The sequence below is a fragment of the Pauljensenia sp. 20925_1_27 genome, from assembly GCF_041432835.1.
Taxonomy (GTDB): Bacteria; Actinomycetota; Actinomycetes; order Actinomycetales; family Actinomycetaceae; genus Pauljensenia.
On the sequence record NZ_JAPWAH010000001.1, the window covers coordinates 114,368 to 171,829 of the forward strand.

Sequence of the window (57,462 nt, forward strand, 5' to 3'; positions counted from 1 at the left end):
CATCGGCGAGGTAGCAGGTCGCCGGTCCCGCGACGTCCGCAGCATAGGTGGGCGAAGGCAGAAGGGCGGGAAGAGCGGCGGCACTCAGGGCGGCTGCTACGACCAGAGAACGCGACATTGATGGGAGACGCATGGAATATTCCTTTCTATCGATGGTCAGGTTATGAGCATCACATTACCGAGTATCTGCATTCTTGTCTACACGCTATGCCCAGTTTTTCATCAATCCAGCGCACCGCGATGTAACAAACGCCTGGTCAGGGTCGCATGGCACCGCTCATCAACAGATGCGTTTACACCGGGACCGAGCAGCAACATTCTCGGGAAAAAAGGGACGAGGCCGGGGCACCCCCGTGGGCAACCCCGGCCTCGTGCATCCGATTCACATGCGATCAGTGTCCCGGCCAGCTGCGGATCGACGTCAGAGCGGCGACCGCGTACCGGTCCCACACGCGCCCACCAATCCGCACGGCAGCCTCAAGGACGAGGATCGACCAGGCGATGCCAACGACGTAGGCGACCCAGTCGGGAACCACGCCAAAGGATGCCAGCACGAGCAGCACGTAGGAGGGAATCTGGAGGACCGCGGTACCCGCGAAGCCTACGAGCTGCAGCAGCATCGTCATCAGGAACGACCCGGTACCCTTCGTCGCCAGCGGCGACGTACCCGGAGGCTGCACCGGGTAGACCCATCGCGCATTCACGACGAGGGTCGTGGCGGCCGCCCCCGCGAAGAGGACGACGCCCATCACCTGGTGGAACATGAAATCGGAGGCGCTCGCACCTGCCACAGCATCATGAATGAGATAGCCGATGACCTGGGGCACGAACACGATGAGCGACCCCACGAGGCGCCCACGACGTTCCTCACGACCGCTCATCCCCGAGGACACCACGATCCAGGCACCCGTCGAATCATATTGCATGAGCGCGCCGGTCGTCAGGCCCGTCGTGATGGGCACCAGGTAGAGGAAGATGCCCGACGTGAACTCGAATGACTGCCCCTCGGCCGCCAGCCGCCCCATAAAGATCGCAACAACCGGGAACAGCAGCGCAAGCACCATGTTCATGTTCAGGCGCGTATCGACGATCCAGTAGCGCAGCGTACGCGCGGCCAGGGAGGCGCTGCGCACCCCGAGGCCCAGCCGCGTGAACAGGTCGACGCTGCGCAGGCCGGCGGCTCGCGACTGGGCGGAACGACGACCGCGCTCTTCCTCTTCGAGGGACTCGTCGATGAGGTGGCGCCCCTCGTCGATGGCGCGCTGAGCGTCAGCACTAATCTCACCGGCGTATCCACTCATGACGGGGCGCAGGACCGCCAGCCAGGCACGCCAGCCGACGATCGCGGTCGCAACCACGATGAGCACGCGGAGAGCCGCCGCCACCCATGCACCCTCAAGCAACGAGGCAACAACCCCGAAGGGAGCGCCGAAGGGTGTCCAGAGCGCGACGTTCAATCCCGCCTGGAAGACCTCGACGGAGAAGTTCTGACTTAACACAGACATCCAGTAGCCCATGGGGGTCAGCACCATCATGAAGACGACGGCACCCAGGACGGTCACAGCGTCTTTCTTTCCCGAGGTGTCGAGGCGCACCGCGAACCAGGTTCCGACCGCACGCGCCCACAAAACCGCGAGAGGGAGCGTCACGAGACCAGCGATGAACCAGCCGAGCGCCTCAATCCACTGGGCGCGCCACAGGGCGAACCAGACGGGCAGGAAGAGCACCATGGCGGACAGGAGACCGCCGGGGCCCACTGCCGTCGCCGCGGCCAGGCCCGCGCCCAGGCACCCACTCGGTCCCACGTAGGGCGACAGGCGCACAGGATCCACCGAGTTATCCATCGACGCGAAGATGATCGGGAGGACCAGCCACAGCAGGAAGACAAAGGGGCCAACGATCGGCATCACCGACGAGGCCTGGGGCGCTTCATCGGACTGCGCGAGGAATGCGGTGCCCACGAGCGCAGAAGTATAGATTGCGCCGAAGTAGAGGACACCGAGGATCGCAAGAACCAGCACAACCGTCTGCTTGCGGACGGTGTTCCAGATGATCCGGAGCTTGAGGCGAATCAGTTGCCCAACCACGACAGGCCTTCCTCCGAGTGGACGCCGCCGACCAGAGCGGTGAAGCGCTCCCCCAGGTCTCCACCCTGGGCGACCTCGTCGGTGGTTCCCGCGACGAGCACACGCCCCTTGTCGATGATCGCAACGTGGGTGCACAGCTGCTGGACGGTCGCCATCACGTGCGATGACAAGATGACCGTGCCCCCACGCTTGGTGTAGTCGGTGAGAATCTGGCGGATGTTGGCCGCAGAGACGGGGTCCACGGCCTCGAAAGGCTCATCGAGGACGAGGACTCGCGGGGAGTGAATGAGGGCGGCGGCCAGGGCGATCTTCTTCGTCATGCCCGCCGAGTAGTCGCTGATCAGCTTCTTCCCGGCCTCGGCCAGGTCGAGGGCGGCCAGGAGCTCGTGAGCGCGCTCGCGGGCGACGGATGCGTCCAGGCCGTGAAGCATGCCCACGTGGACGAGGAAGTCGGGTCCGGAGAGGCGGTCGAGGAGGCGCATCCCGTCGGGCATGACGCCGAGGAGGCCGCGTGCCTCCTGGGTTCGTGCCCACACGTCGACGCCGTGCACAAAGGCGGTGCCACGATCGGGGGTGAGCAGGCCCGTGGCCATGGTCAGCGTCGTGGTCTTTCCGGCGCCGTTAGGCCCGACGATCCCGTAGAAGGATCCGGTGGGAATGTCGAGGGACAGGTCCGCGACGGCGATAAGGTTGCCATAAATCTTGACGAGGCCTCGGATCGCCAGTGCGATATCGTCCCCAACGGGGGCGGCGGGTGCCGCAGGTGCGGCGGGCTGCGTTTCGGACACGAGATTCTCCTTCAGGCATTGAAATACCTCCCCATTTTACGAGAGATACAAGCCAACGCTCAGGAGCACATCCCGAGAGGCAGACGTCGCGACCGGCAGGAAAAGTCAGCGAGCACTGATGATGACGGTCAGTCCCTGCTCCGGTTCGTACGTCCAGGTCGCCTTGTAGGATCCCCACTCCTCCGACTGGGTGCCATCAATTGCGCGGGTCGCATACATGCGTTCTCGCACCGACGAAGGGGTATCAAGCTTGCGCAGAACGCACTGGAAAATCGGCGTCGTCAAACCGTTACCGCTGTCATTGAAGCCTTCAAGGGTGAGCGACGTCTGATCGCTGGCGAGCCGGGCATAGATGCCTCCCGCATGACACGAATCGACAGCATCCGACAGGCTTGTGGAAACGGACGGGCGCGTCATGTAGAGGCCTGCGACAACAGCGGCGACGAGCACGAGAGCCGAGAAGAAACCAAGGAGGAACATGACCAGGCCATGGTGTCGACCGCTACGACGCGCTGGGCGTTCGCGACGATCCAGCCGCGATTCGATATGACCGGAGCGGCGAGCTTCAGCCTCGCGCCGCGACGCACCTCCAACGTGAGAAGATCGCACGATTTCCTGCTCCGACGACGACGCCTCAACAATCGCACTGTGCTGCCCACCATTTCGCTGCGCGGGCGCACCCACAACGCGCATGGTGGTTCGACGCCAGTCACTATAGACAGGAACGCCGGGGCGCTGATCACCCTCGAAGGCCACCACAGCCTCGTCTCGATCCGCATACTCGCGGGCAGGAGTAGGAGGCGCCGCGATGTCCCCAGCCTGCGAGGGAGCGCCGTCACGCACCACCGCCTTCTGCTGCGCCACCGTGACAGCATCCTTCGAGGGACGGGAGGCATTCGACGAGCGAGGCGTAGCGGTCGCCTGTCGCCGAACCACCGCAACCTCGGCGGTGATGACCTGCTCATCAGAGGAGACAGACTCGGGCACGCGGGCCATCGTCGGCAGGCTCGGCTGCTTGCGCGCACGCACAGGCGCAGCGTCGGCCGGATAGTCCTGCGCCACCTGTCCCGCACCGATTCGATACGCGTCAGGCGTCGTAGCCGCCATAAGTCCTCCACGAGTAACTAGCTGTCAGTTTCTTGACAATCATATGCACTAGTTACTGCGAAAGCAACCGATCAGTCGATACCGAGAGCCTTACGCAGGCGGGCCACGTGGCCGGTCGCCTTCACGTTGTACTGGGCCAGGGCGACCGTACCGTCGGGGTTGACAACCACGGTCGAACGGATAATGCCCACGTAGGTGCGGCCGTAGTTCTTCTTCTCACCCCAGGCACCCCAGGCCTCGAGAATCTTGTGGTCGGGGTCCGAGGCCAGCGGGAAGGTGAGGGCCTGCTTCTCCGTGAAACGTTCGAGCGCGGCCATCGAGTCGGCGGACACGCCGATCACCGAGTAACCGGCTCCCTGCAGGGACACAAGGGAATCGCGAAAGTCACAGGCTTCCTTCGTGCATCCGGGCGTGGATGCCTTCGGGTAGAAGTAGACGACGACGCCTCGCGAGGAGGCTGCAAGGAGATCGGAGAGGGACACGGTTCCCTGGGTGGTCTCAGCAGTAAAGTCCGGGGCCTGCTGGCCAATGTCCAAAGCGCTCATGACCTCAGTCTATCGAGGGCTACTCCCCCGGTGCGACCGGGCACGAGCTTTTGTGCGCGAGATGGGACTCGAACCCACACGTCAAAGACACTGGAACCTAAATCCAGCGCGTCTGCCAATTCCGCCACTCGCGCGCGCACCCCAGTGTAACGGATGCGGGCGAGGCCGTCCGCATGCCTTCGCCCACGTCCGCGCCGACGTGGTGCGGGGCCTTAGCGCCCAGTTGCGTCAATGGTTCCTTCGCCCAGGACTCGACTGCCCCGATAGACAACCATCGACTGGCCGCGGGCGACGCCGCGCGCGCTGCTTGCGAGGACGACACTGATGGTTCCAGCGTCACCGTCGCGAGTGAGCGACGCGACAGGAATGGGCGTTCCGTGCGCGCGCAGCTGCACGAAAAGGTCGGTCGCATCGGAGCCGTCGTCATCCGACGCGAGCCAGACGGCATCCGTGGCCGTAAGCCGCGAGATGGACAGGAGCTCGGAGGCACCCACGACGACCTGGTTGCTCTCCGGCCTGGTCTCGAGGACGTAGCGCGGGCGGCCGTCGGGCGCGGGCGCGCCGATGCCGAGGCCCTTGCGCTGGCCGACGGTGTAGTTCCAATAGCCTTCATGGTGGCCGAGCACCTCACCGTCGGGGGTGACGATCTCCCCCTCAGCACTGCCCAAATGTGAGCGCAGAAAACCCTGCGTGTCGCCGTCGGGAATGAAGCAGATGTCGTAGGAGTCCGGCTTGTTGGACACGCCCAGGCCCAGGCGTTCGGCCTGGGAGCGCACCCATGCCTTGTTGGGAGCATCACCCAGCGGGAGGACCACCCGGGTCAGTTCCTCGGGACCCATGACGGCCAGGACGTAGGACTGGTCTTTGAGGCCGTCAGCTCCGCGGTGCAGCTCGGGTCCAGCGACGCCGTCCCTGATGGCGGCGTAGTGGCCGGTGCACACCGCGTCGAAGCCGAGTGCGCGGGCGCGGTTGGCCAGCTCTCGAAACTTCACGAACTCGTTGCAGCGCACGCAGGGGTTCGGGGTACGCCCTGCCTTGTATTGAGCGACGAAGTCGGTGATGACGGTCTGCTCGAATTCGCTCGCGAGATCCCACACGTAGAACGGAATGCCGATGATCTCCGCAGCGCGCGCAGCGTCCCCCGCGTCCTCGATCGAGCAGCATCCACGCGAGCCGATGCGGCACTCCTGGGGCTGTGAGGACAGCGCCATGTGGACGCCGACGACGTCATGCCCAGCCTCGACGGCCTTCGCGGCGGCGACGGCGGAGTCCACTCCACCGGACAGTGCTGCCAGAACTCGCATCTAGCGTTCCTCGTTTCGTTCATTGCGCACGTGGGTGATGCCGTCCAGGGCGGCACCCGCGCGGATCGCCATCGGCAGGGCGGCCAGGAGGGAGTCGATGTCGTCGCGCGTCGTCTCATGGCCGAGAGAGACGCGCAGGACGCCGAGCGCCTGCTCTTCGCTGCGCCCCATCGCCATGACGATGTCGGAGGGACGCGTCACCCCCGCGTGGCAGGCGGACCCGGCAGACACGGCGATGCCGGCCATGTCGAAGGCCATGAGGACGGCCTCGGGTCGGGCGGTGGGCAGGGAGAGGTGGATGATCGCACTCGACGAGGCCGACTCCCCCACCGTCGCGCTCACGCCGTCGGGCAGACGGGACAGCAGGTAGGCGCGCAGGTCCGCCGCGCGGGTCGCGAAAGCGGCGCGCTCGCAGGCGACCTCGGTGAGGGCGGCGGCGAGCGCGCACGCACCCGCGACGTCTGGCGTGCCTGATCGGATCGAGCGCTCGTGGCCGCCACCGGGGCGGTCGGTCACCATGGGAATGCCGCGTCGTGCGACAAGCACGCCGGTGCCGGCGGGTGCGCCGATCTTATGCCCCCCAACGCTCATGAGGTCCAGGCCGAGGCCGGTGAAGGACACGTCCAGCGTCGGAATGGCTTGGGCTGCGTCGGAATGTGCGAGGCCACCGCTGGCATGAACGAGCTCAGCGAAGTGCGCAACCGGCTGGATCGTACCGATTTCGGAGGACACGAGGGTCATGGATCCGAGCGCGAGGCGGCCGTCCCACGAGGCGGGAACCTCGTCACCGGAGACAGTGGGCAGCACTGAGAGGCCGCCCGCATCCACGGGCAGGACCTCCCAGTCGAACCCCTCTCGTGACGCGACCTCGCGCTGGTGGGCGACAGCGTCATGCTCGAGGCCCGAGACGACGATGAGGTTACGACCGGGTTCGCGCCCACGCATGCCGCGGGCCGCAGCCATCACGCCGAGAGCGTCGGACTCTGTGGCACCCGACGTGAAGATCACCTCGTGGATATCGGCCCCGAGAGCGCACGCAACCTGTTCGCGCGCGTCGTCGAGCATGCGACGGGCCCGCCGCCCTCCGAAGTGGAGGGCGGCGGGATTGCCAGGGGTTGCAGCCAGGTCACGCTGGGCGCGCGTCCACGCCTCGAGGGCGCACTCGCGCAGCGGCGTCGTGGCCGCGTGGTCGAGATAGACGCTCACGCCTGGGAGCGCGCCTCCTCAATGGCGGCCAGGGCCGCGGGCACGACCTCGGTGACGTCACCGACGACGCCGAAGTCCGCGATCTCGAAGATCGGGGCATCCGGATCGTCGCACACGGCGACGATGTGGGCGGACGACTGCATCCCCACCGTGTGGTGAATAGCGCCGGAGACGCCCAGGCCGATGTACAGGTTCGGGGTGACCGTCAGGCCCGTCTGGCCGATCTGCTCGGCTCGCGGGGCCCAGCCCTCGTCGCAGGCGACGCGGGTCGCCCCCACGGCACCGCCGAGCGCGTCGGCGAGCGAGCGAACCAACTCGAAGTCACCGTCAACGCCGCGCCCACCGCACACCACGGTGGAGGCGTCGGTCAGGGACACGCCTTCCTCCTCGTCGGGCACGCTGGAAACAACCTGGATCGAGGAAGCCTCGGGGCTCAGCTCGACGGACAGGGCCTGCCCGGTCAGGGCGACGGGAGAGGCCACCGGGGCCTCGTCGATGACGCCGGAGGCGATGCCGACGATCGGAGTCTGTCCCTCGAGGACGATGCGCATCGACCAAGAGCCGCCCAGGGCGGTCTTGCCGATCTGGAGGACGCCGCCGTCGAAGCCAACGGACGATGCACCGGAGACCACGCCTGCCTCGGTGAGCGCGCCGACGCGACCCGCGATCTCACGGCCGCGGTAGTCCGAGCACAGGAGCACCAGGCCGAAGCTGGCGGTGGCCAGCGCGGAAACAAGCGCGTCGGAGGCCACGACCGAGGAACGCGCCGAGTCACCCAGGTCGGCGTGCAGCAGCTGGGTCGCGCCCAGCTCCGACAGGGCTGCCACGTCGGGCGTGGCGGCCAGGGACAGGGCAACGACGTCAGCGCTGGTCAGGGACGCAGCCAGCGTCACGGCCTGGCGGGCCAGGGGTGTCAGGTGATCGCCCGCCTGATCGGCCAGAACGAGGATCGGGGAACTCATCTGCTGCGTCATGTCACTTCACCACCGAAAGGATGTAGTCGGCCAGAGCGCGCCCGCCCTCGCCGGCGTCCTGAATGATCGTGCCCGAACCGTCGCGGGTGTTCTCCTCGCCGTGGGTCACGGCGGTCAGCGCGCGGCGCATGACGAGGCCCTCCCCGCCGGGAACCTCGACGAGGTCGTCGATGCCCCACTGGTCCAAGGGCTTCTTGCGGGCGGCCTTCATGGCGGCAAAGGCCGGGTAGCGCGGCTCGTTGATCTGGTCGGTCACGGAGACGACCGCGGGCAGCGCGGCGCGCACGGTCTCGGTGTAGCCGTCGACGGCGCGTTCGATCGTCACGGCGCCATCCTCGACGCTCAGGGAGCGGGCGAGGCCCAGCAGCGGCATGTGCGCCTTGGCGGCCAGTGCGCCGGGCAGCATGGAGGTCATCGCATCCAGCGACGCCATGCCGGTGATCACCAGGTCGACCGGGCCGCACTCTTCGCTGATCTTCGCAATCGCGACGGCCAGCACGGAGGCGGTCGTAATGACGTCGGACCCCTCCAGGAACTCGTCGGAAACGATGTAGGCGCGGTCGGCACCCATCTGCAGGGCGCGCATCAGGGAGTCCTCGGCATCCTCAGGGCCCATCGTCAGCGCGACGACCTCAGCCTCGCGGCCCGCATCCTCTTCGGATTCCTTGAGCTGAACGGCAGCCTCGATAGCGTTCTCGTCCAGTTCGTTGAGCACATCGTCCTCACCGCGCACCAGGCGGCCGCCCTCAAAACGGCGTTCGGACTGCATGTCGGGGACATGCTTCACACACACGACAATTCTCATGCCTTCTAGCGTGCCACATTCCGCGCCTCACGCCCATATATATGAGGGTTGCCTCACCAGCGCGTGCCGCTGTTCATAGCCCCTACCAGTTCCTAATCCGACCGCTTAATTAATGGTCACGTATGATAGATAGTGGCTGCATCTATCAGGCTTGGGTGCTGTCAATAATTCATCAGAAAGAGGCACTCTTTTATGTCCGAGCGCTCCGGCTCGCCTTGCGTCCCCACCGTGCGCGTCACCGAACCGAACCCCGTCCCATCCCGCCTGGGAGTTTTCCGTTCGGGTGACGGGCTCGATGTGTCCGTGGTCGCGCGGGGCGCGTCCGGCGTGGATATGTGCATTTTCGACGAGGCCGGGGCTGAGACACGCTTTGCCCTGATCGGCCCCCATACCGGCATCTGGCACGGCCACATCCCGGGCTTTGGCGCGGGGACCCGCTACGGCTTCCGCGTTCACGGTCCATGGGATCCGGACGGTGGCAAGTTCTACAACTCGCACAAGCTCCTTCTCGACCCCTACGGCCGGGGTGTCGACGGCGTCGTCGATATGAAGCCTGGCGTCTACGCGCACTGCGTCGACGAGGATCTTTACCCCTCCGAGTACCCGCTGCGCCGCTCCCCCATTGACTCCGCTGCCTACATGCCGCGTTCGGTCGTCGTGGAGCCCTCCTTCCCGATCGAACCCCAGCCGCATACGCCGTGGGAGACGACGGTCATCTACGAGATGCACGTCAAGGGCTTCACGAAGAACATGCCCGGCGTACCCCCGCAGTTGCGTGGCACCTACGCGGGACTGGCTCACCCGGCCTCGGTGTCGTACCTGAAGGACCTGGGCGTCACCGCGGTCGAGCTGCTCCCCGTGCACGCCAAGTGCGACGAGCCTTTCCTCACGGAACGCGGCCTGACGAACTACTGGGGTTACTCGACCCTCTCCTTCTTCGCTCCCGAACCCTCCTACGCGACCGAGGCCTCGCGTGAGCGCGGCGCCCAGGCGGTCGTCGATGAGTTCCGCGGCATGGTCTCCCTGCTGCATCAGGCTGGCATCGAGGTCATCCTCGACGTTGTCTACAACCACACGTGTGAGGGTGGTGACGCGGGCCCCTCCCTGTCGTGGCGTGGCCTCGATTCCGACCTGTACTACCGCCACACGACCTCTCGCCCCGTCCAGGCAATCGACGTGACGGGCACCGGCAACACCGTGAACATGGATCACCCGAAGACCATTCAGATGGTGCTGGATTCGCTGCGCTACTGGGTCCGCGAGATGGGCGTGGACGGCTTCCGCTTCGACCTGGCGGCCACGCTGGGCCGTTTCGCGACCGGTTTCAGCCCGATGCACCCGCTCCTCATCGCGATGGCCACGGACGATCTGCTCGCGCACGTCAAGCTCATCGCCGAGCCCTGGGACGTGGGCCCCGGCGGCTGGCAGACGGGCAACTTCCCGGTCCCCTTCTCCGAGTGGAACGACCACTACCGCGGCGCTCTGCGTAACTTCTGGCTGGCGGACGTGCGCGCCCAGGCCTCGGGCCATGTCGTCACGGGTCCCAACGACCTCGCGACTCGCCTGTCCGGCTCCCAGGACGTGTTCGAGCATGGGCTAGGTCGCCTGCGCGGCCCACGCGCCTCGATCAACTTCGTGACTGCCCACGATGGCTTCACGCTGGCGGACCTGACGGCTTACGACCGCAAGCACAACACTGCGAACCTGGAGAACAACCGCGACGGTTCGGACGATAACCGCTCGTGGAACCACAGCGTCGAGGGCACACTGGCCGTCAACGCCACCCACCCCAACGCGACGACGCCCTACGCGATCCTGTCCGACATGACGATCGCGGACCTGCGTGCGCGCTCTCAGCGCAACATCCTCACGACGATGTTCGTCTCCTCGGGCACGCCGATGCTCACGGGGGGCGACGAATTTGGTCGTACCCAGTACGGCAATAACAACGCCTACTGCCAGGATGATCCGATCTCGTGGGTCGACTGGGACCTGGCTGAGGGACAGCTCGAGCAGATCGACACGGTGTCCTGGCTCATCGCTCTCCGTCAGGCCCATCCGGTTTTGCGCCCCGACCGCTTCGCGACCGGCACGCCGCACGGCGGCGACACGATCCCTGACCTGTCGTGGTACACGGCGCAGGGCACGCCGATGCCCGACTACGGCTGGACGGACGCCCGCCACCGCACGTTCCAGATGCTGCGTTCCGGCGTCACGTGGGGCGATCGCGACGCCCTCATCATCATCAACGCGAACCTGGACGGCGCCGAGGTCACGCTGCCCGAGGGCCACGACCTGGACTGGCTGGTCGCCTACTCGACCGTGTGGGCGACGCCCTCCGAGGGAGGCGTCAACGAGACGCGTAACCCGGGCGAGCTCTCCCTTGACGCTGAGCACGTCGCTCCGCGCTCCACGCTGTCGATTGAACCGCTGTCCGTGACCATCCTGCTGTCCGACGTCGCGTTCCGCCCCGAACACTGAGCGCCCTCAAGTTTCATTTACTCCCACCCACTCGTTAGGATTGACGCATGACTCGCAGTGAAGATGCCCTGGAAACCGCAACCTCCGATGCCTCGCTGGCCCGCTCCAAGGCCCGCAGCGCCGAGATTGACTTGGCGATCGACCAGGACCCCTCGCGTTTCCGCATCCTCACGGGTGACCGCCCGACCGGCCACCTGCACCTGGGCCACTACTTCGGCACGTTGCGTAACCGCGTGCTCCTGCAGAACCGCGGGGTGGAGACCTGGGTCCTGGTCGCCGACTACCAGGTGATCACCGACCGCGATGGCGTGGGTCCGATCCGTGAGCGCGTCCTCGGCCTCGTCGCCGACTACCTGGCCGCGGGCATCGACCCCGAGCGCTCCACAATCTTCAACCACTCGGCGGTTCCGGCCCTCAACCAGCTGATGCTGCCCTTCCTCTCCCTGGTCACCGAGTCGGAGTTGCACCGCAACCCGACCGTGAAGGCCGAGCTGGAGGCGACCGAGGGCCGCGCGATGACGGGCCTCATGCTGACCTACCCCGTCCACCAGGCCGCCGACATCCTCTTCTGCAAGGCCAACATCGTGCCCGTGGGCCAGGATCAGCTCCCCCACCTGGAGCAGGCGCGTCTGATCGCCCAGCGCTTCGACAAGCGCTACGGTCGCGCGACGCCCGAACGTCCCGTGTTCCCCCGCCCCGAGGCCCTCCTGTCCGAGGTTCCGCTGTTGCTGGGCACGGACGGTCAGAAGATGTCGAAGTCGCGCGGCAACACGATCGAGCTGCGCATGAGCGCCGACGAGACCGCAAAGATCCTCAAGAAGGCGAAGACCGATGCCGAGCGCCGCATCACCTTCGACCCGGAGGGCCGTCCCGAGGTCTCCAACCTCCTGATGCTGGCCTCCCTGGCCACGGGCGAGGCGCCCGAGGCAATCGCGGATCGCATCGGCGACGGCGGTGCGGGCACCCTGAAGGCCCTCGTCACCGAATCCCTCAACGAGATGCTCGCTCCCCTGCGGTCTCGCCGCGGCGAGCTCATCGCGAACGAGGACTACCTGCTGTCCATCCTGCACGCCGGTAACGAGCGCGCCAACGAACAGGCCGATCAGACCCTGTCCGAGGTGCGCACCGCCATGCAGATGAACTACTGATTCCACACATTCTCCCCTTGGAGGCCACCATGGCATACAACCAGTTCCCCGAGCATCCCGATGACTCCGTCGGCTCGTGGATGATCACTCTTCTTCTCGTCGGCATCCCGGTGGTCGGCTTCATCTACCTGCTGGTGCTCGCCCTGGGTTCCGGCGGATCGCCTGCGAAGCGTAACTACGCGCGCGCCATGTTTATCTGGCAGATCATCGGCATCGTCGCGGCGATCCTGATGTTCGTCCTCTTTGGTAGCGCGATCATGGCAGGGCTGCAGAACAGCGGCTACTGAGTCAGCAGATCCTCACACGGAGGGTAGTTCCTGGACATCTGGGGGCTACCCTCCGTCTTTTCCGCTGGAATACCAGCATTTTGGGCGACAGTTAAAATCTTGACAGACCATGAGAGCGCCCTCCCTATCACCGAGGTATGGGCCTCACTTTCTCCCAGCCCCTTCCATAGGCTAGTGTGGGTCTCGTGAGCGAGAAACTGTTGCCCCGTATCCCGATCATCGAAGTGTTCCCCGTCATTGAGGACGGCACACTTCCCGCTAAGGCGACCGAAGGCGAGCCTTTCCCCATTCGTGCGACCGTGTTCCGCGAAGGGCACGACGCATTCGCCGCCGAGGCCGTCCTGCTGCGCCCGGACGGGGGTGAATACTCCCGCACGCGCATGGTGGACATCGCCCCCGGCCTCGACCGGTACGAGGCTTGGGTGGCCGCGAACACGCCCGGCGCGTGGTCCTTCCGCGTGGACTCCTGGTCGGACCCCTACGCGACGTGGCGCCACGACGCGACCGTGAAGGTCGGCGCCGGCGTCGACGTCGAGCTCATGCTTGAGGAGGGCGCCCGCCTCATGGAGCGCGCGGCCGAAGGCACCGCTTACGGCAATCCCTCCCAGCAGCGTCCCCCGGCCTCGGACATTGACGTCCTGACTGACGCGGCGCGCCGCCTGCGCGACACCAGTCATTCCGCCCAGCAGCGCCTCTCCGCGGGCATCTCCTCGCGCGTGCGTCTCATCTTCCGCGACCATCCGCTGCGCGACCTGATCGGTTCATCGCGCGTCTACCCGCTCGACATGGCCCGCACGAAGGCCCTGGCGGGCGCGTGGTACGAAATCTTCCCGCGCTCTGCGGGGGCCTTCCAGCACCCCGACGGCACGTGGGTCTCCGGCACGCTCGCGGGGGCGGCGGAGGACCTGCCACGCATCGCAGGCATGGGCTTTGACGTCGTCTACCTGACCCCGGTCCACCCGATCGGCACGACGCACCGAAAGGGCAAGAACAACGCCCTGGAAGCCGCTCCCGGCGACCCTGGTTCCCCCTACGGCATCGGCTCCCCAGAGGGTGGTCATGACGCCATCCACCCCGAGCTCGGCGATTTCGCTGACTTCGACCGCTTCGTCGAGCGCGCCCGAGGCCTCGGCCTGGAGGTCGCCCTCGACCTGGCCCTCCAGTGCTCCCCCGACCACCCGTGGGTCAAGGAGCACCCCGAGTGGTTCACGACGCGCGCCGACGGCACCATCGCATACGCGGAGAACCCACCCAAGAAGTACCAGGACATCTACCCCCTGAACTTCGACAACGACCCCGAGGGCATCTACCGGGCCGTGCGCGACGTCATCGAGCTATGGATCAACCACGGCGTGACGATCTTCCGCGTCGACAACCCGCACACGAAGCCCATCCCCTTCTGGGAGCGCCTCCTCGCCGACGTCAAGGCGCAGTACCCGGGCGCACTCTTCCTGGCCGAGGCCTTCACGCGCCCCGCCATGATGCGCACGCTCGGCGCGATCGGCTTCGACCAGTCCTACACGTACTTCGCGTGGAGGACCGCCAAGCAGGAGATTGAAGAGTACCTGCGCGAGGTCTCCGAAGAAACCGCGCACCTCATGCGACCGGCCTTCTGGCCCACGACGCACGACATCCTCACTCCGCAGATGTGGGACGGCGGCACCGCGATCTTCGCGATCCGCGCGATGCTCGCCGCTCTGGGCGCACCCACGTGGGGCATCTACTCCGGATACGAGTTCGTGGAGAACGAGCCGCGCGGCACCTACCAGGAGCCCAACAACAACGAGAAGTACGAGTTCCGCCCGCGCCGCTGGGAGGACGCCGAGCCGATCGGCATCTCGCGCCTCTTCACGCTACTCAACGCCGCGCGCACCAAGCACCCCGCGCTGCGCCAGCTCCACCAGATCCGCATCCACCCGACCTCCTCGGATCGCCTCATCGCGTTCTCACGGCACATTCCCGGCAAGTTCACCTCCGACGGCAAGCCCGACACCGTCATCTGCGTGATCTCCCTGGATCCGCACGAGGGCGTGGATGCCGCCGTTGAACTCGATCTCGAGGCCATGGGCCTGGCCACCCCCGGTGGTCACATTACGGTCGTCGACGAACTGGACGGACGTTCCTACGTGTGGGGATCCTCCAACTGGGTATCCCTGTCCCCCGTGACGCGCCTCGGCCACGTCTTCAAGGTCGAACCCGCCCACACATCCCCCTGGGCGCAAGCCTAACGAGGCTCGTGCGCCCGCACGCTACCATCTCGGTGTGCCGGGCGCACGACGCCCCTCCATAACCCCGCCAATATGAGACCCGGCTCCCTTTTTTGCCGGTCAGACGCTAGACTTATCAACACCAGTGAACTGAGCGGTTCACCCATCTGGAGTAAGGAAAATCCATGAGCTGCGAACTTACGCCGATCCCGGTCAATGACGACATCCTCGACGCCGTTGCCTCAGGCTCCTACTACTCGCCCCACTCCGTGCTGGGCGCCCACCTCGGCGACGACGGCGTCACCATCCGCGTCGTCGCGCACCTGGCCGACGCGGTCGACATCATCACGCCGACGGGCGCCTACGCTGCATCCCACGAGCGCGGCGGCATCTGGGTCGCGGCCCTGCCCGACAAGGAGATTCCCGCCTACCGCATGTCCGTCACCTACGGCGATGAGACCATCGTGCGCGACGACCCCTACCGTTACCTGCCCACGCTGGGCGAGATGGACACCTACCTGATCTCCGAGGGCCGTCACGAGAACCTCTGGAACGTCCTGGGTGCGCACGTGAAGACCTACACCGACGAGCTCGGTGAGACAACCGGCACTGCCTTCGCGGTGTGGGCCCCCAACGCACGCGCCGTGCGCGTCGTCGGCGAATTCAACTACTGGGACGGCACGCAGACCTCCATGCGTTCGCTGGGTTCTTCCGGCGTGTGGGAGCTCTTCATTCCCGAGGTCGGCGTGGGTGCGCGCTACAAGTTCGAGATCCAGGGCCCCGGCGGCAACTGGTTCCAGAAGGCCGACCCGCTGGCCCGCGCCACCGAGATTCCACCGGCCACCGCCTCGGTCGTCACCGACTACTTCCACGAGTGGACCGACCAGGAGTGGATGTCCACCCGTAAGGACCGCAACGTCCACACCGGCCCGATGTCCATCTACGAGGTCCATGCTGGCTCGTGGCGCCAGGGCCTGGGCTACCGCGAACTGGCCGACGAACTAGTCCCCTACGTCAAGCAGATGGGCTTCACGCACGTGGAGTTCATGCCCCTGGCTGAGCACCCCTTCGGCGGCTCGTGGGGCTACCAGGTGACCTCCTACTACGCCCCCACCTCGCGCTACGGCACACCGGATGACTTCCGCTACCTCGTGGATGCCTTCCACCGCGCGGGCATCGGCGTCATCCTCGACTGGGTTCCCGCCCACTTCCCGAAGGACGACTTCGCGCTGGCCCGCTTCGACGGCACCCCGCTGTACGAGGATCCGGACCCGCTGCGCGGCGAGCACCCCGACTGGGGCACCTACGTCTTCAACTTCGGTCGCCGCGAGGTGCGTAACTTCCTGGTCGCCAACGCCCTGTACTGGCTCGAGGACTTCCACATTGACGGCCTGCGCGTCGATGCGGTGGCCTCGATGCTGTACCTGGACTACTCGCGCAAGGACGGCCAGTGGCGTCCCAACCAGTACGGTGGCCGCGAGAACCTGGAGGCTATCGAGTTCATCCAGGAAGCAAACGCGACAGCGTACCGTCGTCACCCCGGCATCGTCATGATCGCCGAGGAGTCCACGGCGTGGCCTGGCGTGACCGCCCCAACGTCCGGCGGTGGCCTCGGCTACGGCATGAAGTGGAACATGGGCTGGATGAACGACACGCTGCGCTACCTCAGCGAGGATCCGGTCAACCGCCGCTGGCACCACGGCGAGCTCACGTTCTCCCTGGTCTACGCCTTCTCCGAGAACTACGTGCTCCCGCTCTCGCACGACGAGGTCGTGCACGGCAAGGGCTCACTGATCTCGAAGATGCCCGGCGACAAGTGGCAGCGCCTGGCTGGCCTGCGTTCCCTGTACGCCTACCAGTGGAGCCACCCGGGCAAGCAGCTCCTCTTCATGGGTCAGGAGATCGGCCAGGAGCAGGAGTGGAACGAGTCCTACTCCCTCGACTGGTGGCTGCTGGATCAGGAGGGCCACGCCGGCGTCGCAGCTCTCGTGGAGCGCCTCAACGCGATCTACGCCTCCTCCCCCGCCATGTGGGACGACGACTACACGGGCTTCGAGTGGATCGACGCCTCGGACGGCGACCACAACCTGATCTCCTACCTGCGTAAGGGCTCGGACGAGGCGGGCAACCGTGAGGTCGTCGTGTGCATCTCGAACTTCGCTGGAAACCCGCACGAGGGCTACCGCGTGGGTCTGCCGTTCGGCGGCGAGTGGGTCGAAATCCTCAACACGGACGCCGAGGAGTTCGGTGGCTCTGGCGTCGTCAATGTCGGCACCATCATCGCCGAGGACACCCCGTGGAACGGCCGCCCGGTCTCCGCGTCTCTGCGCGTACCGCCGCTGGGCGCCGTCTGGCTGGTGCCCGCCTCGCAGGTGCGCTGACGCCGTAGGCTGATACGAGAAGGCCGGAGCAGGAATTCCTGCTCCGGCCTTCTCGCTGCCTAGCCGTTGCCGCTGCGGCGCGCGACGGTGTACGCGGGCGATCCTTAGAAGCCCGCCCTGCCCCGGTCTATCTGTCCCTGCAGCTTGATCAGTTCGCGCCTAGCCTCCGGGTCGGGCTCCCGGTCAATCTTCTTCGTCAGTTCGTTGTGCGTGGAATGCCATCCGTACCACACGACGACGCAGACGAACACGAGAGCGACGATGATCCATGCAGCCATGATGACGGCCCCTTTCCGCAACTGTGCGTTGGCACGACGGTATCACATGAGGAGCATCGCCAGGCGCGTACGCGCCTTGGAGACCTCCGGGGTTGAACCCGCAACACGGAAAAGGTCCAAGAGACGAAGGCGCAGCGCGTCGCGCTCCTCTGCGTCCGTGGAGGCGGCAAGCAGGTCGAGCAGCACGTCGAAAGCTCCAGCCGCATCACCCGCGGCGAACAGCGCGTCGGCGCGGGCTGCGGGGTCGGTCGCGTCAGCCTGGGCATTGCGAGCCGCCAGGCGCACGCGGGACAGGTGAGACTTCGCTTCCTCGTCACGGGGATTCAGCTCGATGACTTTCTCCCAACCGGCAATGGCCTCGTCGAGGTTGCCGGCGGCCTCGGCGGCCAGAGGGGCCTCGTGCTCGGGCGGGGTCGGGGCAACCCTGTCCTCGGCAGCCACGGCTATGCGCGCCGTGACGCCCATCTGCGCGGCGGCCTCCAGGACCTGCGAAATGACGGGGAGCACCTGCTCCTTCGCTGCGCCGCCCTGGAACAGCGGAACGGGACGCCCACCCACGAGAGCGACCACAGTGGGCACGCCCTGGATCTGGAAGGCCTGAGCAATCGCGGGGGCCTTGTCGATATCGACCTCGACCAGCTGGAACTTCCCCGCGTTCTCACGCGCAATCTCTTCGAGCATGGCCAGGGTGGGCTTGGATTCGAGCGAACGCGGCGACCACATGACCATGATGACCGGCACGGCCTGCGAGGTGGACATGACGTCCTGGAAGTGCTCCTCGTCCGTGGTCGTAATGAGGGGAATGTGGAGCCCCTCCCCCGCTGCGGGGGAGGCGTCCTGCGCGGCGCCGGGAGCGCTCTGACGGGCCGAGAGGTCGACGGCTCCGTGCGAGTCTGCGGGCATGGGCGTCGCCTCGGATGCGGGACGGGGGTCAGGCGTGGTCATGATGGTCCTCTTCGTGGCTGAAGTATTTCTATCAACGATGATATGCGTCGTCCCCACGACTCAAAGACGTGGGGACGACATGTGCGCTGTGGGTGAAAATCAGCCCGGGCTGGAGGAAGGATCCAGCGCCACGGACACGATCGTGTACTCGCCGCCGACGACCTGAGGGGTTCCACCGGCAGTCTTCGAAGGGATGCGCATGAGGACGGTCGCCAGGTAATCTGCGGTCGCCGTGCCCTCCACCGTCGTGCCGCCAGAGCTCATGGTCGCGGTCTTTCCGCCCAGGTTCATCGTCGCGCCCGCGACGGTACGCTGGTAGGTCAGCGTGTACTTAAAGTTAGCGGCGACGAGAGCCGAACCATCCTGAAGCACCAGTCCCGAGATCGGGTAATCCGTCGCGGTCGCCGCGGCAGTCACGGAGCCTGCGGCACTCACCGACGAGTTCAGGTCACTGATGCCCGTCAGGTACGTCTTCGTGAAGTCGTCTGCAGGGAACTGCGACGTATCCTGGCTGCCCGAGTTCAGCATCGTAATGTACTGCGACAGAGCGGCCTGCGGACTCACGACGAATCCCTCAGAGTCACCAGTGACGTAGGCCGAGCCCGTGCCCACGGGGGGCAGCGTCAGCTGCGTGCCGCCCAGCAGTCGCGCGTAGTTCGTCAGCTGGTAGTCCGACCGCGCCGAGTCCTGCACGAACACCTGCAGGACGGGCAGCGCCGTCGTGGAGGACGCAGAGATGTTGAAGATCGCGCGCGGCCACGAATCAGAATTCGTGATCGCCAGGGATGCCGGGGTAAAGTCCAGGGCCTGCGGGGCCTGGCCCGAGGCCGTGGCCAGCGCGTACTGAGCGGTGCGGTAGGCCAGCGCCCCCTGGGAAACGCGGCCCGACAGATCCTGTGCGTTCAGCGACGCGTCTGCGGTCGTCATGGCACTGCCCGTCGCGTCGAGGACGGAGGAGATGCGCTCGAGGTCCAGGTTCGCGGCGCTCTGCGTCTCCTCGCCCGACTGGGCGACGATCTCGTTGGAGCATGCGCTCAGTCCGAGCGTCGATGCCATCAGGAGGGCGGCGGTCGCTACCGCTGCGGTCCGTCTCTTCATCACTTGCCCTCCTCGCGGTCTTTGAGCCAACCGGACATGATCGAGGTCCAGCCGCCGGTCTTCGACGCATCGTCATCGGGCGCCGAGGTCGGAGCGGCAGGTTCGGCCGCGCGAGGACGCGTGACCGGGATCAGGCCGGTGTTGAATTCCTGGCCGTCAACGACGACCGTCTGCTCACCGTTGTTGCGGGCCTCGCGCAGCGCGCGACGCGAGGGAAGCGTGCGACCGCCACGAATGCCGGACAGGTCGATGACACCGGTATCGGTCGTGGCGCGCTCGGGCGGATCCTGATCGATCGGTCCATTGTCGAGGCCGTGGCGTCCGCGACGCTCAAACGTATCCGTGAGCGGATCGGGAACGTACTCGTCCTGAGGTGCCGACTCGGCTGCGGGCTTGCCGGCGTCTTCTTCGACGGCAGGCTCCTCCTGCGAGGGCTGCTCTTCCACGGGGGCATCAACTGCGGGTTCGGCCACAGTCGGCGTGTACGCGGCCGCACCCCACTGCGCCTTCTCCTCGGTTTGCTTCTCATCGGGAGCGGAGGCAGCAGAATCCTTCGAGGAATCGGCCTCATCGACGGCCTCAGTGTCCTTGACGGGAGCCGGAACGGGAGCCGAGTCACGGGCGGCAGCGATACGCTCCGCGACAGCCGCGGAGTTAATCGAAGAAGTCTCCAGGGAATCCGCCTTACGGCGCTCTTCGATACGGGCCTCGCGGATCTTACGCAGGCGCAGGAGCTGCCAGCGCGTGAGGAACAGCGCGAGGGCAATCAGCGCGAAGACGCAGGCAGCCAGGAACGCGATAATCGCCAGGGTGTTGGTCTGCTCAACCTTCCAGGTCAGGGTCAGCGTGAGGTCACCCGGGCCAGCCGCGGAGGCAGCCAGAGCGGAACGACCGGAGGGAACGTTCTCCAGATCCAGGCTGACGGCCCCCTGCCCGCTGGCCTGCTTGAACCACATGTCAGAGGAGGCCAGCTGCGTCACCAGGTCTGCGGAGGTCGGATCGGCGAGGGGCTGGGCACCCGACTGAACACCGGACTGGGCGCCCGACTGGGCGGGGGTCGAAGGAACTGCGGGGGCAGTCTGACCGGAGGCGACCGCAGCGTGAGACTCAGCCTTGAGCTTCGTTCGATCCGACTCGACACCGATGACCTCGGTGTAGGCTGCGTCGCCGATCCACCCCTTCACGTCCTGCGTCGTACCGATGCTGAGAGTCACTGGGGCACCGGACTTCGACGTCGCGGTGACCGTCACGTCATCCTTCACGATCGACAGCACGTTGCCGCGGGTCATGATCAGATCCGTCGCAGAATCGACGGACGACACCTGATGCGTCGGCGGCCGCAGCACGGTCACGCCGAGCAGCCCGACGAGCACGCATACAAGAGCGACAACGCCCATTGACGATGCCGCCATGTATCGCTTAAAGAGTTCCACGGTTGCTCCTCACGTCCAATGCCCACACTGCGGGCATTCTTCAGTCCCCACTTTACGTGCTCACCGCGGGCATGGCCGAATCCGCACCCCGGGCAGTGATGCATCACATCCGCACGTCACAGCGGTCGCAGGCGACGACGCCAACACTCCGAGTGCCAGTGACGGCGGCCGTCCACCCCCTGGGGCAATCCAAAAGGCGCCTCTTCAGGCCACGCGACGATGTGGGCGCTGCCCTGTGGAATCGGGCGCAGGCAAGCCGGACAGGTGTATTCCTTGGCCGCGCTGGGCAGGCGACGCACCTGATAGTCCAGGCCGTCCGGACCACGCTCCGTACGCGGCACGGAGGCGAGGCGGTCCATCTGCAATGGACGCGCCTCGCCCCACGGTCGTTTCTTGCTTCGTTTGCCTCTCACGCAACCACAGTGCCACGTCGCCAGACGCGGCGCACGGCGAGGTCGCCGTCGACCTCGACGATGTCGGCTTTCTTCCCTGGCGCGAGCGAGCCAATCGTGTCATCGCCCAGGATCGTGGCACCCTGCACGGAGGCCATGTACACGGCATCGACGAGCGGGATCCCGCCCTTGGTGACGGCCACACGCACGCAGTCCATCAGGTGAGCGGTACCTCCGGCGATGGCATTGCCCTGTGCGAGGCGAGCAACACCATCCTTGACGATGACGTCCTGGGGGCCGAGCGTGTACTCGCCGTCGGCCATTCCAGCGGCAGCCATCGCGTCGGTGATGAGAACGATGTGCTCGCGGCCGACGAGTTCGTAGACGTCGCGCACGAGCGTGGGATCGACGTGGATGGAGTCGCAGATGAGCTCGGCGACGGCGCCGCCGCGCGCGGCATCCGAGAGGAACTCGGCAATCGGGCCGGTATCGCGGTGGTGCAGCGGGCGCATGCCGTTGAACAGGTGGGTGATCGTCGCACGGGGGCCTCGCTTGGTCTCCACCTGCGCGAAACGCTCGCGCGAGTAGGCCAGAGCCTCGCGCGCCTTCACCGAATTGGAATCCGTGTGGCCCCAGGAGGGCACCGCTCCCCCGTCGATGAGGGCCTCGGCAACCGATCCTGGACCATAGGCGTTCGGCTTCTCGGGGGCCAGCGTCATCGACAGCGCATAGCCCTGACAGTCGTCAATAAGAGTGCGAGTCAGGTCGGCGTCAGGATCGACGATGTAGGTCGGGTCCTGCGCACCGCAGCGCTCATGGGAAACGAAAGGACCCTCAAAGTGGATGCCGGCGAGTTCGTCGGCCTTGGCCAGCTCGGCCAGGGTCTTGGCACGCGCATGCAGCACCTCGGCGGAGGCGGTCACGCAGGACGCGACGAGGGAGGTCGTCCCGTGACGACGATGCTCAAGGACAGCAACAAGAGCAGCCTCGGCGGTCTCGGCGTTGGGGAAGGACTCTCCTCCACCGCCGTGGCAGTGCACATCGACCAGGCCGGGCAGATAGGTCGAATCACTGGCCTCGGGCACCTCGCCCTCATAGTCAGAAACGGGACAGACACGGGTAATAGTCGCGCCGTCGAACTCAATGATTCCGTCCTCAACGACGGAGTTTTCCAGAACCAGACGGCCACGCAGCACAGAAATAGTCATACACATATTGTGGCACACATGACACTTTAGTGCTGTGTCTCAGACAACCATTTCTCCCAGTCGCCGAACGCCCGTCGCGCCGATTCCTCATAGGTCCAGCAGCCATCGGCGCTCACAACCTGGCTGCCGGGGGCGCGCACGGCAACCAAGCGTCCACCTGCAACAGCAATCGGACGGAACATCCCGTTCTTCGCCGGGCAGATCAAAGCCTCGCCCGCCTCGTCCGTCAGACAGGAACGGTCCTTATAGCCGACATGCAACTCGTCAAATGAGGGCAGCGCGAGCATCGCCTCGGCCTCGTCTCTGACAGCTTCCACAAGGTCAGCGAGGTCAGCGCGAGCCAGGCCACCTTCAAACTCCGCGATGGGCAAGCCGATGCTGCTCCCCGCCTCGCGCGCCCCGGCCATCGCCCGACGCGCCTGTGTGAGAGTCAACCCGGTCCACCTGGCCAGGTCGGCCTCGTCAATAGGACCGTGCCCCCAGGCGTAACGCGCGGCCAAAACCGCGAGGGCTTCGTCATGTCCGCTTTCCCCCTGCGCGACGCCCGGTGCACCAGGCAGCCCTCGCGCATCAACCATCAGATGCTCCCCCGCGCGCAGAGGACCTGCGGCGAGCACCCCGTCCAGGTGCAGGCGCATGACGAGATGGCGGCGCCGCAGACCCGCCTGTGAGGACGACGCCGTCACAGTGTCGATGCCGCTGTTCTCCCACGCCTCGACGAGCTCCGCGCGGCTCACTCCCATCGGCGACGCATCCAGCAGGTCACACGCGACCTGGGCCGCGCGGTCGACGATCGCAGGCGACAGGCCCAGAGAAGACGCCTGGCGTTCCCACGCCGCACGCCGATGGCGCAGCAGTCGCCGCAGCCAATGGTGGTCGCGCGCGCTGGTCACGTGCACGGTACCGCGCATCGGCCACGAACGAACGAGGTCACCCGAGTCGAACGCTTCACTCACCTGCGCCCGCGAGATACCCTCGCAGCGCACGCCAATCGCCCACGGGATCGCGCTGACCTGCTGTCCTTGCAATGCCAGCAGATTCTCGACAGCACCCAGCGGCGAGCGCGCCGCGGTCGCTGAGACGAGGCCCTGGGCGACAATGCGCCCCAGGCTCGCGCGCCGAGAGAGCGCCATCAGAACAGGCGAGACTCGGGGTCGTCCACCCCGCGCATCGCGTCGTAATCCAGGACCACGCAGCGAATCCCGCGGTCCTCGGCCAGGGTGCGCGCCTGCTTCGTAATCTCTTGGGCCGCGAAGATACCGGTCACGTCACCGAGCAACGCATCGCGCCCCAGCAGCGAGAGATAGCGCGTGAGCTGTTCGACACCGTCGATACCACCGCGACGCTTGACCTCGATCGCCACGTGGTTGCCATCCGCGTCGCGAACCATCAGGTCCACCGGGCCCACGGGCGTCGGAAACTCGCGGCGCACCAGCTCCCAGCCCTCGCCGAGAATCTGGGGCACCTGCTCGGCGAGAAGCTCCTGCAGGTGCGCCTCCACGCCGTCCTTCACGAGGCCGGGGTCGACACCCAGATCCTCGTTCACGTCAGCGATAATCTCGTGGATGCGAATGATGAGCTTGTCATCGGTCTTATCGGCCTGAACCGTCCACACCTGCTCGACGCCCTCGTCGTCCTCACCGGGCTCGCCCATGGAGACCGTGCAGGGTGCCGTCATCCAGTTCAGCGGCTTGTACGAGCCGCCCTCAGAGTGGATGAGAACCGATCCGTCACCCTTGAGCATGATGACGCGCTTAGCCGGATCCAGGTGGGCGCTCAGCCGACCCGAATAATCAACGGTGCAGGAAGCAATAACAATACGCACCCCGCGAGCTTACCAATCCTGTTCACACGAGGCGCGGAGGACCAGACTCCACCCAGGAGACCAATCCGTTATATGTCAGGCGTTCCACGGCGACCTCGTAACGATGCTCACCATACGCCAGGCGCACCTCGACCACGGAACCGTCAGCCGAGTGCGCAATCGGAGCCGAGACCTCCATGCCCCGACGCGGGATCGAATAGACCGGCTTGAAGCTCATCCCCACGAGCCGATACCAGGACAGCTCCTCGACACCATACACGCCGATGCCAGCCGTCCACCCCGCGTGCACGTCCGGACGCGACCAACAGCGGAACGCCCCCAAACGCGAAACGATCCTGCGGGCGCGCACATTCATGTACGCCCACAGGATCGCCCCGACACACGCGAGGAGAACCACACACCAGATCACGATCATCATCAGGCTCATGAGGTCCTCCTCGCGTAGCGTCGAATTACTGTTCTGTCACTGTAGCGTGATCAGCCACGACCGTGACGAAATCCGAGTCGACTGAGGCAAATCCCCCACTGACCTCGAAAGACATGACCTCGGACGCGCACGTCACCGTCACGGTACCCTCGCCCATCTGGGCCAGCAGCGGCTGGCGGCCGGGCAGAACGCCCAGACTTCCATCCACCGTCGGCACCTGAACCGAGAGCGCGGCACCATGCCACAGTCGTCCCTCGTGGGAGACGACCTCGACCTGCAAGGACTTACCCGATGCCATCAGGCTTCCTTGGCCAGCTCGTGAGCGTTACGCTCCAGGTCGTCGATGCCACCGCAGTTGTAGAAGGCCTGCTCCGGAACATCGTCGTAGCGGCCCTCGGCAATGCGCTTGAACGCCTCGATGGTCTCCGACAGCGGCACGGTCGAACCGGGCACGCCCGTGAACTTCTCAGCCATGTACATGTTCTGCGAGAGGAACTGCTCGATGCGGCGCGCACGCGCGACCGTCACCTTGTCGTCCTCGCTCAGCTCGTCGACACCGAGGATAGCGATGATGTCCTGCAGCTCCTTGTTCTTCTGCAGGATCGCCTTGACGTGCGTCGCAACGTCGTAGTGCTCGCGACCAACCAGGGCCGGGTCGAGGATGCGCGAGGTCGAAGCCAGCGGATCCACGGCGGGGTAAATACCCTTGGCCGCGATCTCGCGGGAAAGCTCGGTCGTCGCATCCAGGTGAGCGAAGGTCGTCGCCGGAGCCGGGTCGGTGTAGTCGTCGGCGGGAACGTAGATCGCCTGCAGCGAGGTAATCGAGTGGCCGCCAGCCGAGGTAATGCGCTCCTGAAGCAGACCCATCTCGTCGGCCAGGTTGGGCTGATAACCCACGGCGGAAGGCATGCGGCCCAGCAGCGTGGAGACCTCGGAACCCGCCTGGGTGAAACGGAAGATGTTGTCGATGAACAGGAGGACGTCCTGGTGCTGAACATCGCGGAAGTACTCCGCCATGGTCAGACCCGTCAGGGCGATGCGCAGACGCGTGCCCGGCGGCTCATCCATCTGGCCGAAGACGAGAGCGGTCTTATCGAAGACGCCCGCCTCTTCCATTTCGCCGATCAGATCGTTGCCTTCACGGGTGCGCTCGCCGACGCCGGCGAACACGGAGACGCCGCCGTGGTCCTGAGCCACGCGCTGAATCATCTCCTGGATGAGGACGGTCTTGCCGACGCCCGCACCACCGAAGAGGCCGATCTTACCGCCCTGCACGTAGGGGGTCAGCAGGTCGATAACCTTAATGCCGGTCTCGAACATCTTGGTGCGTGCCTCGAGCTGGTCGAAGGCCGGGGGCTGGCGGTGGATCGGCCAACGCTCCTTGACGTCAAGGGTCTCGCCCTCTTCGAGGTTCAGAACGTCGCCGGTCACGTTGAAGACGTGGCCCTTGGTGACATCACCAACGGGGACGGAGATCGGCGCACCGGTGTCCGTGACCGGCGCACCACGCACGAGGCCGTCGGTGGGCTTCAGCGCGATCGTACGCACGAGGTTATCGCCCAGGTGCTGGGCAACCTCAAGCGTCATCGTGAAGGACGACTCACCCTCACCCTGGCCAGCGAGGTTCACCTCGACGGTCAGCGCGTTGTACAGCGGCGGGATGCGGTCCGGGGGAAACTCAACGTCGACGACAGGGCCGACGACGCGGGCGACGCGTCCCTCGGCAATTGCTTGGGTATCAGTCATAGTGTTACTCCGTGTCTCGAAGGGCTTAGCTCGCGCCCAGAGCGTCGGCCCCGCCCACGATTTCGGTAATTTCCTGGGTGATTTCCGCCTGGCGGGCCGAGTTCGCCAGACGCGTGTACTTGGTGATAAGTTCCTGCGCGTTGTCCGTCGCCGTATGCATCGCACGCTGACGCGATGCGAGCTCGGACGCTGCGGACTGGAGCAGCACGTTGTGGATGCGCGCCTCCACGTAGAGCGGCAGGAGCGTATCGAGCACGGCCTGGGCCGACGGAATGAACTCGTACTCGGGCTGAGCCGATGCCGGGTCATCCGCGAAGCCGCGCTCGGTCGTGCGTTCCTCGTCCGATTCGGGGGCATCCACAACCGTCAGCGGGAGCATCTGGCGCACTTCGGGCACCTGGCTCATGACGGTCTTGAAACGCGTGTAGACGAGGTGCAGCGCACCGACGCCCGTGTCAGGATCGGGGTCCATGAAGCGCTCAAGCAGCACCTGCGCCATCTCGCGTGCAGTGTTGGGAGAGGGCGAGTCAGACTCACCTTCCCACTCCCGCTCAATGGTGACACCGCGGAAGCGGAAGTACGCCGACGCCCTGCGTCCAAAGGTATAGAGAACGGGCTCGTAGCCATCCTCACGCAGGTCCGCAATCAGCTTCTCCGACTCGCGCAGGATGGTCGCTGAGTAGGCTCCGGCCATACCGCGATCCGATGCCACAACCAGGACGGCGACACGACTCGTGTCCTCACGTTCCTCGGTCAGCGGGTGGTCGAGATCCGTGTGGATCGCAACCGCCGCGACCGCCTGGGTCAGGGCCTTCTCGTAGGGCCCCGCCTCAGTGGCAGCGCGCCGCGCCGCACCAATGCGAGACGCAGCAATCATCTCCATGGCGCGGAAGACCTTCGCGAGCGTCGTCGTTGAGGCGATACGCTGCTTGTAGATCCTCTGCTGTCCGCCCATCGCTTAGGCCTTCTCGTTCGTGCGACCGCGCGAGATCTCCTCGCGGGTGCGCTCAGCCACGACCTCGCCGTCCTCCAGGTCGGCGGTGCCACGGCCGGCGCTGATCCACTGGTGGTGGAACTCCTCGACGGCATTCTTGAGCGCTTCCTCCGTCTCGGAGGTCAGGTCGCCGGTCGCCGCGATCGTGTCGAGCACGGTCGAGTTCGCGTGCAGGTGGTCGAGCAGACCGCGTTCGAAGCGCAGGACGTCCTCGACCTCGATGTCATCGAGGTAGCCCTTGGTGCCCATCCAAATCGACGCAACCTGATCCTCCATCGCGTACGGGGTGGACTGGGGCTGCTTGAGCAGCTCCATCAGACGTTCACCGCGCGTCAGCTGACGGCGCGTCGCCGCATCCAGGTCGGAGGCGAACATCGCGAAGGCGGCCATGGAGCGGTACTGCGCGAGCGTCAGCTTGAGCGTACCGGCGACCTTCTTCATCGCCTTGGGCTGGGCGGCACCACCGACACGGGACACGGAGATACCCACGTCGACGGCAGGACGCTGGTTCGAGTTGAACAGGTCGGACTGCAGGAAGATCTGACCGTCGGTGATCGAAATGACGTTCGTCGGAATGTAGGCCGACACGTCGTTCGCCTTGGTCTCGATGATCGGCAGGCCGGTCATCGAACCGCCACCCAGGGCGTCGGAAAGCTTTGCGCAACGCTCGAGCAGACGCGAGTGCAAGTAGAAGACGTCGCCGGGGTAGGCTTCGCGGCCCGGCGGGCGGCGCAGCAGCAGCGACACTGCACGGTAGGCCTCGGCCTGCTTGGACAGATCGTCGAAGACGATGAGGACGTGCTTGCCCTGGTACATCCAGTGCTGGCCGATGGCGGAACCCGTGTAGGGAGCCATGTACTTGTAGCCTGCGGGATCCGAGGCCGGGGAGGCGACGATGGTCGTGTACTCCATGGCGCCGGCATCCTCCAGCGTGGAACGCACGGAGGCGATGGTCGAGCCCTTCTGGCCGATCGCCACGTAGATGCAGCGCACCTGCTTATTCGGGTCGCCGCTCTTCCAGTTGTCGCGCTGGTTAAGGATCGTGTCGAGCGCGATCGCCGTCTTACCGGTCTTGCGGTCGCCGATGATCAGCTGACGCTGGCCGCGGCCAACCGGGATCATCGAGTCGATGGCCTTCAGGCCGGTAGCAAGGGGCTCGTGCACGCTCTTACGTGCCATGACGCCGGGGGCCTGCAGTTCGAGCGCGCGACGCCCATCCAGGTCCGTGATATCACCAAGGCCGTCAATCGGGCGGCCGAGGGGGTCGACCGTGCGGCCGAGGTAGCCGTCACCGACGGGGACCGAGAGAACTTCGCCCGTGCGGTGCACGACCTGGCCCTCTTCAATACCGCCGAAGTCACCGAGGACAACGGCGCCGATCTCGCGCTGGTCGAGGTTCATGGCCAGGCCCAGCGTCCCGTCCTCGAAACGCAGCAGCTCGTTCGCCATGGTGCCGGGCAGGCCCTCGACGTGCGCGATACCATCGGCCGTTTCGATGACGTGACCCACCTCTTCGGTGGCCACGTCCGCCGGACGGTAGGACTCCATAAAGGAGTCCAGTGCTCCGCGGATTTCCTCCGGGGAGATGCTGAGGTCAGCCATGAGGATTCCTAACTAAGAAAAGAAATAAATGTGTGTGTATGAGAGGTGCTAGCTGGCAATCGCGTTGCGCGCAGCAGCGATGCGCGTGGCCAGTGAAGCGTCAATCGCGGTCATGCCCGCACGCAGGCGGAACCCACCAATGACCTCGGGATCAATCGAGATCGCCAGGTCAACGGCAGTGCCGTAGCGCTTCGAGAGGATGGCGCGCAGACGCTCAACCTGGGCGTCACTCATCGGCGCGGCCGTAGCAACCGTGACGAAGAGTCGGTCCTGCATGGTGGCAGCCCACTGGGCGTAACGACGCAGGTTGTGGAGAAGACGACCGTGGTTCGAGCGACCGACCGCACGGCGCAGCAGGCGCATCGTCCAGACGCTGACCCGCTGGCCGAAGAGCTTCGTGGCGATATCCCCACGCTCATGGGAGTTGCCCTTGGCCGTATCCGACAGACGAACACGCACCTCGCGGTGGTGCGCCAAGAAATAACGAACCTGGAACAGCTCCTCACGGACCTGATCGAGGGCGCCGTGGGAACCCGCCGCATTGAGCACACCGAGGATGCCGAGCACTTCAAGCGCGTCGGCGACGTCGGCCGGATGGCGCCAGTGGTCCGCGACAACAGCGTTGACGACGGACATCGTCGCCTGCGTGACGTGGGAGCTGAACGCGTCGGACACCAGGCCCTGCTTATCTGCGACCGACCGCGCCGGGTCGGTCACTGCACGCGCGAGACGAGTGTTCTCCTTGAACAGGTCGGCCAGACCGAAAAAATCCTCGGCCACCCGCATTGCGTCGGTACCGGGTACGGCAAGCGCCGCCGCCAGGTCCTTCGCAAAGGGGACGGACTCGATCGTGCGCATCTGTGTCATCGCTTCTCCTCGACCAACGCGCTGTCGGCCTCGAGCTCGTCAAGGAAGCGATCAACCACGCGGGAGGTCAGCGCCGTGTCGGTCAGCTGCTCACCAATGATCTTCTCTGCCAGCTCAGAGGCGAGAAGACCCACCTCGGAGCGCAGGGAGATCTGCGCGGCCTGCTTTTCAGCGAGGATCTGACGCTGGGAGGCCTCGACGATACGGTTAGCTTCGCTGGTTGCCTCGTGACGGGCGGCGGCCACAATGGCCTTCGCTTCGTCGTTGGCGCGCTCACGGATGGTGTGCGCCTGCGCGTGCGCCTCACGAATGATCTCCTCGCGCTCGCGCGCAGCGGCGGCCTGATCGGCCTTCGCTTGCTCGGCGGCACCGAGGCCCTCCTCGATCTTTGCAGCACGCTCGTCCATCGTCTGGTAGATGCGAGGCAGCGCGTAGCGTCCGACGAGGAGCAGGACGATAAGCAGAACGACAGCCGACCAGAAAATCTCATACAGCGGCGGCAGGATGACGGCGAGGCCGCCGACCTCCTGGTCCGCAGCGGCGACAATCTGGTGCATGGCGATCACTTAACGATGAGCGGCAGAACGAAGCCGATGAGGCCGAGGGCCTCGACCATGCCGGCGCCGATGATCATGTTGGTGAAGAGACGGCCAGCAACCTCGGGCTGACGGGCGGTCGCTTCCTGGGTCTTGCCGACCATGAGGCCGATACCGAGGCCGGGGCCCAGGGTGGCGAGGCCGTAGCCGATGTAGGCGAATGCTGCGGTTCCCATTGTGGTTTCCTTCTGTTAGTAACACCGGGTGTGGCGTTGGGGGTCAGTGATGTTCGACGGAAAGCTTGATGTACACGGTCGACAGGATCGTGAAGATGTACGCCTGCAGGAAGGCCACGAAGACCTCGAAGCCGGTCATCACGAACATGGCGGCGCCGGTCAGCGCGGAGGCGGCAGACAGGACGGAGAGTTCGTGGAGCAAGAATGCCGTACCGAAGTAGGTCATGCCGAGCAGCAGGTGTCCGGAGATCATGTTGCACAGGAGTCGCAGCGTGAGCGTGACGGGGCGGACGATGAAGTTCGACAGGAACTCGATCGGCGTGATCAGGAGGTACATGGGGACGGGCAGGCCGGGTGGCAAGAGCTGGGAGGCGAAGAAGCCACCCACTCCCTGCTTGCCGATACCCGCACCGATGAAGGTGACGTACGTGATGAGGGCGAAGACCATCGGCACAGCGACCACCGACGAGGCGGCGATGTTGATGCCGGGGATGATGCCCGCGATGTTCATGGACAGAACACCGAAGAAGAGGAAACCGATGAAGCCGGAGAACTTGCGGCCCGTCTTCGGACCGAGCATGTCGAGGGCGACGTTATCGCGGATGTAGCCGGCGATGGCCTCGACGGCCATCTGGCCGCGGGTCGGCACGAGCTTGGGCTTGCGCGCCACGAGCACGAGAACCAGGCACACGAGCACGCCCATGATGACGCGAGCGAGCGTGAGGCGGTTGAATTCGTAGAATGTTCCCTCACCGAAGATGACAGTCGGGAAGAAGTCCTCGAGAGCCGGCTGGTGGGGGTGCTGCGTGAAGGCAGGGTAGGCTGTGAGAGCGATGATGATCAGAAGGATCGCGAGGCTCACCCAATACCAGCGCGGCTTGGACGCGGTGCGGCGAGCAGGCGCGTGATCGGACACGGAATGTGCCTCCTTCATCTCAACTCCATTGGTTTGTGTCTGCCGCCAGGGCAACTCGGTCCATTCTACACAGAGATGGGGGTCTCAGGCACGCGCAAGGGTTACTCAGTGTCTCCCGGCACGTCGACGTTCATGGTCCGCTTGCGCATCATGACGACCATCTCGACGCTGGAGGACACGATAATCGCAATGATCGTCGCTATTGCGGCGATGCGCACGTCGATCCCAAGTGCGCGCGGGACGTACAGGCCGAGAGCGAGAAGTCCGATCTTTGCCGCGTATCCGCCACTGACCCATCCGATGAAGTGAGAAGCAGAGCGCAGGGCGCGAGAGGTGAAAAACCACTGCGCTGCGCAGATGATGACAATCATGAGGACGGCAAGCAAGTAGCTCATGCGGGAACCTCCTCGCGGGCGATATCTTCCTTGGGAAATTCACGGGTCGTGACGGCCACGCCAATCGCCGCCGCAACGACGGCCACGAAGGCGACGCTCCACCACTCGAAGACAAGGAGGCCGACGGCGGGCACGCAGACGATGGCGGTCCACATCCACAGGATCGCGACGACCCCGCGGTGGGAGTGTCCCGCAACAAGCAGGCGGTCGTGGAAGTGCGAACGGTCTGCGACGAACGGGCTTTTCCCACGGCTCATGCGACGGATCGACGTGACGACCAAGTCGAGGACGGGCATGAAAATGACAGACAGTGGCAGGATGAGGGGCAGCGCGGACACGATCATCTGCTGACGACCGAGCAGCGTCGGATCGATCTTGCCGGTGACAATGATGCCGGCGGCCGCCAGGACGAGCCCCATGGTCTCCGCTCCCCCACCCATCATGATCGAGGAGGGGTGGAAGTTGAACCAGAGGAATCCCGCGCACACGCCGAGCAACGCGATGACGATGAGACTGGCAGTCGTCGCGTAGGAAGCTGCTCCCATCAGCCGGGTGATGATGTAGGAGTAGACGAAGAAAGAGCCTGCGCCGATCGCAATCATGCCCGATGCCAGGCCGTCGAGACCGTCGATGAAGTTGACGGCGTTCATGATGCCGACGATGAAGAAGACGGAGACGAAGAGCCACAGGCGTGAGGAGCCGAGCGTGATGCCGAAGATCGGGAAGGATGCGAGCTGGACACCCCCAAAGGCCATGCCGCCTGCGATCAGCACCTGGCCGCCGAGCTTGGCCATCCAGTCCAATTCGATGATGTCGTCGATGATACCGAGGATGCACATGGCGGCGGCGCCGGCCATCACGGCCCATGGGACCGTCGTCGTAAACAGGGGTGCCATGTAGGGGATGCGTGAGGCGACCAGCATCGTCACGATCAACGCGATGGTCATGGCGACGCCGCCCAGGCGTGGGATCGGCGTCTTTTGGAGGTCGCGGCCGCGCAGAGGGGGCAAGATATTGAAGCGCAGGCAGGTCCATCGAACGACCGGGGTAAGCAGAATCGTCAGTGCCATCGCGATAGCGCCCAGCAGGAGGTAAACCTTCACGAGGCACTCCCCTGCACGGGCGCGATAGCCACACCGGCCGCGGCGCTCAGGTCATCCAGGGCTATGGTTCCCAGGCGCAGCACGCGCGGTGTGTCGTGGGCGAAGTCCACGATCGACGAGGCCGTGGATCCCTGGGTGGGTCCGCCGTCAAGGTAGGCGGCAACGCGCCCACCGAAATAGCCGACGGCCTGCTGCACGGACGTCGCCGGGGGCTGCCCCGTCAGGTTCGCTGAGGTCACAGCCATGGGCCCGAAGTCACGCAGAAGACGCAGGAGTGCATCCTGGTTCGGCATGCGCACGCCGATCGTTCCGCCGGTCTCACCGAGGTCCCACCCGAGGTCGGGGCGAGCTCGCAGGATGAGGGTGAGTCCGCCGGGCCAGAAGGCGCGTGCGAGCGTGCGGGCGGCATCGGGGACGTCGACACACAGGGAGCCGATCACATCGACGGATGCAACGAGAACGGGGGGCGGCATCTGCCGTCCGCGTCCTTTTGCGGCCAGGACAGCAGCAACGGCCTCGGGGTTGGCCGCGTCTGCTCCGATGCCGTACACGGTGTCCGTGGGGACGACGAGAAGGTGCCCGTCGCGCAGCTCCTGCTGGGCGCGCGCCAGGTCGGCCTCACTCAGGGTGGGGGCTGCGCTCAGGATCGTCTCGGTGCTCATCATTGTCATTGTGTCACGGATGCGGTGGGCTTCGTCGATTGGGGCGCACGGGCACGCAGGAAGCGTGGGCGTCCCACCAGGTCAGGTAGTGTCTCCACGTCGACGAATCCAGCTGAGCGAGCGGCGTCGCGCAACGCCGCATCCTGGCTCGGAGAATGCTCCATCAGCAGCGTGCCGCCGGGCCGCAGCAGTGTTCGGGCGCGACGAATGATACGCACGGGAATCGCCGTGCCGTCCGAGCTACCGCCGTACAGGGCGACGTGAGGGTCAGCGCTCGCCTCAGGCTGAGTCGGCATTTCATCCGCCGGCACGTAGGGTGGGTTCGTGACGACCACGTCTACCATCGCGTCCAGGTGGGACAGGGTTGTATCCGCCGTGGCGTCTGCGCGCTCGAGATGTACGCTGCGCGCTCCGACGAGATCCCGGTTTCGGCACGCCAGGGCGAAAGGATCCGCTTCCTTCTCAACCGCCCACACCTCGGTGCACGCCGCCTCCAGAGCGACGGCGAACGCGATGGCACCCGATCCCGTACACAAATCGACCACGCGCGCCTCCCCACGCTCACGCACGATAGCCCCGGCCTCGTCGATGGCGAGACCAGCGAGAACTTCGGTCTCGGGACGCACGATGAACACGCCGGGCACCGACTGGAGCGTGAGCGAACGGAAGAACATGCGACCGGTGACGTGCTGGAGGGGGATACGCAGGGACCTCTCCCCCACCCCGGAGCGCAGCTTGTCGGATTGCTCCTCATTCAGCTGCGTCGGGACCAACCATTGAGATGGGGCGTCGCACGCCCATTCGAGCAGCTCACGTACGTCCGCATCGACGGAGTCAATCCCTGCGGCGCTCAGGCGCTCACGAGCCCACGACCGGGCCTCATTCAAGGACCATGCGCTCATGTCGCCTCCCGTCATGACTGCGCGGCGGCGGCCAAGCGCTCAGCCTCATCGGCTTCCTGAAGCGAAGCAATGACAGCATCGAGCGCGCCCGACAGGACCGCGTCGAGGTTGTGTGCCTTAAAGCCCGTGCGATGATCCGCGATCCGGTTCTCCGGGAAGTTATAGGTGCGGATACGCTCCGAGCGATCCACGGTGCGCACCTGGGAGAGGCGCTGGGCCGAGGCCTCGGCCTCTTTCTTCGCTCGTGCCTCCGCAGCCAGGCGCGACGCCAGCACGCGCAGGGCCGCCTCTTTGTTCTGCAGCTGAGATTTCTCGTTCTGCATCGACACGACGATGCCGGAGGGCATGTGGGTGATGCGAACAGCCGAATCCGTCGTGTTCACGGACTGCCCGCCGGGGCCGCTCGACCGATACACGTCGATACGCAGGTCGTTCGGGTCGATGACGATCTCTTCATCGTCCTCGATTTCCGGCATCACGAACACGCCGACGGCGCTCGTGTGAATGCGACCCTGAGACTCGGTCACGGGAACGCGCTGCACGCGGTGCACGCCGCCCTCATACTTCAGGTGAGCCCACACGCCCTCATCGGGGGCGGGCGTGCCCTTCGCGCGGATCGCCAGGGTGATGTCTTTGAAGCCGCCCAGCTCGGTGTGGGTCGCGCTCATCTCGGTAACACTCCAACCGTGAGCCTCGGCGTAGCGACCGTACATGCGCGCCAGATCGGATGCGAAGAGCGCGGACTCTTCACCGCCTTCGCCGGCCTTGATTTCGAGAATCACGTCCATCGCGTCCTCGGGATCGCGAGGAGCCAGGATCTTCACGAGGGCCTCGTGGGCTGCCGCTTCCTCTTCTTCGAGGGCAGGAATTTCGTCAGCAAACGAGCGGTCTTCTGCGGCGAGCTCACGGGCGGCCTCAAGGTCTCCCGAGGCGGTTGCGAGCCGATCTGCGGCAGCCTTCACGCGACCAAGTTCAGCGTAGCGGCGTCCCACGCGGCGCATCAGCTGCGGGTCTGCCAGCGTCTGGGGATCCGCCATCTGCGCCTCGACCTGCTCGTATTCCTCCAGCAGGGGGCCCAGGGCGCCAAGCTCCTCCGTCGCGGCCACTATTCACCACATCCTTCGATCCGTACAGTTGACAAAGCGGCGGCGCCGTCGGCCATGGGGCCAACGACACCGCCGTTGAGCTAGCTGCTCACCCTCACTTCGAGGGGCGCACGCGCTTGCCGTAGCGAGCCTCGAACTTGGCGACGCGGCCGCCGGTGTCGAGGATCTTCTGCTTGCCCGTGTAGAACGGGTGGCAGGCCGAGCACACGTCCACGCGCATCTCACCGGAGGTGATGGTGGAACGGGTGTGGAACTTGTTGCCGCACGTGCAGGTCACGACGGTGTCCACGTATTCGGGGTGGATACCCTTCTTCATGGAATTTCTCCTGGATCGTTTGGTGCTCCGGGTCCGGACATGCAGCGTCCCCCGCATCTGGCGGAGGCTCGCCCTCCAGCGCGCTAGCAGCGCCTGGGGCATGCCGGTGAACCGGTAAGCCGACAGGACATTATCGCACACGCACCCTTCCCCTTCAATGAAGAAAGGAAGCAACACACGTGAGATCCGCTATGGGCGCACAACACGCATGGCCACCCACACTCCCCGTGAGCACGAGGTCGGCTCACAGTACCGCGCTTAGCGTGTCTGCCCCTGCGGACCGATGTTCGCGGCGGACGTCAGGTAGTTCGCCCGCGATGATCCGTACCGCGAGGTTCCATCCCACACAAGGTAACGATGAAGATACGCGGGAGGCACGTAGACGGTGGCGTTAAACGCCGTGAACAGGGCGGTGGAATGAGCCGCACTACCCTTGAAATCAATACCCGCACTGTTTGCGGTCAGGCGAATCGCCTGGGCGGGATTGTAGGTATACGTCATGCCGGAGATGCGGTACGCGCCGATGTAGCGGGTCTCATTGGTGCGCAGCTTCTCACCCGCGCCCCTTCTCCAACGCTTGTACCGCCTCCGCCCAATCATGGACGTGTCGGTAGCGAGAGCCACCTCGATCAGTCGCACCAGGCGCACTCTGGCCTCGTCGGCGATCCGATCGAGCTGCGTCAGTGCATCGGCGGGGTCCATCTGCGCGCGCTCAATGCTCGCCGCCAGATCGTACACAGCCAGGCGATGCTCATTGACCCACGCCACGAGGGACGCCGCTGTGCTGAGAACCATCGGCTCTCGGCTGCGCCGCTGGACACTTTCCGCGAGGGTCTCGAGGACGGTCAGGTCCTCGTAAACCACCCCTGTCTCGTTCTCCCATATCCCGCGCCAGGTGGGAGCAAGCGCGAAGAGATCGCGAGCCGCCATCATCGCGACGTGCGCATCCATCAGACCGTGGAAATGCTCGACGATCGCATCCGTCTCCCGTGCCGTTGCCGCACTCAGCGAAGCGAGGAACGGAACCGACGACCCCGCAGCGATCTGGGCACGCAGCTTCTCGCGTTCGGCGCGAGCACCCTCCCAGCGCGCGGCGAGCCCGCGGTGGTAGCGCCCAGATTCTAAGAGCGCAACGCAGCTCCGCTCGACGTCCTGATGCCGTTTCTCCAATGGTTCCCACTCGTCACAGGCCCGCCTGAGGTTGTCGCGTACCTGGCGACGCAGCATCCATCCGCGCCCCCAGAGCACGATACCCATGAACGAGATGACCCACGCGTACCATGCCGGCCACACAAGAATCTGCGGCACATCCACGGCGGACGCGATCACAAACCACGCGGGAGTCACAAGGAACAGAAGCATGCCCGCCAGGATGCGCAGAAATCCGCGCGCGCCTCGCCAGAACATGTCCGGGCGCGCAGGAGCGTTATCCAGCCCGCCTGTCTCGAAGGATGTCATGCCTCCACTCTGGCATGCTTCGCCCCCATCCGCTCACCACCTTGATGTCCATCAGAAGGACGAGGAGGAACCGGAGCCCGAGAAACCACCCGAAGAGGAACCGTAGTTCGCGCTCGACGTACTCGACGAGGTACTGCCGCTAGAGATCACATATTCGTCGAGGTACAGGGGCCTCACGTAGATGTAGCTGTCGTAGTCTTTGAAACGACTCGACGTGTTGGCCCGGTATGCCGCGAGGTTAACACCGGCGGAATTCGCGGTGAGTCGAATCGTCGACGCGGGATTGTACTCGTGCGTGGCTCCCTGGCTGAGGTAGGAGCCCTTGTAGAACATCTCGGCTGCATTCACGAGTTCGGCCGGCGGGCTCTGCCACCTGGCATACCGCTGCCTACCCTCCATTGAGGTGTCGAGCGCTAGCGCACTCGTCACCACGTCCGCCAGGCGCGTGCGGCTCTCATTCGCGATTCGGTCGAGTTCTTCGAGAGCCTGAACCGGGGTGACCTCGGCGCGTTCGAGACGGGTGCCGAGGCCGAGCAGCAGGCCGCGTTGCTCATTCGTCCACTGGAACAGCGACTTGGTCGCCCCGTGCACCTTCGGGTTCTTCACGTGGTCGCGCACCTTGACCCCGACGTTATCGACTGCTTGCAGATCCTCGAAGACGGGGCCCACCTCGTTGTCCCAGATGGCGCGCCAGCCGGGCCTCAGGGCAAAGAAGTCACCTGCCGCCAAAATCGCATGGTCCGCGTCCGCCAGCGCGTGCAGATCCTCGAGGATCTCATCCGTCTCGTCCGACGCCTGCGCGCTCAGCGTTCCCAGGAAGTGCGTCGACTGTGTCTGCGCGATGCGGGCGCGTACCCTCTCGTATTCGGCGCGTGCAGACTCGTATCGCGCGGACAGACCCGTCGTGTAATCCCCGGCTTCGAGGAGAGCCACGAACGCGCGCTCGACCTCGCCGCGGCGCCTCTCCAAAGCCTGCCACTCCTCGGCCACCTTGCTCGCGTTCTCGCGCGCCTGACGGTGCAGGCTGTTTCCGCGCGCGAGTATGCCGATTCCGACGAGGGTTGCGAGCGCTCCCTTCCAGTCGGGCCACACCGGCCGGTTCTCCAGGCTCATCCCGGCCTCGTTGGGCATGATGGACGCCGCCGTGTTCACCGCCGCGACCACACCTTGGCTCCAGCGGCCCTCGCGGAAATCATCCTTCGCGGCGTCCTGAATCTCGCCCTGGATCGACAGGACCGGCGCAATATCTTCACCGAAGTAAGTGCCGACCTGTCGGTGCGTGGGAGACACCGCGAGGATGAAGTAGCCGTCGGCCCATTTGTAGCCGTTGCGCGCAATCCACTCGGGATGCTTCGCGCGCGCATACTTCAGGGTCGCCTCGTCCAAGTTGTCATCCGTCAGGTTGTCCGTGGACAGGACGACGAGGTGGATGGGGCGCAGGAAGCCGATCCCCTCCAGGGCGACACTGAGCGGGCGGCCGTCGACGCTCTGAAAGCTGCTGGTTTCGTCGCGGATCTCCACAACGGGTGCGACGAGGCTCGTCGCCGACGCGGTCGGCTGCGAGTATTCGTATGCTGCCACCGCCAACCACGCGGGCGTGAAGAGGACCAGAATTGCCCCCAGCACGATACGCAGGAGACCGCGGACATCGAGCCGAGTATTCCGGGAATTCTGGCTCGTGGGATCTGAGTTCATTGCATCGCTCGTCGAAGACGTCATGCCTTCACTCTGACATGACGGTCAGGCTCACGCACGGTGGCACCAGCATTTTCGAGACGCAGCAACGACGCAACCGACCCCCACCACCCACTCAGTTCGAGGATGACCCGTCGCCTGCCGCATCCACGTCGCCAGTCACGTATCGATCAAGATACATCGGCAGTAGATAGATGGATGCGCGGCCAGCCGTCAGGACACCGGTCGCCGGGGCTGGCAGCCCGTTCAGCTCGACGCCTGCGGAGTTTGCAATCAGTCGGATCGTGGCTGCCGGATTGTACTCGACGTCAGTGTCTGCGTCCTCGCTCCAGTAGGCCCCGTCGTACTCGGCGTTAGCCGCGGTCAGGGCGATTCCCGCACCCTTCCACCGCGCGTAGCGTGCGCGTCCCTGCGACGAGGCATCGGTGGCGAGAGTCGCCTCGATGAGCTCGGCGGTGCGCGCTCGTGCCTCGTTGGCTATCCGGTCGAGTTCTTCCAGCGCCTGGGCAGGACCGAGCTGCCTGCCCTCGAGGCGTTCTCCAAGGCTGATCACCGTGTCCTTGTCATCCCCCAGATGTTCGCGGAACGCCTCAATGTCCGTCAGGATGTGCGCCTCCGTGCCGATTGCTTCGAGGCTGTCTGCAACGTCATCGAGGACGTCCAAGTCTTCGATGATCGGGCCAATCTCGTTGTTCCACACCTCGCGCCAGCCGGGCGCGACGGCAAAGAAGTCGCGCGCAGCCATGATCGCGGTATCCGCATCCGCCAGGACGGCCATCTGCGCAAGGATCTCATCCTCCGCCCCTCCCGATGCCTCGCTGAGCGATGCGAAGAAACCGGGCGCCCTGTACTCCTCGATTCGAGCGCCAACCCTGACGCGTTCGGCTCGGGCACACTCATAGCGCGCCGCCAGTGCGCTCTCGTAGTGCCCGGCGCCGACGAGCGCGGAGAACACGCGCTCGACCTGCGCCCGCTGCTGTTCCAAGGATGCCCACGTCTGCGCGATCATCGTCATTTTCCGACGCCTCGAGCGCCGACAACTGACCCCTCCCCACAGTACGCCGATTCCACACAGTGCCATGACCCAGCCGCTCCAATTCGGCCAGCGAACCGCCTCCCCCATCCCGTGATGGGCCTGATCGTAGATCGCGATTGCCAGCTGAAGGGGGGCCGTCAGCGAGAGAAAGAGACCAACAACGAGGCGTAGAAATCCGCGCGCAGCGCTCCAGGATCGGCGCGAGGTACCCCGTGGTGCCGGCGTATTGGCCGCATTCGGTGTCATGTTCACCATGCGCCAATTCTGGCACAGGCCTTATCAGTTGTCCGGTACTCGCACGTACGCCTCAACAGGAAACGGGGCGAGCGGCTCTCGCCACTCGCCCCGCGCCTACCCGCCGATCACTCGGAGGGCGTGGTCTTTTGGATGAGCATGAGGAACTCAGCGTTGGACTGGGTTTCCTTAAGCTTGTCGAGGACGAGCTCGAGGCCCTGCTGCTGATCGAGCGTGCCCAGGACGCGGCGCAGCCTCCACATGATGCGCAGCTCCTCGGGCGCAAACAGCAGCTCCTCGCGACGGGTACCCGACGCGTTGAGGTCGATCGCGGGGAAGATGCGGCGCTCGGCGAGCTGGCGCGACAGGCGCAGCTCCATGTTGCCGGTACCCTTGAACTCCTCGAAGATGACCTCGTCCATCTTCGAGCCGGTCTCCACCAGGGCGGAGGCGATGATGGTCAGCGAGCCGCCCTCGGAGATGTTGCGCGCAGCGCCGAAGAACTTCTTGGGCGGGTACAGGGCGGATGCATCGACGCCACCGGAGAGGATGCGACCCGAGGCGGGCGCGGCCAGGTTGTAGGCGCGCGACAGACGCGTGAGTGAATCGAGGAGGACGACAACATCCTGGCCCAGCTCGACGAGGCGCTTGGCGCGCTCAATCGCCAGCTCGGCGACAGTCGTGTGATCCGAGGCAGGACGGTCGAAGGTGGAGGCGATGACCTCACCCTTAACGATCGAACGCATGTCGGTGACCTCTTCGGGGCGCTCGTCCACCAGGACGACCATGAGGTGCACCTCCGGGTTGTTCAGCTCAATGGCCTTGGCCATCTGCTGGATGACCATGGTCTTGCCCGCCTTGGGCGGGGAGACAATGAGGCCACGCTGACCCTTGCCCACGGGGGCGACCAGGTCGATGACGCGCGGCGTGTAGGCCTTCGGCGAGGTCTCCATGCGCAGCTGCTCGGAGGGGTAGACGGGCGTCAGCTTACCGAATTCGCGGCGCGCCTGAGCCTGCTCAATCGTCATGCCATTCACGGAGTCAACGCGCACGAGGGCGTTGTACTTCTGACGCTGGCGCTCGCCCTCGCGGGGCAGGCGGACGGCACCGGCGACCGCGTCACCGGCGCGCAGGCCCCAGCGGCGCACGTTGCCCAGCGTCACGTAGACGTCGTTCGGGCCGGGCAGGTAGCCCGAGGTACGCACGAACGCGTGGTTTTCCTGGATGTCGAGGATGCCGGCGATCGGCGCCAGGTTCTCCTCGCCGCCACGCTGATTGCGACCCTCGCGATTCTCGCGGCCCTCGCGACCCTCGCGATTCTCGCGGCCCTCGCGGTTCTCACGACCCTCACGATTCTCGCGGTTCTCACGGTTCTCGCGGTCACGTCGGCCTCGGCGGCCACGCTCGCGACGCGGGCGGCGCGCCTCGGTGTCATCCCCGTCGGGCAGTTCGATGTTGAGAACGGTTTCGACGACGGCCGTGTCCGGCTCCGGGGTGGCCTCGGTGCGCTCCGCGGCGGGCAGGGGCAGGTCAAGAGTGACATGCGCGGGCTCGACGGTGCCCTGGCTCACCGCGCGGCGGCGGCGGGAGCGACGAGGTGCCTCGGCGGGAGCCTCAGAAGCCGACTTCTCGGCCGCAGGAGCCTCCTCTGCCGACTTCTCGGCGGCGGGCTTGTCGGCTTTCTTCTTGGACGAGGCAGGAGCGTCCTCACGGGGAGCGGTTTCCTGCGGGGTCGAGGCACCGGCGCCGTTGCTCAGCAGCTCGATCAACTGGGGCTTACGAAGCTGGGAAATGCCCTTCAGGCCGCGGGAGGCGGCCAGAGCCTTCAGCTCGGGCAGCTTCATCGCCGACAGCGACGCGGTCGTCTCGGCGGAGGTTTCGTTGCTCACGAAGTGATCCTTACTGGAATGCGCCCACAGCGGGCGAGGTGATTACTCAAGCACAACAAAAAGCTTGATCAGGAAGATGCGCGAAAGAGGCGCACCGCAAAGGTCGGAGTCGAGCAATCGGCTCGGACCTGAAAAAAATATAGCAAGACCGCCAGCCCGCTGTCACTTAGACGGCGAGGCTGGCGGTGGTTGCCAACAAACTCACAGCGAAGCCGAGCGACTAAAACTCGACTTTCGCAAGGCTTCCGCGGGTAATCTGCACGCCCGATGCGGCCACGGCCAGCGGCACGACACGCCAGCCCGCACCAGCTGCGTCTCGGCGAATATCCGCCTCCACCTTCTCCAGAGACAGAACGGTCGGCCCCGCACCGGAGACAACGGCAGCAAAACCGGCACCCCGCAGCCAGTCAACGAGTGCCAGCGAGGGTTCCATCGCGGCCCGGCGCTGTTCCTGATGGAGGCGGTCGCGCGTAGCTTCCATGAGGAGCGCGTGCAGGTCCGCTCCCCCGCTCACCTGGGCGCCACCAGACAGGACGGCGGCCAGCAGGGCACCGCGCGCCACATTGAAGCTCGCATCACCGTGCGCAACGGTCGCAGGCAGGGCGGCTCGCGCGGCGGCGGTGCGCAGCTCGAAGTCGGGGATGAACGCGACGGGATTGATGCCCTCGGGCGGGGTGAGGCGCACGCTGCCCACCTCGGAAGTCTCCTCGTTCATCCACGACACGGTCGCGCCCCCGAAGACGGCGGGAGCAACATTGTCGGGATGCCCCTCCATGTGCGAGCCGATCTCGAGGATCTCCTGGCGGCCGAGCACGTCGGCGTCGCCAATGAGGGCGCGTGCCAGCGTCACGCCGGCGACGATCGCACTCGCTGAGGAACCCAGGCCTCGGGAATGAGGGATTCGGTTCGTGCAGTGCATGCGCACACCCACCTGAGGGGCACCCACGCGGTCCAGTGCAAGGCGCAGGGCACGCACGACGAGGTTGTCCTCGCCCTGCTCGACATTTCCAGCTCCCTCACCCTCGACGACGACCGAGGTCGCTCCCGTCGTTGCGTGGACAGAGACCTCGTCCCACAGGTCGAGGGCCAGGCCCATGCAGTCAAATCCCGGACCCAGATTCGCGCTAGTCGCGGGGACCTTCACCGCGACAAAATCATCTCGCAGCCGCACGTCACTCACCCTCAACGCGGATCGTGGAGGTCACCTCACGCACGGCGTCGGACACGGCGAGCGCGCGGGCAACGGCGCGCAGGTCGGCCTCGCGGGCGCGGTGGCTGGTCACGACGATGACGCAGGCGCCGGGAACCTCGTCGTTACGCTGGTGGACGGACTGGATAGAGACACCGTGGCGGGCAAAAATGCCGGCAACATCGGACAGGACGCCGAGGCGGTCCTCCACCTGCAGGCGAATCTGGTAGCGGGTGTGCGTCGACCCGGGATCGAGGATCGGCAGGTGCGCGTAGACCGACTCGCGCGGGGCATGACCGCCGAAGGCGCGGTGGTGCGCGGCCGCAACAAGGTCGGACAGGACGGCCGAGGCCGTGGGCGCGCCACCCGCACCCTGACCGTAGAACATCAGGCGGCCCGCGGCCTCGCCCTCGACAAGAATCGCGTTATAGGCGCCGTCGACGGACGCAAGCGGATGATCAGCGGGAACCTGAGCCGGGTGAACGCGCATCGCGACGCCTTCACGCCCATCCTCGCCAATGCGGCGCTCGGCGATGGCCAGGAGCTTGATCGTATGGTTGATGCGCGCGGCCTCTTCCATGTCCTCCTTGGTAATACCCGTGATTCCCTCAACGGCGACGTCATCGATGCCGACGCGGGTGTGGAAGGCGAGCGAGGCAAGAATGGAGCACTTGGCGGCCGCGTCGAAGCCCTCGACGTCCGCGGTCGGGTCGGCCTCGGCAAAACCGAGATCCTGCGCCTGCTTGAGCGCCTCCTCGTAGCTGAGGCCCTTCGTGCTCATCGCGTCCAGAATGAAGTTGGTCGTGCCATTCACGATGCCCATGACGGTCGTAATGCGGTCACCCGCAAGGGACTCGCGCAGGCCGTAGACGACGGGGACGGCACCCGCGACGGCTGCCTCGTAGTAGAGGTCGGCATCATTGGCTGCGGCGGCCTCGTAGAGCTCGGGGCCGTGAGCCGCCAAGAGGGCCTTGTTACCCGTCACGACCGAGATGCCCTGGTTGAGCGCACGCAGCACGAGGGTGCGGGCAGGCTCGATGCCGCCAATCAACTCGACGACCAGGTCCATATTGTCGATCGCCTCGGCAGGGTCGGTCGTCAGCAGCTCACGATCAATCGGAGCATCACGGGGGGCATCCACATTGCGGACGAGGACCTTGCGCACCTCCATCTCCGCGCCCGAGCGAGCCGCGAAATCCGCGCGGCTCGACTGAAGGATACGAATGACCTGGCTACCGACGGTTCCGGCTCCAAGAACGCCAACTCCGAGGACGGGGCGGGGTGCAGACATAGGATTTTTCTCCTTTGTGGGACGGGCACTGGTACCAGTGTAGGCGGTCAAGCCACCTCTCTTCTTCTAAGGACCTTGGTCCCACAATTTAATCGCCAGAGACTTTGGACCCATATCCTGAGACGCAGAACATAGACTGTCGGTTGATATGGGTTGTGGAGACCCCCCAAACCGTAGGACAATGGGCCTAAGCGTTGGAATCCGACGCACTGTGGAGCTCCGCTCCGAACACACCGTCCCCACAACGGGATACGGACATCCGAGAAGAGGAAGAATGACGACAGCAGACCAGAAGGCCTGGGAAGGTTTCGTAAAGGGTAACTGGTGCGATGAAATCGACGTTCGTGATTTCATCCAGCTGAACTACACCCCGTACGAGGGCGATGCCTCGTTCCTGGCAGGACCGACCGAGAAGACCCTGCGCGTGTGGAACACTCTCGAAGAGAAGTACCTCTCCGAAGAGCGCAAGGTGCGCATCCTCGACGTCGACACGGACACCCCCGCCGACATCGATGCTTTCAAGCCCGGCTACATCTGTGAGGACGACAACGTGATCGTCGGCCTGCAGACCGACGCCCCCCTGAAGCGCGCGATGATGCCGAACGGCGGCTGGCGCATGGTCGAGACGGCCATCCACGAGGCCGGTAAGGAATACAACCCCGAGGTGAAGAAGATCTTCACCCAGTACCGCAAGACCCACAACGACGCTGTCTTCGATATCTACACCCCGCGCATTCGCGCCGCGCGTTCTTCCCACATCATCACCGGCCTGCCGGACGCTTACGGCCGTGGCCGCATTATCGGTGACTACCGCCGCGTGGCCCTCTACGGCGTCGACCATCTGATCGCCGAGAAGCAGAAGGACAAGGATCGCTACGCCGACCAGCCCTTCTCCGAGCACTGGGCACGCTACCGCGAGGAGCACTCTGAGCAGATCAAGGCACTCAAGAAGCTGAAGAACCTCGCCGCCTCCTACGGCTACGACATCTCCGGCCCCGCCACCAACGCGCACGAGGCCGTGCAGTGGACCTACTTCGGCTACCTGGCCTCCGTGAAGTCCCAGGATGGCGCCGCCATGTCGATCGGCCGTCTGTCGGGCTTCTTCGACTGCTACTTCGAGCGCGACCTGAAGAACGGCACGCTGGATGAGTCCGGCGCGCAGGAGATCATCGACGCCCTCGTCATCAAGCTGCGCATCACCCGCTTCCTGCGCACCATCGCCTACGACCAGATCTTCTCGGGCGACCCCTACTGGGCCACCTGGTCGGACGCCGGCTTCGGCGACGACGGCCGTACGCTGGTCACCAAGACCTCGTTCCGTCTGCTCCAGACCCTGGTGAACCTCGGCCCGGCCCCCGAGCCGAACATCACCATCTTCTGGGACGAGAACCTGCCCCGCGGCTACAAGGAGTTCTGCGCCCGCATCTCGATCGAGACCTCCTCGATCCAGTACGAGTCCGATCCGCAGATCCGCGCCCACTGGGGCGACGACGCCGCCATCGCATGCTGCGTCTCCCCGATGCGCGTCGGAAAGCAGATGCAGTTCTTCGGCGCGCGTGTGAACGCCGCCAAGGCCCTGCTCTACGCCATCAACGGTGGCCGCGACGAGATGAGCGGCAAGCAGGTCATGGAAGGCTACGAGCCCGTCCAGGGTGACGGCCCGCTCGACTTCGACGACGTGTGGAAGCGCTACGAGGAGATGCTGGACTGGGTCGTTGGCACCTACGTCGAGGCCCTCAACATCATCCACTACTGCCACGACCGTTACGCCTACGAGGCCATCGAAATGGCTCTGCACGACGCCGAGATCGTGCGCACCATGGGCTGCGGCATCGCCGGTCTGTCCATCGTTGCCGACTCGCTGGCCGCCATCAAGTACGCGAAGGTCTACCCGATCCGCGACGAGACCGGCCTGGTCGTCGACTACCGCACCGAGGGCGACTTCCCGACCTACGGCAACGACGATGACCGCGCCGACGACATCGCCGCGACCGTCGTCCACACCGTCATGGACAAGATCCGCGCGATCCCCATGTACCGCGACGCCATCCCGACCCAGTCGGTTCTGACGATCACCTCGAACGTCGTCTACGGCAAGGCCACCGGTTCCTTCCCGTCGGGCCACGAGAAGGGCACCCCCTTCGCCCCCGGCGCGAACCCGGAGAACGGCATCGACACGCACGGCATGGTTGCCTCCATGCTGTCGGTCGGCAAGCTGGACTACAACGACGCACTCGACGGCATCTCGCTGACGAACACGATCACCCCGCAGGGCCTGGGCCGCTCCAAGGAAGAGCAGATCCAGAACCTGGTCGGCATCCTCGACGCCGGCTTCGTTCCGGACGATTCCTGCGCCTACGACGGCACCAAGGGCTACTGATCCACCATCGGCGGGGATCGATGCGTGACCCGTATTGATCCCCGCCACCCCACAAACGTGGGTGTGCCGCGCCGCGACCCACCCAATCCGGTAACCCCGGAGTCTCACAAAAGGAGAAATGTTATGGCAACCAAGACCTACGAAGAGCGCCTCGCCGACATGAAGGCAGCCCGCGAAGAGCGCGGCGACAAGGATGGCCTCTACCACGCGAACATCAACGTTCTCGAGGAGTCCACGCTGAAGGACGCCATGGAGCACCCCGAGAAGTACCCGAACCTGACCGTTCGCGTTTCCGGCTACGCCGTCAACTTCGTCAAGCTCACCCGTGAGCAGCAGCTGGACGTTCTGTCCCGCACCTTCCACCACTCGGCCTGATCGCTGATTGGAGTGGGGCGTCGGGCAACGCTCGGCGCCCCACTGCTATGCCCGCGTTCGTCGGCGCTCTCCGCCGACGATCCCCGGCCTCGTTCCCATCACGGACGCCTCCCACTCAACCGCGAAGAAGGAAACATGTCGCAGCCCCTCGCCCTCCCCACGTTCCGCGAGCAGGACTTCCAAGCTCCCCAATCACGTACCGTCGGCGCTGGTGTCGAAGGCCTGGAGGAGATCACGGACCTGGAGCGCTCCGAGCGCCTGCGCCGCATGCGTGAGGGCACGCTGGGGTCCATTCACTCCTGGGAGCTCGTCACCGCCGTTGACGGCCCCGGCACACGCATGACGGTGTTCCTCAACGGCTGCCCGCTGCGTTGCTTGTACTGCCACAACCCCGACACGTTCCTCATGAAGGACGGCGCTCCCGTGTCCGACACGGAGCTTCTCTCCCGTATCGCGCGCTACCGCCGTATTTTCCGCACGACCAAGGGCGGCATCACACTGTCTGGCGGCGAGGTCCTCATGCAGCCCCAGTTCGCCAAGCGCATCCTGATGGGCGCCAAGGAAATGGGCGTGCACACCTGCATCGATACCTCCGGTTTCCTGGGTGCGAACTGCGACGACGAGATGCTCGACGCGATCGACTTGGTGCTCCTGGACGTCAAGAGTGGCAACGAGGAGACCTACAAGAAGGCAACGGGACGCGCGCTGGCACCCACCATCGAGTTCGGTGATCGCATTGCCGCGCGCGGTGGCGCGACTCGCATCTGGATTCGATTCGTCCTCGTTCCTGGCCTGACCGATGATCCGGAGAACGTACGCCAGGTCGGCGAGATCGTCTCGCGTTGGAAGGACGTCATCGATCGCATCGAGGTCCTACCCTTCCACCAGCTGGGTAAGGACAAGTGGCACTCGCTGGGGTTGGAGTACCAGCTGGAGGACACGAAGGCTCCCACGCCCGAGGCCACGGAGGAAGTGCGCAACTACTTCCGGTCACTCGGTTTCGAGGTCCACTGACCCCCACCGACCCAAACGTGGCGGCCCTGGGAGGATGTGAGTGAGGCTCACTCCCCCGGGGTCCACGTATATCCGCTGCGTCCCCACCCGCGCTCGCGAATGACCTGCCCGGCTTCGTCCGCGTAGGGCTGTGCGAGGCGGTCGACGTAGAGGGTTCCGCGCAGGTGGTCGTATTCGTGCTGGAAGATGCGCGCGAGCCAGCCGCGGGCGGCGACTTCGATGGGGGTGCCCGACACGTCGTATCCGCGTAGGACGGCGCCGAGTGCGCGACGCAGCGGGTAGCCGTATCCGGGCACGGAAAGGCACCCCTCGGACTCGCAGGTGGCATCGGGGCGGGTGGGCAGGATTGCTCCCGTGCCCTCGTCATCCCAGACGAGGTCGAGAGTCGGGTTGACGACAACACCGCTGAGCGCTGTGTTGAAGCCACGGCGCGGCCCCTCGTCGAGCTGGAGGACATCGCGGTAGCGGCTGTCGAACGCGCCGCCCCCGGCGTAGCGCCACACGAAGATCTGAGATCCAACGCCGACCTGCGGCGCCGCGAGGCCGACCCCGGGCGCGGCGTGCATCGTCTCGATCATGTCGGCGACGAGGTCGCTCAGCTCGGAGTCGAAGGAGTCGATCGGCGCCGCGACTCGATGCAGGACCGGTTCTCCCGTGATGCAGATCGGCAGGATGCTCATGCGTCTTCTCCCGTGTGTCCGTGCGGAATAACACCGACGCCCACCGACTCCAGAGAACGTGGGGTCGTCGGATCAAGGGTTTTGATGACGCGGGCGGGGTTGCCAGCCGCGATCGAGTTCGCGGGGATGTCGCGGGTGACGACGGCGCCCGCTCCGATGATCGAGTTTTCGCCGATGGTGACGCCCGGGCACACGACGACGGAGCCGCCCAGCCACACGTTGTCCTCGAGGGTGATCGGTGCTGCGGACTCCCATTTCGCTCGACGAGGCCCGGGCTCGGTCGGATGGATCGCCGTGTAGAGCGAGCAATTGGGGCCGATGAGGACGTCCTTGCCGATGACGACCTGGGCAACGTCGAGCACTGTCAGGCCGTAGTTGACCCACGATCCCTCGCCGATGGAGATGTTGTACCCGTAGTCGACACGCAGGGGCGGTCGGATGTCGACGCTCTCCCCCACCTCGCCGAGGACCTGAGAGAGCAGGTAGTGGGCAATGTCCGGGTCGGTGGGATGCGCCTGCTCGTAGAGGGCCAGGAGGCGTACCGCGCGCTTCGTGAGTGCCGAGAGCTCATCGTCCGCGACGTAGTAGTCACCGTCGCGCATGCGCTGCACGGGTGTGCGCTGGTCGTCGCGGAATCGGGGATCGTCGAAATTCGTTCCCGGGGAAATGGTCATGCGACCAGGGTAGTCGAGGCCCTCTCGAGGCGGGGGGCGCGGCGCGCGTCCAGGTGGCCGAGGAGGGCGCGCAGCTGGGAAATGTCGGCGGCGGGGTCCTCGGGGTGCCACTGCACGCCGATGACGGGTGCATCGATCGTCTCAATGGCTTCGATGGTGCCGTCCGGAGCATAGGCGCTCACCTGCAGGCCCTCGCCCACTCGTGCCACGCGCTGGTGATGAGCGGAGGAGATGATCAGCTCGGAGTCGGTGAGGACGGGAGCCAGAGCACGCCCGAGGTTCGTTCCCTCACCGACGCGAACGCCGTGGCGGATGAAGCGATGGTCGGACAGGATCCGGCTGTTCGTGTGCGTGCCGTCCGCGCCCTCAATGTGCTGCTCGAGCGTGCCGCCGAGCGCGGTGTTGATGATCTGCATGCCGCGGCAGATCCCCAGGAGCGGCGTGCCCGTGCGCACGGCGTAGTCGACGAGGGCGATCTGTCCGCGATCCGCGCGGTACCAGTGGCGTCCCTCGGCCTGATATCCCTGGGAGGCACCGTACAGGCTGGGGTGGACATCCTCGCCGCCCATGATGATGATCGCGTCGGCATGCTGGGCACGCAGGGCTGCACCCTCGGCGCCGTCTTCCTGCGCGTACTCGCGAATAACGTTCCAGGTAGGCAGCGCGGCCTGAAGAAGACGATCCCACAGGCGCATGCAGATGTTGTTGTATGCCTCGTCCCCCGGGCGTGCCGGCAGGACGTTGGAGATCAACAACGTCGGCTTCGTGTGGTTCGTCATGGTTCCTATCATGGCAGTCTCGTCGGCGCGGTGCGCGGCGCGTTCACGGGGTGGCCAATTGTGACAGCGCGAGTCCACCGTGCGTACGACGTGAGAGCAGCCCTCCCCCGCGCACGACGAGGCCGGAGCTGGTCCACGCGTTCACGCCCGCAGCCCCGGCCTCGTTCGTCGATGGTCAGTTCTCGTTCGCGAAGCGGTCCACACGGCCGAGCAGCTCGGCCTTCTCATCGTCCGGGATCCACGCGATCTCGATGGAGTTGCGGGCGATGCGCTCCAGGTCGGCGCGGCTGCGGTCGAAACGGTCGGCGAAAGCCAGGTAGTTGTCGCCAATGTAGCCGCCGAAGTAGGCAGGATCGTCGGAGTTGAGGCTCACCTTCACGCCGGCGGCAGTCAGCTCGATGATTTCCTTGCCCTTCATTTCCTCGGTGACGAAGGAATTGGACAGCGGGCACGAGGTCAGGCCGATGCCGTGATCGCGCGCGTAGGCGACAAGCTCGGGATCCTCGACGATGTTCGTGCCGTGGTCGAGGCGCTCGGCGCCAAGCTCGGTGAGGGCCGCACGAATGTTGTCGATCGAGCCGACCTGGTCGATGTCGCAGTGCATCGTCACGTGCAGGCCAGCCTCGCGAGCAAGCTCGAAGACGCGGGCGAACTTGGTGGGCGGGTTATCGCGTTCGTCGGAGTCCAGGCCCACGCCAATGAACATGTCCTTGTAGGGCAGGGCCGCCTGCAGTGTCTCGAGGGCAGACTCGGCGCTCATATCGCGCAGGAAGCACAGGATCAGGTCGGCGGACAGGCCCGCCTCGCGGGCCTCGACGACGGCGCGGTAGTAACCGCGGATGACCGTCTCAATCGCGATGCCGCGCGAGGTGTGGGCCTGCGGGTCGAAGAAGCACTCTGCGCGAACGACACCGTTAGCGCGGGCGCGCTCAAAGTAGGCGGCGGCCAGGTCGTGGAAGTCATCCTCATCCTGGAGGACATCCATGGCCGGGTAGTAGACGGCCAGGAAGGACGTGAGGTCATTGAACTGGTAGGTGGCGCGCACCTCCTCGACCGTGGACTGGCCGATGTCGACGCCGTTCTTGCGGGCCAGGGCCAGCTTCAGGTCGGGCTCGAGGGTACCTTCCAGGTGCAGGTGCAGCTCGGCCTTAGGCAGGCCGAACGCAAAGTCGCGGGTCACGTCAGTGCTCATGTGTCCTCCACAGATAACGGGGCGGGTATCGCGGAACAATTGTCCCACTCCACCCGCCCCGTGCTCAGGGAGGCCATACTGCGAACGGGGACGATGTCACGCCCCGCCCAGCGTGTCAGGCTCGTTGGCTCAGGCCAGCGCACCCATCGGGTCCCACGCAGGCAGGTGCTGCGGGTCCTCGGCGATGGCGGCGCGCAGGTCCTCAGGCAGGTCGTCAACGTGCACGGCCACCTCAAAGACGTTGGCGTCGAACCATGCGGCGTCCATCGTGAAGAAGCCCTTCTCGCCGGGCTCCTCGCCCCAGGAGTTCTCCACGCGGAAGCGGCGGGCGTTGCCCTCCTCGTCAATGTCGACACCGGTGAAGAGCATCGCGTGGTTCATCGCGGACTCGCCGGTGTTGACGCGCTGCTCCTTCGAGGTGGAAAAGTCCACGCCGAAGAGGTTGTCGTAGTCGTACAGGCCCTCAACGAAGAGGCCGGAGGCGCGGTCAGACTGCTGGCCACAGTCCGCGCCGAACCACACGGCGCGACCCGAAGCCAGGACGGAGGCCGTGATCTCGCGGATCTGCTCAACCGGGGTGTTCACGTAGAGGATCGGGCGGCCGCCGACGACGTTGCCCATGTGGTCGACCGTGAGGGTCTGGCCCTTGGGGTGCTCGGCGCGCGGGTCGTCAACGAGGCACACGTACTGCGTGAGATCCACGTCCACGTAGCGCTGGTAGAACTCGCGCGGGGTGAGCACGCCGTCACGGTGGAACTCGCCCTTGTCATCACGCCACTCCCACTCAAAGGAGGCCGGGGGCTCACCCAGGCAGATGACGAGGATGCGCCACACGTCGGCCAGGGCGGCCTCCTTGACCTCGTGGATCTCTTCCTCGGAGGCGCCGGCCTCGACGAGGGAGCGCAGCTCGAGGGCGGTGCGGCGCAGGACGACCTTCAGGCGACCGTTCATGGGAGCGGTGTGGCCGGAGGACTCGGTCTCGGGCATGGCGACCTTGGGGACGAGGCCGTGCTTGAGGTAGAGGGAGACCGCCATGTCCCACTGGCCGCCGTCGGAGAGCACGTCGCCGAGGAGGAACTGCAGGAGGCGTCCGTCGAGCTCTTCGGTCTTAGCGGTGGCGATAATGTCGGTGAGGAAGAAGTTGGCGCGCTCGAACTTGTCCCAGAACAGCACGTAGTTCTGCGAGAACTCGAAATCCTTGAGGCCAAGGTGGGTGCGCGCAGTCGAACGCAGCAGGTTCAGGGAGGAGAAGAGCCAGCAGCGGCCGGACTTCTTCTGAGACGTCACCTTCCAGTCGTCCACCTTGTGGGACACGACCGTGGGGGTGGCGACCACCTTGGCGCGGTCGAAGGCGACCGGCTCGACGCCGGCGTGGGCGACGGCGTTGCGTGCGACCGCGCGGGCGGAGTCTGAGGATGCGTGGAGAGAGGCGACAAATTCGTCGGTGATCTCGTGTGCCATAGGACGAGGCGTTCCTTTCAATCGAGAGCCATTCTCTATAAGAATACGCTTCCGTCAGTGACCCAGACGATTCGACTCCGTTTAGAATGAGTGTTATTCGTGTTCAGTGAATGCACAGGAGCATCAATGGTGGATCGGGGCGCTTCGGGGCGCGAGATCGTTTTACAGGCTGGGGACTACGAGGCACGGATCGTCACCGTCGGCGCTGGCCTGGCGGGGTTTCGCTTCCACGGGCATGAACTCGTCGTCCCCCACGGCGTCGGCGAATGCCCTCCTGGCTATCTCGGCAAGGTCCTCATGCCGTGGCCGAACCGCATCGCGGGCGGCTCGTACTCGTGGGAGGGCACCGCCTACGATCTGCCCGTCGACGAACCGACATTCGGGACCTCACTCCACGGCTTCGTGGCCTTCCAGGAGTGGGAGATCGCCGAGGCCGGCCCCTCCTCGGTCCTCCTGCGCACGCTCATCGCGGCGCGTTACTCCTACCCGTGGACGCTTCTTGCGTCCGCGCGCTACAGCCTGGACGCGGAGCGCGGCCTCACAGTCGAGCTGTCCGCAGCGAACATCGGCGAGGGCACCGCCCCCTACGGCGTCGGCTTCCACCCCTATCTCGCCGTCGACGATCTTCGGGCGAACGCCCTGGAACTCGTCAACCCCGCGTCCACCATCTACGAGGCCGACGCGTCCATGATCCCGATCGCCGCCCACGACGTGGCATCCTATGGTTTAGACTTCCGCTCCCCCGCCATCATCGGCGACTCCCGACTCGACCACGCGTTCGCGGGCCTACCCGAGGGCGACTGGTCCGTGACGCTGCGCGACCCCGCCTCCGGCGTGGGCGTGTCCCTGTCCTCCGATGCGCGCTGGCTGCAGGTCTACTCGGCGGACTACATCGGCCGCGTCGGCGTGGCCGTCGAGCCCATGAGCTGCCCGCCCAACGCCTTCAACTCAGGCACGGACGTGGTCGCGCTGGGGCCGGGCGAAAGCTATACGCTCAGCGCAAGGATCTCTGGCTTCCGGAGCTGAAGGATCCTAGTATTTCCCCGCGGCTGCGCGGATCAGCGCCAGGGCGACCGCGCCCGCCGTGGAGGAACGCAGGACGTTATCTCCCAGCCCAATCGTGCGGGCACCGGCATCCACCAGTTGCGCAGTCTCCTCGGGCCCGATGCCGCCCTCAGGACCCACGATGAGGGCGATGCGTGCAGGCAGACGCCCGTCCGCACGGGATTGCTGAACCAGGGCGAGAGCGGCCCCGAGCGAATCCGTGGCCTCCTCGTGGCAGACGAAGGCAACCCCGCCCTCGTCCGTCAAGGAGGCGAGCCAGGAGGCCAGCTCGCGGCTATCCTTGACGCCCTCAACGACCGGAATGAAGGCACGGCGGGACTGCTTGGCGGCCGCGCGAGCCACACTCTCCCACTTCGCGCGCCCCTTCTCGGCCTTCGGCCCCTTCCACTGGACAATCGCGCGCTGCGACGCCCAGGGAATCACCCGGTCGATACCGATCTCCGTGCAGATCTCGACGGCAGCCTCGTCGCGCCCACCCTTGGCGAGCGCCTGAACGAGGATCACCTCGGGACTCGGAGAATCCTCCTGGGTGATCTCACGAACGACGAGGGACAGCGAGGACTTATCGCTCCCGCTGACCTCGCACGTCGCACGCAGGCCACACCCATCGACGACATCGACCCACTCCCCCGCGCCAATGCGGCGCACAGAAGCAGCATGACGCCCCTCGGCTCCCCCAAGAGTCGCACTGTCCCCCACGGACAGGGACTCAAGGGCCGGGGTCAAGTCATCAGCGAGGAAAACGGGCAGCGTCACGGCGCATCACCCCATGAAGGTGTCACGGAGCTTGTCAAAGAACGAAGCCTGCTGGCGGTGCGGCTCCACGCGCACCTCGCCACGCACCTTCGCCAGCTCCTCGAGCAGCTCACGCGACTTGTCGTCGAGTTTCTTCGGAATCTGGACGTCGACGTGCACATGCATCGAGCCGCGGCCCGAGCGCTGCAAGTGTCCGACGCCCAACCCTTCCAGAACGATATCGTCGTTCGGCTGAGTACCGGGGTTGATCGTGACAGTCTTCTTGCCGTCGAGGGTCTCCAGCTCGAACTCGGTGCCCAGGGCAGCCGTCGTCATCGGGATCGTGATCCACGTGTGCAGGTCGTCCCCGCGACGGTCAAAGACCGGGTGCTTCTTTTCGCGGATCAGCAGGTAGAGGTCGCCGTTGGGGCCGCCGCCCTGGCCGACCTCGGCCTCGCCGCTGACGCGGATCTGCGTGCCCTCGCTGGCACCCGCGGGGATGTTGACGTTGAGAGTGCGGCGCGTGCGCACGCGTCCCGCTCCCGAGCACTCGGCGCACGGGGTCTCAATGATGTTGCCGTATCCCTGGCACGTCGGACAGGGAGCCTGCGTCTGCATACGACCGAAGAGCGAGTTCTGGATCTGCGTCACGAAGCCCGAGCCGTGGCAGGTCGTGCACTGCGTGGGCGAGGTACCCGGCTGACACATCGAGCCGTGACAGGCATCGCACAGAACGTAGGTATCGAAAGACACTTCCTTGGCCGCGCCGAAAGCGGCGTCCTCCAGGGTGATGTCAACGACAACCTGGCGATCCTTGCCGCGACGCACGCGCGAGGCCGGACCCGACGCAGACGCGCCGAAGCCACCACTGAACATGGCTTCGAAAATGTCGGAAAAACCGCCGAACCCGGCACCCGCTCCGGCTCCGCCACCGCGCAGCGCATCCGGACCACCAATGTCGTACATCTGGCGCTTCTCGGGGTCAGACAGCGTCTCGTAGGCGACGGACAGCTCCTTGAAGGCTTCCTCCGAGTCGGTGCCCGCATAGTCGGGGTGCAGCTTACGGGCGAGCTTACGGTAGGCCTTCTTAATCTCGTCCTGGCTGGCGTCACGGGCGACGCCGAGGACCTCGTAGTAGTCTCTCACGCTTGCTCTTTCTTCTCGTGGGGTCGTTCGTTCATCGTCATCGTGCTCGACGCGCGGCCGAGTTAGCTGTTGGTTTCCTGCGCGAGGTAGCGCGACAGGTAGGCGGCCACGGCTCGGACCGAGCTCATGGTGCGCGCGTAGTCCATCCTCATGGGGCCGACAATGCCCAGGTGGGCGCAACCCCCCTGTTCATCGGCACCCGCCCGGTAGGTTCCGGTGACGACAGCTGCCTCTGCCAGGCCATCGTGGGGGTTTTCCGTACCGATACTCACGTGCACGTCATCACCCGGGTCGGCCTCGGCGAAGAGCCGCATGAGGACGACCTGCTCTTCGAGGGCGTCCAGGACCGGCGCGATGTCGTGGAAGTCGAGCGCTCCCCTCGCGAGGTTCGCGGCGCCCGCGACGACGATCTTCGACTCGCTCTGCCCGGTGAGGACGTCGGTGAGGGCTGCACCGATCGCGGCGACAGTCCCGACGAGGTCGGGGCGGGCAGAGGTGGTCGCCGCATCGACACATGCCTGTGCGGTCACTGACGTGGCGCCGTCGCAGTGACGTCGCAGGTGCTCACGGGCCTCGTGCAACTGGCCATCGTCGAGGGGGGCGTGCAGGCTCAACGTGCGCTCCCCAACCTCGCCGTCGGCGGTAATGACGACAACGAGGACGCGGCCCGGCGTCAGATCAATGGCCTCAAAGTGCTTGAGGAGACGCACGCGCGCGCCCGGGTACTGGACGAGGGCCACCTGATGCGTGACCTGCGCGAGGAGTCGAACCGAGCGCTCCACGACATCATCAATGTCGACGGACTCGGATAGGAACGTCTCAAGGGCCTGGCGCTCGGGACCGCTCATGGGCTTGAGCTGCG

At 65.5% G+C, this 57,462-nt stretch carries 55 protein-coding genes and 1 tRNA gene (2 of these 56 only partly in view); 9 read left to right on the forward strand and 47 right to left on the reverse strand.

Going from position 1 to position 57,462, the window contains the following annotated elements; translation table 11 throughout:
* From O3684_RS00520 to O3684_RS00565, 10 genes are all read right to left on the reverse strand, one after another.
* A protein-coding gene (locus O3684_RS00520; protein ID WP_500064312.1) for a hypothetical protein crosses the window boundary here: on the reverse strand, positions 1-133 show its 5' portion. Its footprint begins 719 nt before the window's first position; 133 of the gene's 852 nt are visible here — the first part of the coding sequence; it begins with the start codon at positions 131-133; the stop codon falls past the left edge of the window.
* 259 nt (positions 134-392) lie between these two features.
* Positions 393-2,087: a hypothetical protein gene (locus tag O3684_RS00525; protein ID WP_500064313.1), complete on the reverse strand. Its 1,695-nt coding sequence runs from the start codon at positions 2,085-2,087 to the stop codon at positions 393-395.
* A complete protein-coding gene (locus O3684_RS00530; protein ID WP_500064314.1) occupies positions 2,072-2,875 on the reverse strand; it encodes an ABC transporter ATP-binding protein in 804 nt (267 codons plus the stop codon). The genes O3684_RS00525 and O3684_RS00530 overlap by 16 nt, the downstream gene beginning before the upstream one ends.
* A 105-nt stretch (positions 2,876-2,980) precedes the next feature.
* A complete protein-coding gene (locus O3684_RS00535; RefSeq protein ID WP_500064315.1) occupies positions 2,981-3,982 on the reverse strand; it encodes a hypothetical protein in 1,002 nt (333 codons plus the stop codon).
* A 71-nt stretch (positions 3,983-4,053) separates the two neighbouring features.
* Positions 4,054-4,527: a peroxiredoxin gene (locus tag O3684_RS00540; RefSeq protein WP_500064317.1), complete on the reverse strand. Its 474-nt coding sequence runs from the start codon at positions 4,525-4,527 to the stop codon at positions 4,054-4,056.
* Between the two features lie 53 nt (positions 4,528-4,580).
* Positions 4,581-4,661 (reverse strand) — tRNA-Leu (locus tag O3684_RS00545).
* Between the two features lie 78 nt (positions 4,662-4,739).
* A complete protein-coding gene (gene mnmA / locus O3684_RS00550) occupies positions 4,740-5,831 on the reverse strand; it encodes a tRNA 2-thiouridine(34) synthase MnmA (protein WP_500064318.1) in 1,092 nt (363 codons plus the stop codon).
* Positions 5,832-7,037 (reverse strand): cysteine desulfurase family protein, encoded by a 1,206-nt coding sequence (locus O3684_RS00555; protein ID WP_500064320.1) that lies wholly within the window; start codon positions 7,035-7,037, stop codon positions 5,832-5,834. It lies immediately after the preceding gene.
* On the reverse strand, positions 7,034-8,011 hold the full coding sequence (locus O3684_RS00560) for an electron transfer flavoprotein subunit alpha/FixB family protein (protein ID WP_500064322.1): 978 nt from the start codon (positions 8,009-8,011) through the stop codon (positions 7,034-7,036). Before O3684_RS00560 ends, O3684_RS00555 begins: the two co-directional genes overlap by 4 nt.
* 1 nt (position 8,012) lies before the next feature.
* Positions 8,013-8,816, reverse strand: a complete 804-nt coding sequence (locus tag O3684_RS00565) for an electron transfer flavoprotein subunit beta/FixA family protein (RefSeq protein WP_500064323.1) — start codon at positions 8,814-8,816, stop codon at positions 8,013-8,015.
* A gap of 192 nt (positions 8,817-9,008) precedes the next feature.
* Between O3684_RS00565 and glgX the strand changes: the two genes are divergently transcribed.
* The 5 genes from glgX to glgB all read left to right on the forward strand — a co-directional run bounded on the left by glgX (position 9,009) and on the right by glgB (position 17,320).
* Positions 9,009-11,297 carry a glycogen debranching protein GlgX gene (gene glgX / locus O3684_RS00570; RefSeq protein ID WP_500064324.1) on the forward strand — a complete coding sequence of 763 codons (2,289 nt, stop codon included), beginning with the start codon at positions 9,009-9,011 and terminating at the stop codon, positions 11,295-11,297.
* Positions 11,298-11,344: 47 nt separating this feature from the next.
* On the forward strand, positions 11,345-12,445 hold the full coding sequence (gene trpS / locus O3684_RS00575; protein ID WP_500064326.1) for a tryptophan--tRNA ligase: 1,101 nt from the start codon (positions 11,345-11,347) through the stop codon (positions 12,443-12,445).
* 29 nt (positions 12,446-12,474) lie between these two features.
* On the forward strand, positions 12,475-12,732 hold the full coding sequence (locus O3684_RS00580; RefSeq protein WP_500064327.1) for a hypothetical protein: 258 nt from the start codon (positions 12,475-12,477) through the stop codon (positions 12,730-12,732).
* 185 nt (positions 12,733-12,917) lie between these two features.
* Positions 12,918-14,960, forward strand: coding sequence for a maltotransferase domain-containing protein (locus tag O3684_RS00585; protein WP_500064328.1), 2,043 nt, complete (start codon positions 12,918-12,920; stop codon positions 14,958-14,960).
* Between the two features lie 164 nt (positions 14,961-15,124).
* Positions 15,125-17,320 carry a 1,4-alpha-glucan branching protein GlgB gene (glgB, locus tag O3684_RS00590; protein WP_500064330.1) on the forward strand — a complete coding sequence of 732 codons (2,196 nt, stop codon included), beginning with the start codon at positions 15,125-15,127 and terminating at the stop codon, positions 17,318-17,320.
* Positions 17,321-17,424: 104 nt separating this feature from the next.
* Here the strand turns inward: glgB and O3684_RS00595 are convergent, their stop codons facing one another.
* The 29 genes from O3684_RS00595 to O3684_RS00735 all read right to left on the reverse strand — a co-directional run bounded on the left by O3684_RS00595 (position 17,425) and on the right by O3684_RS00735 (position 45,099).
* Positions 17,425-17,598 carry a cation transporter gene (locus O3684_RS00595; RefSeq protein WP_500064331.1) on the reverse strand — a complete coding sequence of 58 codons (174 nt, stop codon included), beginning with the start codon at positions 17,596-17,598 and terminating at the stop codon, positions 17,425-17,427.
* A 42-nt stretch (positions 17,599-17,640) separates the two neighbouring features.
* A complete protein-coding gene (locus O3684_RS00600; protein ID WP_500064332.1) occupies positions 17,641-18,543 on the reverse strand; it encodes a tetratricopeptide repeat protein in 903 nt (300 codons plus the stop codon).
* 99 nt (positions 18,544-18,642) lie between these two features.
* Positions 18,643-19,641, reverse strand: coding sequence for a DUF8094 domain-containing protein (locus O3684_RS00605; protein ID WP_500064334.1), 999 nt, complete (start codon positions 19,639-19,641; stop codon positions 18,643-18,645).
* On the reverse strand, positions 19,641-21,038 hold the full coding sequence (locus tag O3684_RS00610) for a hypothetical protein (RefSeq protein ID WP_500064561.1): 1,398 nt from the start codon (positions 21,036-21,038) through the stop codon (positions 19,641-19,643). The genes O3684_RS00605 and O3684_RS00610 overlap by 1 nt, the downstream gene beginning before the upstream one ends.
* A gap of 152 nt (positions 21,039-21,190) precedes the next feature.
* Positions 21,191-21,433: an Rv1322 family protein gene (locus O3684_RS00615; RefSeq protein WP_500064563.1), complete on the reverse strand. Its 243-nt coding sequence runs from the start codon at positions 21,431-21,433 to the stop codon at positions 21,191-21,193.
* Positions 21,434-21,483: 50 nt separating this feature from the next.
* The gene (locus O3684_RS00620) at positions 21,484-22,674 is read right to left on the reverse strand and encodes an N-acetylglucosamine-6-phosphate deacetylase (RefSeq protein ID WP_500064336.1); all 1,191 of its coding nucleotides are present in this window, start codon (positions 22,672-22,674) and stop codon (positions 21,484-21,486) included.
* Between the two features lie 26 nt (positions 22,675-22,700).
* A complete protein-coding gene (locus O3684_RS00625; RefSeq protein ID WP_500064337.1) occupies positions 22,701-23,807 on the reverse strand; it encodes a DNA glycosylase AlkZ-like family protein in 1,107 nt (368 codons plus the stop codon).
* Positions 23,807-24,499 (reverse strand): endonuclease NucS, encoded by a 693-nt coding sequence (gene nucS, locus O3684_RS00630; RefSeq protein WP_500064338.1) that lies wholly within the window; start codon positions 24,497-24,499, stop codon positions 23,807-23,809. The genes O3684_RS00625 and nucS overlap by 1 nt, the downstream gene beginning before the upstream one ends.
* 22 nt (positions 24,500-24,521) lie before the next feature.
* Positions 24,522-24,926, reverse strand: a complete 405-nt coding sequence (locus O3684_RS00635) for a DUF2550 family protein (RefSeq protein ID WP_500064340.1) — start codon at positions 24,924-24,926, stop codon at positions 24,522-24,524.
* Positions 24,927-24,951: 25 nt separating this feature from the next.
* Entirely contained in the window at positions 24,952-25,224 is a 273-nt protein-coding gene (locus tag O3684_RS00640; protein WP_048674782.1) for a F0F1 ATP synthase subunit epsilon, read from the reverse strand.
* Entirely contained in the window at positions 25,224-26,672 is a 1,449-nt protein-coding gene (gene atpD, locus O3684_RS00645; protein WP_500064341.1) for a F0F1 ATP synthase subunit beta, read from the reverse strand. The genes O3684_RS00640 and atpD overlap by 1 nt, the downstream gene beginning before the upstream one ends.
* Before the next feature lie 25 nt (positions 26,673-26,697).
* Complete coding sequence (locus tag O3684_RS00650; RefSeq protein WP_500064342.1) at positions 26,698-27,627, reverse strand: F0F1 ATP synthase subunit gamma; 930 nt, start codon at positions 27,625-27,627, stop codon at positions 26,698-26,700.
* Positions 27,628-27,630: 3 nt separating this feature from the next.
* A complete protein-coding gene (atpA, locus tag O3684_RS00655; protein ID WP_500064343.1) occupies positions 27,631-29,268 on the reverse strand; it encodes a F0F1 ATP synthase subunit alpha in 1,638 nt (545 codons plus the stop codon).
* Between the two features lie 48 nt (positions 29,269-29,316).
* Positions 29,317-30,135, reverse strand: coding sequence for a F0F1 ATP synthase subunit delta (locus tag O3684_RS00660; RefSeq protein ID WP_500064344.1), 819 nt, complete (start codon positions 30,133-30,135; stop codon positions 29,317-29,319).
* The gene (gene atpF, locus O3684_RS00665) at positions 30,132-30,692 is read right to left on the reverse strand and encodes a F0F1 ATP synthase subunit B (RefSeq protein WP_021610561.1); all 561 of its coding nucleotides are present in this window, start codon (positions 30,690-30,692) and stop codon (positions 30,132-30,134) included. Before atpF ends, O3684_RS00660 begins: the two co-directional genes overlap by 4 nt.
* A 5-nt stretch (positions 30,693-30,697) precedes the next feature.
* Positions 30,698-30,907 carry an ATP synthase F0 subunit C gene (atpE, locus tag O3684_RS00670; RefSeq protein WP_003792932.1) on the reverse strand — a complete coding sequence of 70 codons (210 nt, stop codon included), beginning with the start codon at positions 30,905-30,907 and terminating at the stop codon, positions 30,698-30,700.
* Between the two features lie 43 nt (positions 30,908-30,950).
* Positions 30,951-31,841: a F0F1 ATP synthase subunit A gene (gene atpB, locus O3684_RS00675; RefSeq protein WP_500064345.1), complete on the reverse strand. Its 891-nt coding sequence runs from the start codon at positions 31,839-31,841 to the stop codon at positions 30,951-30,953.
* 83 nt (positions 31,842-31,924) lie between these two features.
* Positions 31,925-32,218, reverse strand: a complete 294-nt coding sequence (locus tag O3684_RS00680; protein WP_500064347.1) for a hypothetical protein — start codon at positions 32,216-32,218, stop codon at positions 31,925-31,927.
* The gene (locus O3684_RS00685) at positions 32,215-33,321 is read right to left on the reverse strand and encodes an MraY family glycosyltransferase (protein WP_500064348.1); all 1,107 of its coding nucleotides are present in this window, start codon (positions 33,319-33,321) and stop codon (positions 32,215-32,217) included. Before O3684_RS00685 ends, O3684_RS00680 begins: the two co-directional genes overlap by 4 nt.
* Positions 33,318-33,992, reverse strand: a complete 675-nt coding sequence (locus O3684_RS00690; RefSeq protein WP_500064350.1) for an L-threonylcarbamoyladenylate synthase — start codon at positions 33,990-33,992, stop codon at positions 33,318-33,320. Before O3684_RS00690 ends, O3684_RS00685 begins: the two co-directional genes overlap by 4 nt.
* Positions 33,989-34,885, reverse strand: coding sequence for a N5-glutamine methyltransferase family protein (locus O3684_RS00695; protein WP_500064351.1), 897 nt, complete (start codon positions 34,883-34,885; stop codon positions 33,989-33,991). The genes O3684_RS00690 and O3684_RS00695 overlap by 4 nt, the downstream gene beginning before the upstream one ends.
* An 11-nt stretch (positions 34,886-34,896) precedes the next feature.
* Entirely contained in the window at positions 34,897-35,991 is a 1,095-nt protein-coding gene (gene prfA, locus O3684_RS00700) for a peptide chain release factor 1 (RefSeq protein WP_500064352.1), read from the reverse strand.
* 94 nt (positions 35,992-36,085) lie between these two features.
* Positions 36,086-36,307 carry a 50S ribosomal protein L31 gene (gene rpmE / locus O3684_RS00705; protein WP_016461171.1) on the reverse strand — a complete coding sequence of 74 codons (222 nt, stop codon included), beginning with the start codon at positions 36,305-36,307 and terminating at the stop codon, positions 36,086-36,088.
* 258 nt (positions 36,308-36,565) lie between these two features.
* Positions 36,566-37,765 carry a DUF5129 domain-containing protein gene (locus tag O3684_RS00710; RefSeq protein WP_500064353.1) on the reverse strand — a complete coding sequence of 400 codons (1,200 nt, stop codon included), beginning with the start codon at positions 37,763-37,765 and terminating at the stop codon, positions 36,566-36,568.
* 51 nt (positions 37,766-37,816) lie between these two features.
* Positions 37,817-39,484: a DUF5129 domain-containing protein gene (locus O3684_RS00715; RefSeq protein WP_500064354.1), complete on the reverse strand. Its 1,668-nt coding sequence runs from the start codon at positions 39,482-39,484 to the stop codon at positions 37,817-37,819.
* A gap of 91 nt (positions 39,485-39,575) precedes the next feature.
* Positions 39,576-40,637 carry a DUF5129 domain-containing protein gene (locus O3684_RS00720; RefSeq protein WP_500064565.1) on the reverse strand — a complete coding sequence of 354 codons (1,062 nt, stop codon included), beginning with the start codon at positions 40,635-40,637 and terminating at the stop codon, positions 39,576-39,578.
* Between the two features lie 221 nt (positions 40,638-40,858).
* Entirely contained in the window at positions 40,859-42,619 is a 1,761-nt protein-coding gene (gene rho, locus O3684_RS00725) for a transcription termination factor Rho (RefSeq protein ID WP_500064355.1), read from the reverse strand.
* A gap of 220 nt (positions 42,620-42,839) precedes the next feature.
* Positions 42,840-43,790 (reverse strand): homoserine kinase, encoded by a 951-nt coding sequence (gene thrB, locus O3684_RS00730; RefSeq protein WP_500064356.1) that lies wholly within the window; start codon positions 43,788-43,790, stop codon positions 42,840-42,842.
* Between the two features lies 1 nt (position 43,791).
* A complete protein-coding gene (locus O3684_RS00735) occupies positions 43,792-45,099 on the reverse strand; it encodes a homoserine dehydrogenase (protein WP_500064357.1) in 1,308 nt (435 codons plus the stop codon).
* Positions 45,100-45,373: 274 nt separating this feature from the next.
* On the opposite strand from O3684_RS00735, the gene pflB reads away from it, so the two are divergent.
* From pflB to pflA, 3 genes are all read left to right on the forward strand, one after another.
* Positions 45,374-47,479, forward strand: a complete 2,106-nt coding sequence (gene pflB / locus O3684_RS00740; RefSeq protein ID WP_500064358.1) for a formate C-acetyltransferase — start codon at positions 45,374-45,376, stop codon at positions 47,477-47,479.
* Between the two features lie 123 nt (positions 47,480-47,602).
* Positions 47,603-47,854 (forward strand): autonomous glycyl radical cofactor GrcA2, encoded by a 252-nt coding sequence (gene grcA2 / locus O3684_RS00745; protein WP_009056454.1) that lies wholly within the window; start codon positions 47,603-47,605, stop codon positions 47,852-47,854.
* Positions 47,855-47,989: 135 nt separating this feature from the next.
* Positions 47,990-48,868 carry a pyruvate formate-lyase-activating protein gene (gene pflA / locus O3684_RS00750; RefSeq protein WP_500064359.1) on the forward strand — a complete coding sequence of 293 codons (879 nt, stop codon included), beginning with the start codon at positions 47,990-47,992 and terminating at the stop codon, positions 48,866-48,868.
* Positions 48,869-48,915: 47 nt separating this feature from the next.
* Here the strand turns inward: pflA and O3684_RS00755 are convergent, their stop codons facing one another.
* The 5 genes from O3684_RS00755 to O3684_RS00775 all read right to left on the reverse strand — a co-directional run bounded on the left by O3684_RS00755 (position 48,916) and on the right by O3684_RS00775 (position 53,654).
* Entirely contained in the window at positions 48,916-49,548 is a 633-nt protein-coding gene (locus tag O3684_RS00755) for a peptide deformylase (protein ID WP_500064360.1), read from the reverse strand.
* Positions 49,545-50,222, reverse strand: a complete 678-nt coding sequence (locus O3684_RS00760) for a sugar O-acetyltransferase (protein ID WP_500064361.1) — start codon at positions 50,220-50,222, stop codon at positions 49,545-49,547. Before O3684_RS00760 ends, O3684_RS00755 begins: the two co-directional genes overlap by 4 nt.
* Positions 50,219-51,001, reverse strand: coding sequence for a gamma-glutamyl-gamma-aminobutyrate hydrolase family protein (locus O3684_RS00765; RefSeq protein WP_500064362.1), 783 nt, complete (start codon positions 50,999-51,001; stop codon positions 50,219-50,221). The genes O3684_RS00760 and O3684_RS00765 overlap by 4 nt, the downstream gene beginning before the upstream one ends.
* Positions 51,002-51,176: 175 nt before the next feature.
* Positions 51,177-52,193: an adenosine deaminase gene (gene add, locus O3684_RS00770; RefSeq protein ID WP_500064364.1), complete on the reverse strand. Its 1,017-nt coding sequence runs from the start codon at positions 52,191-52,193 to the stop codon at positions 51,177-51,179.
* A gap of 129 nt (positions 52,194-52,322) precedes the next feature.
* On the reverse strand, positions 52,323-53,654 hold the full coding sequence (locus tag O3684_RS00775; protein ID WP_500064365.1) for a C1 family peptidase: 1,332 nt from the start codon (positions 53,652-53,654) through the stop codon (positions 52,323-52,325).
* Between the two features lie 126 nt (positions 53,655-53,780).
* Between O3684_RS00775 and O3684_RS00780 the strand changes: the two genes are divergently transcribed.
* Complete coding sequence (locus O3684_RS00780) at positions 53,781-54,680, forward strand: aldose-1-epimerase (protein ID WP_500064366.1); 900 nt, start codon at positions 53,781-53,783, stop codon at positions 54,678-54,680.
* A gap of 6 nt (positions 54,681-54,686) precedes the next feature.
* Here the strand turns inward: O3684_RS00780 and O3684_RS00785 are convergent, their stop codons facing one another.
* From O3684_RS00785 to hrcA, 3 genes are all read right to left on the reverse strand, one after another.
* Positions 54,687-55,475: a 16S rRNA (uracil(1498)-N(3))-methyltransferase gene (locus O3684_RS00785; RefSeq protein ID WP_500064367.1), complete on the reverse strand. Its 789-nt coding sequence runs from the start codon at positions 55,473-55,475 to the stop codon at positions 54,687-54,689.
* Between the two features lie 6 nt (positions 55,476-55,481).
* Positions 55,482-56,600 carry a molecular chaperone DnaJ gene (gene dnaJ, locus O3684_RS00790; RefSeq protein ID WP_500064369.1) on the reverse strand — a complete coding sequence of 373 codons (1,119 nt, stop codon included), beginning with the start codon at positions 56,598-56,600 and terminating at the stop codon, positions 55,482-55,484.
* Between the two features lie 62 nt (positions 56,601-56,662).
* On the reverse strand, positions 56,663-57,462 hold the 3' portion of the coding sequence (hrcA, locus tag O3684_RS00795) for a heat-inducible transcriptional repressor HrcA (protein WP_500064370.1). 244 nt of this gene lie beyond the right edge of the window; the window shows 800 of its 1,044 coding nt (coding positions 245-1,044); its start codon lies off the right edge, out of view; it ends in the stop codon at positions 56,663-56,665.

What these genes read in the sequence shown, in the direction of transcription:
- O3684_RS00625 (WP_500064337.1), bottom strand. Translation starts at nt 23,807, where the DNA reads ATGGCGCTCTCTCGGCGCGCGAGCCTGGGGCGCATTGTCGCCCAGGGC.
- O3684_RS00690 (WP_500064350.1), bottom strand. Translation starts at nt 33,992, where the DNA reads ATGACAATGATGAGCACCGAGACGATCCTGAGCGCAGCCCCCACCCTG.
- grcA2 (WP_009056454.1), top strand. Translation starts at nt 47,603, where the DNA reads ATGGCAACCAAGACCTACGAAGAGCGCCTCGCCGACATGAAGGCAGCC.
- atpB (WP_500064345.1), bottom strand. Translation starts at nt 31,841, where the DNA reads ATGAAGGAGGCACATTCCGTGTCCGATCACGCGCCTGCTCGCCGCACC.
- O3684_RS00535 (WP_500064315.1), bottom strand. Translation starts at nt 3,982, where the DNA reads ATGGCGGCTACGACGCCTGACGCGTATCGAATCGGTGCGGGACAGGTG.
- O3684_RS00710 (WP_500064353.1), bottom strand. Translation starts at nt 37,765, where the DNA reads ATGACATCCTTCGAGACAGGCGGGCTGGATAACGCTCCTGCGCGCCCG.
- atpE (WP_003792932.1), bottom strand. Translation starts at nt 30,907, where the DNA reads ATGGGAACCGCAGCATTCGCCTACATCGGCTACGGCCTCGCCACCCTG.
- O3684_RS00600 (WP_500064332.1), bottom strand. Translation starts at nt 18,543, where the DNA reads ATGACCACGCCTGACCCCCGTCCCGCATCCGAGGCGACGCCCATGCCC.
- O3684_RS00775 (WP_500064365.1), bottom strand. Translation starts at nt 53,654, where the DNA reads ATGGCACACGAGATCACCGACGAATTTGTCGCCTCTCTCCACGCATCC.
- atpD (WP_500064341.1), bottom strand. Translation starts at nt 26,672, where the DNA reads ATGACTGATACCCAAGCAATTGCCGAGGGACGCGTCGCCCGCGTCGTC.
- O3684_RS00660 (WP_500064344.1), bottom strand. Translation starts at nt 30,135, where the DNA reads ATGACACAGATGCGCACGATCGAGTCCGTCCCCTTTGCGAAGGACCTG.
- O3684_RS00735 (WP_500064357.1), bottom strand. Translation starts at nt 45,099, where the DNA reads ATGTCTGCACCCCGCCCCGTCCTCGGAGTTGGCGTTCTTGGAGCCGGA.
- rpmE (WP_016461171.1), bottom strand. Translation starts at nt 36,307, where the DNA reads ATGAAGAAGGGTATCCACCCCGAATACGTGGACACCGTCGTGACCTGC.
- O3684_RS00565 (WP_500064323.1), bottom strand. Translation starts at nt 8,816, where the DNA reads ATGAGAATTGTCGTGTGTGTGAAGCATGTCCCCGACATGCAGTCCGAA.
- O3684_RS00540 (WP_500064317.1), bottom strand. Translation starts at nt 4,527, where the DNA reads ATGAGCGCTTTGGACATTGGCCAGCAGGCCCCGGACTTTACTGCTGAG.
- glgX (WP_500064324.1), top strand. Translation starts at nt 9,009, where the DNA reads ATGTCCGAGCGCTCCGGCTCGCCTTGCGTCCCCACCGTGCGCGTCACC.
- O3684_RS00605 (WP_500064334.1), bottom strand. Translation starts at nt 19,641, where the DNA reads ATGAAGAGACGGACCGCAGCGGTAGCGACCGCCGCCCTCCTGATGGCA.
- O3684_RS00610 (WP_500064561.1), bottom strand. Translation starts at nt 21,038, where the DNA reads ATGGGCGTTGTCGCTCTTGTATGCGTGCTCGTCGGGCTGCTCGGCGTG.
- pflB (WP_500064358.1), top strand. Translation starts at nt 45,374, where the DNA reads ATGACGACAGCAGACCAGAAGGCCTGGGAAGGTTTCGTAAAGGGTAAC.
- O3684_RS00755 (WP_500064360.1), bottom strand. Translation starts at nt 49,548, where the DNA reads ATGAGCATCCTGCCGATCTGCATCACGGGAGAACCGGTCCTGCATCGA.
- trpS (WP_500064326.1), top strand. Translation starts at nt 11,345, where the DNA reads ATGACTCGCAGTGAAGATGCCCTGGAAACCGCAACCTCCGATGCCTCG.
- atpF (WP_021610561.1), bottom strand. Translation starts at nt 30,692, where the DNA reads ATGCACCAGATTGTCGCCGCTGCGGACCAGGAGGTCGGCGGCCTCGCC.
- O3684_RS00760 (WP_500064361.1), bottom strand. Translation starts at nt 50,222, where the DNA reads ATGACCATTTCCCCGGGAACGAATTTCGACGATCCCCGATTCCGCGAC.
- O3684_RS00650 (WP_500064342.1), bottom strand. Translation starts at nt 27,627, where the DNA reads ATGGGCGGACAGCAGAGGATCTACAAGCAGCGTATCGCCTCAACGACG.
- O3684_RS00560 (WP_500064322.1), bottom strand. Translation starts at nt 8,011, where the DNA reads ATGACGCAGCAGATGAGTTCCCCGATCCTCGTTCTGGCCGATCAGGCG.
- O3684_RS00715 (WP_500064354.1), bottom strand. Translation starts at nt 39,484, where the DNA reads ATGACGTCTTCGACGAGCGATGCAATGAACTCAGATCCCACGAGCCAG.
- O3684_RS00765 (WP_500064362.1), bottom strand. Translation starts at nt 51,001, where the DNA reads ATGACGAACCACACGAAGCCGACGTTGTTGATCTCCAACGTCCTGCCG.
- O3684_RS00620 (WP_500064336.1), bottom strand. Translation starts at nt 22,674, where the DNA reads ATGACTATTTCTGTGCTGCGTGGCCGTCTGGTTCTGGAAAACTCCGTC.
- O3684_RS00640 (WP_048674782.1), bottom strand. Translation starts at nt 25,224, where the DNA reads ATGGCATCGGGTAAGTCCTTGCAGGTCGAGGTCGTCTCCCACGAGGGA.
- O3684_RS00695 (WP_500064351.1), bottom strand. Translation starts at nt 34,885, where the DNA reads ATGAGCGCATGGTCCTTGAATGAGGCCCGGTCGTGGGCTCGTGAGCGC.
- pflA (WP_500064359.1), top strand. Translation starts at nt 47,990, where the DNA reads ATGTCGCAGCCCCTCGCCCTCCCCACGTTCCGCGAGCAGGACTTCCAA.
- atpA (WP_500064343.1), bottom strand. Translation starts at nt 29,268, where the DNA reads ATGGCTGACCTCAGCATCTCCCCGGAGGAAATCCGCGGAGCACTGGAC.
- glgB (WP_500064330.1), top strand. Translation starts at nt 15,125, where the DNA reads ATGAGCTGCGAACTTACGCCGATCCCGGTCAATGACGACATCCTCGAC.
- O3684_RS00580 (WP_500064327.1), top strand. Translation starts at nt 12,475, where the DNA reads ATGGCATACAACCAGTTCCCCGAGCATCCCGATGACTCCGTCGGCTCG.
- O3684_RS00680 (WP_500064347.1), bottom strand. Translation starts at nt 32,218, where the DNA reads ATGAGCTACTTGCTTGCCGTCCTCATGATTGTCATCATCTGCGCAGCG.
- add (WP_500064364.1), bottom strand. Translation starts at nt 52,193, where the DNA reads ATGAGCACTGACGTGACCCGCGACTTTGCGTTCGGCCTGCCTAAGGCC.
- O3684_RS00615 (WP_500064563.1), bottom strand. Translation starts at nt 21,433, where the DNA reads ATGGACCGCCTCGCCTCCGTGCCGCGTACGGAGCGTGGTCCGGACGGC.
- mnmA (WP_500064318.1), bottom strand. Translation starts at nt 5,831, where the DNA reads ATGCGAGTTCTGGCAGCACTGTCCGGTGGAGTGGACTCCGCCGTCGCC.
- O3684_RS00635 (WP_500064340.1), bottom strand. Translation starts at nt 24,926, where the DNA reads ATGAGCCTGATGATGATCGTGATCTGGTGTGTGGTTCTCCTCGCGTGT.
- O3684_RS00780 (WP_500064366.1), top strand. Translation starts at nt 53,781, where the DNA reads ATGGTGGATCGGGGCGCTTCGGGGCGCGAGATCGTTTTACAGGCTGGG.
- O3684_RS00595 (WP_500064331.1), bottom strand. Translation starts at nt 17,598, where the DNA reads ATGGCTGCATGGATCATCGTCGCTCTCGTGTTCGTCTGCGTCGTCGTG.